Below are 53,188 nucleotides of genomic sequence, written 5' to 3' on the forward strand. Positions count from 1 at the left end.
AGCAGCGCGGGCCGCCGCCTCCTCGAGCTCGGCGGCCGCCCTGGCCAGCGCGTCCTCCGCCAGGTCGTTGGCCTGGACCGTGCGCGTGGCGAGCATGGCCACGACGGAGAAGGCCACCCACACGGCGCCCAGGCAGACGAGCAGGCGCAGCAGCGCCACGTCGGGGGAGAGCGTGCCGCTCACCTGGGCGGCCCACAGCGCGGGCGAGCTGACGACGATCGTGCCGAGCACCACCGGCCACGAGAAGGGGCTCACGCGCTCACCGCCAGGTGCGCGTCGACGGTGACGACGCCCTCGGAGCGGATCTGCTCGGCACCGATGAGCTCCTGGTAGGAGAGCACCGCGAGCCGGGGGACGATCGGGCCCACGAGCCGGCGCAGCGGCGCGCGCAGCTGCGGTGCGCAGACGAGCACGGGCCGGATGTTCTGGTTCTCCACGTTGGCGCTCAGCTGCGCGAGGTTGGTGATCATCTGGTGGCTGGACTCCGGGTCGAGCGCGACGGTCATCCCGTGCTCGCCGGCCCGCAGCGTCTCGAGGATCTGCTGCTCCAGCTGCGGGTCGAGCGTGAGCACGTGCAGCGCCTTGTCGACGAGGTACGGCGCGGCGATCGCGCCACTGAGCGCCTGACGCGCGGCCTCGACGAGCGGGTCGAGCTCCTTGGTGCGCGTGGCCCGCAGGGACAGCGCCTCGAAGATCCGGACCAGGTCGCGGATCGCGACGTTCTCGGAGAGAAGCTCCTGGAGCACCCGCTGGATCTCGCCCAGGGTGAGCTGGGTCGGGGTGAGCTCCTCGACGACGACGGGGTGGGTGCGCTTGACGACGTCGACGAGCATCCGGACGTCCTCGCGGCCGAGCAGCTGCGCGGCGTGCTGGGTGACGACCTCCGCCAGGTGCGTCGTGATGACGGACGCGCGGTCCACGACCGTCGCGCCGCTGAGCTCTGCTTGGCTGCGCAGCTCGGCCGGGATCCACTTGGCGTCGAGCCCGAAGACCGGCTCGCGAGTCGGCTGGCCGGAGAGGGAGCCGAGGAAGTCGCCGATGGCCAGCACGGTGCCCGGCGGCGCCTCGCCGCGGGCGACCTCGATGCCGAAGAGCATGATCGCGTAGGTCTGGCTGGGCAGCTGGAGGTTGTCGCGGGTCCGCACCGGCGGCGCGACGATGCCGAGGTCGGTCGCGATCTTGCGGCGCAGGGACTTGACCCGGTCGAGCAGGTCGCCGCCGGACCGGGGGTCGACGAGGTCGATGAGGTCGCCGGAGAGCTCGAGCCCGAGCGGGTCGACCTGGATCTCGGCGGCGAGCAGCTCCGGGGTGTCCGTCGCGGCGGCGATCTGCGCCTGCTCCGTCTGCTCCTGCTCGGTGGCGGCCTCCTGTGCGGCGCCGGCGCGGGCCGAGGCGACGAGCATCAGGCCACCGCCGAGGATGAACGGCAGCTTGGGCAGGCCCGGGATCAGGCACAGCGCCAGCGCGCCGAAGCCGGCGACCCGTAGCGGCATCGGGTTGGCCATGATCTGCCGGATGATGTCGGAGCCCATGTCCCGGTCGTTCGTCGAGCGGGTCACGATGAGGCCGGTCGCGACCGAGAGCAGCAGCGCCGGGATCTGGGAGACGAGGCCGTCGCCGACGGACAGCAGGCTGTACGTCGTCACGGCCTCGCCCATCGGCATGCCCATCTGGCCGACGCCGACGGCGAACCCTCCGATGAGGTTGACCAGGGTGATGATGATCGCGGCGATCGCGTCGCCCTTGACGAACTTCGAGGCACCGTCCATCGCGCCGTAGAAATCGGCCTCCGCGTGCACCTCGGCGCGGCGCGTGCGGGCCTGGTCCTCGTCGATGAGCCCGGAGTTCAGGTCGGCGTCGATCGCCATCTGCTTGCCGGGCATCGCGTCGAGGGTGAAGCGGGCGCCGACCTCGGCGACCCGGCCGGCACCGTTGGTGATGACGACGAACTGGATGACCAGGAGGATCGCGAAGACGATCAGTCCGACGATCAACGAGCCGCCGACCACGAAGTGTCCGAACGTGTCGATCACCTTGCCGGCGAAGCCGTCGAGCAGCACGAGGCGGGTGGCGCTGACGTTGAGCGCCAGGCGGAAGAGCGTGAGGACCAGCAGCAGCGCGGGGAACGCCGAGAAGTCGAGCGGGCGGTGCACGAACATCGACACCATCAGCACGAGCAGCGCGATCGTGATGTTGAGCGCGATGAGCAGGTCGAGCACGGCGGCCGGCAGCGGGACGACCAGCATGACGACGATCGCGACGACGCCGATGGGGACTCCGAGCTGGCTCATGCGCTTCACGGGCACGGGGTGGGCCTCCGGGGTAGGGGAACGGGGTCGATCGGGAGCGGTGCTGGGCGTGCCGTCCGTGGCACCGGGTGTGACTCCGTCCTGGGGTCCGGGAGATCTATCGGCCGGCCGGTGCCGCGCCTGAGGGTTCTCGGCGGCGGCGTGGCGTCTTCGGCACCTCGGGCAGCGGCGCGTTCGGGCGCGGCGTGCCGTGCTCGCCGCCGCGGTGGCCGTTGGTGCGCCGGCTGATGACGAACGCGAGCACCTGCGCGACGGCGGCGAAGAGCTCGGCCGGGATCTCCTGGCCGACCTGGCACGAGGAGTAGAGGGAGCGGGCGAGCGGCACGTCCCGGACCAGCGGCACCTGCGCGTCGCCGGCCTTCTCGCGGATCGACGCGGCGATCACGCCGGCGCCGCGCGCGACCACCCGGGGCGCACCGCGCTCGGGGTCGTAGCGCAGCGCGACCGCGACGTGCGTCGGGTTGACCAGCACGACGTCCGCCGTGGGCACGTCCGCCATCATCCGGTTGCGGGCGGCGGCGAGCTGGCGGGAGCGGATCGCGCCCTTGAGCTGCGGGTCGCCCTCGGAGTTCTTGTGCTCCTGCTTGACCTCCTCCTTGGTCATCTTGGTCTGCTTGCCGACCTGGCGCCGCTGCACGAGGTAGTCGGCGGCGGCCATCACCAGGCCGAAGACGGCGACGTTGCGCAGCAGGGAGAGCGCCGTCGCTGCGGTGTTGTCGAGGACCGCCTGCATGGGCACCAGGCCGCCGACGAGCGGGAGGACGGACTTGATCGCGACCCAGGCGAGCACGGCCACGACCGCGGACTTCGCCAGCATCTTCCCGCCCTCCCAGAGGGTCTTCATGCTGAACAGCCGCTTGATGCCCTGGAGCGGGTTGAGCTTCGAGAGCTTCGGCTTCACCGCCTTGGACGCGATGAAGAAGCCACCCTGGGCGATCGCGCCGGCCACGCCGACCAGCATGACCCCGCAGCCGAGCAGCAGGGTCGCGACCAGGAAGTGCCACAGCCCCTCGCCGAGGAGGTCGAGGGCCTTCGCGAGGTCCGCGCTGCCGCTGACGACGAAGCACTGGGCCATCAGGTCCCGCAGCGCGACGATCTCGTGCCCGACCAGCTTCGGCACGCTCATCGCGAACAGGGCCAGGGCCGACCACGCGCCCAGCTCCTGGGTCCGCGGGACCTTGCCCTCCTTGCGGTTCTCCCGGTTCTTCTTGGCTGTGGGCTTCTCGGTCTTCTCACCGCTCATGCCTGGTCACCCCCGTCACCCGGCTCCGGACAGCGAGCTCATCGCCTGGTTGGACAGGTCGACCAGGTGCTCGAGCACGCCCGGCAGCACCGGGAAGGAGAGCCCGACGATCAGCAGCGTGAGCGCGATCTTGATCGGGAACATCACGGACATCGCCTGCATCTGTGGCGCGATCTTCGTCATCAGCGCGAGCCCGAGGTCGGCGATGATCAGGACCGCGATCATCGGCAGGGCGATCTGCACGGCCGTGGTGAAGAACAGGCCGAACGCCGTCAGCACGACGGCGTCCGCACCGCTCCAGTCCGGGGTGGTGCCGAGCGGCAGGTACTGGAAGGTCTTCAGCAGCCCGCCGATGACCATCAGGTGCCCGCCCGTCGCGAAGAGCAGTGCGGTCGCCAGCGACTGGTGGAACTTGCCGAACACGGTGTTGGTGTTCATCGACATCGGGTCGAAGCCCTGGGCGAGCGAGAACCCGCCGAAGACGTCGACCAGGCTGCCGGCCGCGGCCACCGCGCCGAGCAGGAGGTAGGTGACGAAGCCCATCGCGACGCCGATCAGCACCTGCGTGAGGACGTTCATCAGCAGGCCGAAGGTGTCGAGCGGGATCTGGTCGCCGTTCGGCACCGCGGCGAAGGCGAGGCCCAGGCCGAGGACCACCTTGGCCAAGGTCGGGATGGTGCGCCCGGAGAACGGCGGCACGACGGCCAGCCACGCCATGATCCGCACCGAGGCGAGCAGGAACGCGACCAGCGGCTCGCCCGAGACGGTCAGGGTCATGGAGGTCGGGGTCGCCCGTCAGCCGAGCAGGCTGGGGATGCGGTCGAAGAGGTCGTGGGTGAACGCGACCAGCGTGTGCATCATCCAGTTGCCGCACAGCAGCAGCGCGACTCCGATGCCGAGCAGCTTCGGCACGAAGGAGAGCGTGACCTCCTGGATCTGGGTCAGCGACTGGAAGAGCGAGACGGCGAAGCCGATGACGAGCGCGGTCACCAGGATCGGAGCGCACAGCTTGAGCGAGACGACCATCGTGTGCAGCGCGATGTCGATGATGGCGGTGTCGGTCATGGCACCTACCCGTAGCTCGCGACGAGGGACTTGATGACGAGGGCCCAGCCGTCGACCATCACGAACAGCAGGAGCTTGAACGGCAGCGACACCATCACCGGCGGCATCATCATCATGCCGAGCGCCATCAGGGCGCCGCTGACCACCAGGTCGATCACCAGGAACGGGATGAAGATGATGAACCCGATGATGAACGCCTGTTTGAGCTCGGTGAGCACGAACGCCGGGATCAGCGTCGTCATCGGCACGTCCTCGCGGGTGGCCGGGACCTCGCGGTCCGCCACGTTCGTGAGCAGCTCGATCTCGTCGTCGTCGGTGTTCTCCAGCATGAACTCGCGGAGCGGCTGGCTGCCGGCGTCGAACGCGACGGAGGCGGTCATGTCGCCCTTGAGGTAGGGCTGGAGCGCCAGGTCGTTGATGTCGCCGACGACCGGGGCCATCACGAAGAGGCTCAGGAAGAGCGCCAGGCCGGCGAGCACCTGGTTCGGCGGGGTCTGCTGGAGACCGAGCGCGTTCCGGGTCAGGCCGAGGACCACGAAGATCTTCGTGAACGCCGTGCAGCTGAGCAGGATGGCCGGCAGCAGCGAGATCAGCGTCAGGCCGATGAGGACCGTCACCGAGGTGCTCGGGCTGTCGGCGAGCCCGTCGAGCCCGATGGTCACGTCGGAGCTGCCGGTGCCGGACGGGCCACCGGGCCCGTTCGGGCCGGACGGAGCGGCGTTGGCGGCGAGTGGCATCGTCACGGCCGGCACCACGACGGTGACGACCAGCGCGCCGAGGACGATGGCGACGCGGCGTACGGAGGCGATCACGAGGCCCTCCTGGTGGCGACGGCCAGCGCCTGGCGCCAGGTGGCGGGGCTCAGCACGGAGCCCGTGAGCGGGCCGCTCGGGCCGGCCGTCGGGCGGGGCAGGCTCCGCGCCGCCGGCTTGACGGCTGCGGGAGTCTCGGCGCCGCCGTGGTCCTCCACGCCCTCCGTGTCGGCGTCCTCACCGGTCAGGTGCAGGACCTCCGCGTCGGTGAGGTCGGGCTCGAGGTAGCCGACGACGTCCTCGGGGTCGAGCTCGGTCAGCACGCGGACCTGGTGCTCGGTGGTGCCGAGCACGAGGACCTTGCTGCCGACGGTCACGACCGAGACGGCGGCACCGCGGGAGAGGTGCTGGCGGTGCACCACCTGGACGAGAGCGTCCTTGCCGCCGCGGAACCGGCGGGCGCTGAACCTCGCGATGAGGAGCAGCAGGCCGAGGACGATGGCCAGTGAGAACACCAGCCGGATGGCGAGCTCGAGCATCAGGCGGGGCTCAGCTCGCTGCCGCGTCGACGGCGATCTCGGTGATGCGCAGGCCGAAGTCCTCGTCGATGACGACGACCTCACCGCGGGCGATCAGGCGGCCGTTGACCAGCAGGTCGGCCGGGCTGCCGGCGGCCCGGTCGAGCTCGAGCACCGCACCGGGGGTGAGCTCGAGGAGGTCGCGGACCGTCATCCGGGTGCGACCGATCTCGACGGTGACCTCCATGTCGACGCCGTGCAGCAGCTCGATGCCGTTCTGCGGGCGCTGGGGCGAGCCCTCCATCGTGCCGACCGAGGTCAGCACGGCGCCGCTCAGCACCGCCGCCTCGACCGAGACCGGCTCGACGCTCGCCGCCGCCGCGGAGACGAGCTCCGCGTTCTGGGCGCTGGTGAGGATCGTGTCGGGCACCAGCACCGCCGCGGCGATGGAGGTGGCGTGCAGGAAGGCGACCGTGAAGGGCGCCTCCACCTCGCGGACCACCTGGGCGGTGGCGACCTGGCGGGCGGCGCCGACCCGGCTGTGGACCGCCGCGGCAACAGCGTCGAGCGTGGGCTGGAGCGCGGCGGCGATGTCGAGACCGCCGAGCGGACTGGAGGCCAGCGCGTCGACGAGCTCCTGGCCGACCAGCACGGCGATGCGACCGCCGACCGCGCCCTCGACGTCCGCCACGACCGCGCTGGCGAACGGGCCGGCGACCTGCGGGTCGCCGGGAGCGACGGTGCCGACGGCCAGCGGCTCCGGCGCGGGCAGCACGGCTGCACCGGCTGCGGCTGCGGCGAGGGCGAGCTTGGCGTTGTTCTCGTTGGTCACGAAGTCTCCTTGGGAGTGCCCACGATCAGGGCGGCGAGGCGGAACCCACTGGTCCCTGCGGTGGCGTGTGCGAAGTTGATGCCGTCGACGACGACCTCGAGCGGCGCGCTCGACGGGTGGTTGAGCCGGATGGCGTCACCCGGCTGGAGGGCGGCCAGGTCGGTGGGGCTGAGCGTCGTGGGACGCAGCCGGACCGCCACGTCCACCGGCACCCGCTGGAACTGACCGCGCAGCTCGGCGGCCGACCGGGCCCGCTGGGCACGCTCGCGGTCCGAGACCGGGGCGGGCGCGGCGGCGCGCACGAGGTGGGGGAGCAGGCCGGAGAACGGCATGCACAACGAGAACGGGAACGTCCGCTCGTTGAGCTTGAGCTCGAGGTGCATCGCGACCATCACGTCCGACGCACCGGCCGCCTGGGCGAACTGCGGGCTGTACTCGGCGCCGGTGATGACCGGCTCGAAGTTCACGATCGCGGCGAGGGAGTAGCGCAGCTCGCGCAGCAGCCGCTCGATCAGGCCCCGGGCGACGCCGGTCTCGATCTCGGTGAGCGGGCGCTCCGGCTGGTCGGTGCGACCCGGCCCGCCGAGCATGTGGTCGACCGCGGTCATCACGGCGGTCAGCGGGATCTCGAGGACGCACTTCGACAGCAGCGGCTCCGCGGAGAAGATCGTCAGGTACGTCGTCGCGTCGAGCGCCTCGACGTACTCCGAGTAGCTGCTCTGCTCGATCCGCGTCAGGCTGACACCGCAGACGGTGCGCAGCGACGACGTCAGCACCGTGGTCGCCTGCCGGCTGAAGCCGTCCAGGGCGAGCTGCAGCATCCGCGAGTGCTCGCGAGAGAGCTGGATGGGTCGGCGGAAGTCGTAGAGGACGGGATCCGAGGTACGCCGTTCGCCCGGGCTCGCGGCAGCGAGACCCGGGGGTACGACGGGGGCGTCAGCAGGCGGCACGAAGGAGGGATCGGCGACCTTGCGGCCGAGTTGAGGAAATGGCCGCAGACGAAATGGCTCTCCACCGGAGCGGCCGCAGTGCGGCCGCCCGGATCACTGGGTGACGAACTCGGTGAAGTAGACCTCCATCACGTCACCGTGGTACGACTCCTCCAGCCGGTGCATGAGCTTCTCCTTGAGCTCCGCACGGCGCACGTTCTGCTGGAGGTACTCCAGCTCGCGCCCGCTGAACAGGTCGATCGCCGCGTCGAGGGCCTTGCTGCCGTCGAGCTCGTGGGCGGTGCTCGTCATCTGCAGGCCCAGTCCGAGGCGCAGGTAGTGGCCCTCGGCGAGGTTGATCTGGATCGCGTCGAGCTTCAGGATCTCGCCCGGCTCCGGGGGCGGCGCCGGCTTGAGGACGAACCACCAGGCGGCGCCGGCGATCACCGCGAGGACGGCCACGCCGATGCCGGCCTTCTTCAGGATGCCCTTGAGCCTGCCGACCGACTCGTCCGACTCGGTCGACTCGGTCGTCTCGGCCTTCTCCGCTGTCTTGGTCGCCATCTCAACCTTCCTCGTGCGTCGTCGTCATGCTCGCGGGCCTGATCTGCGCTGCCGCGACCTCGCCGAGCAGCTCCTGGGTCTTGCTGTCCGCATCGGGGAGGATCACGATGTCGACCCGCTTGTTCACGTCCTGGGAGCCCGGGATGCTCGGGTCGATGAGCGGCTTCTCGTGGCCGAACGCGGTCACCGAGAGGCGACGGGCGGGTACGCCGTTCACCTCGTTGAGGCGCCGCAGCACGGTCACGGCGCGGGCGGCGGACAGGTCCCAGTCGGTCGCGAAGTAGCGCGGGTGCACCTTGACCTGGTTGGTGTGCCCGTCGACGCGGAGCTGCTCGTGGATGTCGCGCAGGACCGGGGCGAGCGTGTCGACGACCCGCTGGCCGCGGGGGCTGAGGTTCGCCACGTCCGGCTTGAAGACCACGTGCTTGGAGACCAGGCTCACGACCAGCCCGCGGTCGTCGATCGCCGTGCGGACGTCGTCACCGAGTCCCTTGCGGGCGAGCGCGGCCTCGACCTGCCTGCGGATGCGCTCGAGCTTGGAGTACACCCGCTCGGCGGCCGCGAGGTCCTGCTCGGCCTCGGAGGCGCCCGTGAGCGCGCGCGTCACGTCCTGCTTCGCGTCGAAGGTGACCCGCGCGACCTCGGACGCCATGTCCGGACTGATCGCGCCGTTCTGCTTGTCCAGGATCGAGTCCGAGCCCTCGGTGATCGACGGGGTGGCGCCGAACCCGCTGGCGAGACCGGTCTTGAGGGCCTGGTACTTCTCGTTGTCGACCTGGCTCATCGCGAACATGACGATGAAGAGGACCATCAGCAGCGTCAGCATGTCGGCGTACGTGACCAGCCACCGCTCGTGGTTCTGGTGCTCCTCGTGCTCCTCGTGACGGCGGCGGCGCTTGGCGGCGCTCATCAGGCCGCCTCCCGGTCACGTTGGTCGGCGGGCAGCAGGGACTGCAGGCGCTGCGCGACGACGCGCGGGTTCGAGCCCGCCTGGAGCGACGCGATCCCCTCGATGACGATCTCCATCTGGTTGGCCTGGAGCTCGCCGAGGCGGGTGATCCGGTTGCCCAGCGGCAGGAAGAACACGTTGGCGGACATGACACCCCAGAGGGTCGCGACGAACGCGCCGGCGATGAGGTGGCCGAGCTTCTCCGGCTCCGCGAGGTTCTCGAGCACGTGCACGAGACCCATGACGGTGCCGACGATGCCGATCGTCGGAGCGTAGCCGCCCGCGGAGTTCCAGAACCGGGCCGCCTGCTTCGCCTCGGCGCGTACGGCGTACACCTCGGCCTCGAGGATGTCGCGGACCTCCTCGGGATCGGTGCCGTCGATCGCCAGCGTGAGGCCCTTGGTGAGGAAGGGGTCGTCGATCTCCGACAGGGCGTCCTCGAGGGCCAGGAGGCCCTCGCGCCGCGCCTTCTCCGACAGGGAGACGAGGGTGGGGACGAACTCGGCCGGGTTGCCGGCCTTCGCGGTGAACGCGCGGACCATGCCGCGGAAGGACTGCTTCGCGTCGGCCATGGTGCCGCCGGCGAGCGAGACCAGGAGCGTCGCGCCCATCACGAGGAGGATCGGCGGGAGGAGCAGGAGGCTCGCGGGGCTGCCGCCCTCCATGATGTTGGCGACGACGATGACCACCAGGGCGCCGATGACGCCGATCAGGGTTGCCGGATCCATCACGCCTCCGTCTCGTGGGACGTGCGACCCAGGCGGGCCGCGGGGAGCTCGGACACGGTGCCCAGGTGGCGGTGCCTGCTCTCGGCGCGCGCCCAGGTGTCGAAGTCGATGGCCGTGCTCAGCGCGAGCACCTCGCCGCGGTGCTGACGGACGGCGTGCAGGACGTCCTCGAGGCTCTCCGCGACGACGTACTTCTTGCCGTCGACGAGGGTGACGACCGTGTCGGGCGTCGCGTCCACGCGCTCGATGAGATCGCAGTTGAGCGCGAACACCGTCCCCGAGAGTCGCGTGAGCGTGATCATGTCTACCGTCCTTGGTCCTGCGTCACAGACACCGTCCGTGGTGTCTCGAAGCGTTGAATCGGCGGCCACCGCAGTGACCTGAGAGGTGTGGGGCGATTCGGCCCACGCGGGCGGCGGCGGCGCCGCCGCCCGCGGGTCCGTCAGCGCTTGATGTTGACGAGGTCCTCGAGGACCTGGTCGGAGGTGGTGATGACGCGCGAGCTGGCCTGGAAGCCACGCTGCGCGATGATCAGGTTGGTGAACTCGGACGCGAGGTCGACGTTGGACATCTCGACCGAGCCGGTGACGAGGTCGCCGCGGCTGCCGGCGCCCGGCACGTCGATGTCCGCCGCGCCGGAGTTGGCGGTGACGCGGAAGCTCGTGCCACCGATCTTCTCCAGGCCGGCCGGGTTGGTGAAGTTCGCGATCGCGATGCGGCCGACGACGGCCTTGGTGTTGTCCTCGTAGGTGACCGTGACCTTGCCGTCGCCGGCGATCTCGTAGGTCTTCAGCAGGTTGGTCGGGTCGAGCGGGTCGGCCGACGGGATGGTGATCTGGTTCTGCACGGTCGGCGGGGTGGTGGTCGGGTCGCCGGTGGCCGGGTCGACCACGACGCCCTGGACGAGGCCGCCGCCGGGGGCCACCAGGGTGCCGCTCTGGTCCAGCGAGAAGGCACCGGCGCGGGTGTAGACCGTCTGCGAGCCCTTCTGGACGACGAACATGCCGTCGCCCTGGATCATCATGTCGGTCACCTTGCCGGTGGTCTGGTTCGAGCCCTGGTTGAAGTTCGTGCTGATCGCGGCCACCTGCACGCCGAGCCCGACCTGGATCGGGTTCGCGCCGCCACGGCCGTTGGCCGGGTCCGGAGCCGAGCTCGCGGTGAGCATCTGGGACAGCGTGTCCGAGAAGGTCGTGGCGCTGGACTTGAAGCCGACGGTGTTGGCGTTGGCGATGTTGTTGCCGGTGACGTCGAGCGCGACCTGGTTCACGCGCAGACCGCTGATGCCGGCGAAGAGCGAACGAAGCATGGTGGTTCTCCTGGGTGGTGAGGAAGTCGGGTCAGCCGGCCGGAGCCGGGCTGGGGGTGGCGGACACGGAAGAGATCTGGCCGAGAGACACGCTCTCGCCGTCGATGACGAGCATCGGGCCGCTGGCGTCGTAGCTCACCGAGCTCACGACGCCAGTGGCGGAGGTGCCGTCGGACTTGAGGTAGGTGACGTTCTTGCTGACCATGCCGGCGGCACCGAACGCGACCTGCGCGTTGAGCAGGGCGGCGGTCTGGTCGGCGACGTCCTGCATCTTCTCGAGGGCTGTGAACTGGGCGTTCTGGGCGAGGAACTCGCTCGAGTCGGCCGGGTTCGACGGGTCCTGGTAGCGCAGCTGCGCCACGAGCAGGTTGAGGAACATCTCCTTGTCGGCGTCGGTGCCGGCCGCCGCGGTGGGCGACTGGTACAGGCCCGACGGCGTGATCGCCTCGGTAGCCGGGATGGACATGCGTACTCCTACATCGTCAGGTCGACGCCGCTGTGGCTCCGACCCGCTGTCGTGACTGGCCGCGACCCGGGAGTCGCGCTGGTGGTGCCGTCCGTGGCGTTGGTGCTTCCTGGGTGCTGCCGGGCTCCGTCCCGGTCCGCTGCCGGCTCGCCGCCAGGGCGTCCGGCACCCGACCAGGCGTTGCCGCTGAGGTCGGTGGAGACGTCGGTGCGCGGCGACCCGTCCGGGGTGGCCGACGGCACGGTGGTGGTGCCGGGGAGGTCCCGGAACACGATGCGCGAGTCCGCGCGGCCGACCGACTCGAGCAGCCGGTGCAGCTCGGGCGCGCCCTCGACGAGGGCACGGCGCGCGTCCTGACCGGCGGCCAGCGAGACCTCGAGCTCACCGCGACGCGAGGTGAGCACGATGCGCACCTCGCCGAGCGCCTCGGGGTTGAGCTTGACCGTGACCCGGCGGGGCCCGCCGTCGGCCGTGCCCGCGGAGACCCGTACGACCTCCGGGAACACCTGCTCGGTGACCCGGTGGGCCGCCGGCGCCGGGGAGCCGTCGACGGGCGCCGCGGGCGCGGCCGCTGCGACAGCGGTGGCGCCGGTGACGGACGCGGAGGTGGAGGTGGGGCTGGACGCGGGGGTGGGCGTCGCGCTCGGGGCCGCAGGGGCCGGCGCGGAGCCCGGCGTACCGGCGTCCTGGCCCGCGGCGTCCTGGCTGTCGGCACCGGCAGCGGGGCCGGCGGGCGGCAGGTCGACCGCGGCCGCGTCGGTGGTGGACGTGGCCGGAGCGGCGGAGGCCGGCTCGCCGGCGTCGATCCGGCCTGCGGCTGGGACGACCTGCGTCAGCACGGCTGGCTGCACGATCGTCGGGACGGCCATGGGCACGGCGACCACGTCGGTCGCATCGGGCTGCAGGTCGGCGAGGTCGGCACCAGCCGCCTGCTCGTCCTTCGCCCCGGTCCCGCCCTCGGCGCCGGTCGCGGCAGTCGCGCCGGGCAGGCCCGCCGCGGACTCGCCGTCGGCCTGGGTCGCACCGTCCGGCGTCCCGGCGCCCTGGCCGTCGAGCAGGCCGGCGACCAGAGCCATGAAGACGTCGGCGGTGCCCGACCCGGACGCACGGCCGCCGCCGTTGGCTCCGCCGAGCGAGGGCTCGGCCGAGACGGCGGCCCCGAGGCCGCTCAGGAGCGAGGTGGGGTTCATGCTGCCTCCATCGTCGACATGACGGATCGGACGTAGTTCTGGGTCTCTGCGTACGGCGGGATGCCGTCGTAGCGGAGCACCGCGCCCGGTCCGGCGTTGTACGCCGCGAGCGCGAGCTCCGTGGAGCCGAAGCGGTCCATCAGGCTCTTGAGCAGGCGAGCCGCGCCGTCGACGGCCTGGGTCGGGTCGTAGGAGTCGGTGACGCCGAGGCCCCTGGCGGTGGCCGGCATCAGCTGCATGAGGCCCTGGGCGCCGGCGGGACTCGTGGCGCGCGGGTCGTAGCCGGACTCCTGCTTCGCGACGGCCGACAGCAGCCCGGCGCTCACGCCGTACTTCGCGGCCGCGGTGTCGAAGAGCGCGGAGTACGGCGTGCCGGCGGCGACCCGGCCGGAGGCGGCGATGCCCGTCAGGCCGGTCGGGCCGGTGACCCCCGCGGCGGCGCCGTCCGGGAGGATCCGGCGGATCGCGGTCGGGGCCTCGTAGACCGAGGAGATCTCGACGTCCTTGCCGGGGCGAGGGGCGTGGATCATCTGGTTGTCGCCGATGTAGATCCCGACGTGATGCACGGGGGAGCCGAACGCCAGCACGTCGCCGGGCTGTGCCTCGGCCAGGCTGCCGACCGCCCGGCCGGCCTGGGCCTGCTGGTAGGAGACCCGCGGCAGGTCGTAGCCGAGCTCGGAGTAGACCTTCTGCACCAGGCCGGAGCAGTCCAGGCCGGTGGCGGGGTTGGTGCCGCCCCAGACGTAGGGCACGCCGAGATACTTCTTGGCCGTGTCGACGACCGACCGGCCCTGGGCGCTGCTCACGCGCGCGGTCGCCGGCGAGCTGGTCGCGTCCTGGAGCGCGCCCGCGAAGGCCGCGGACGGCGCGCTGACGGCCGGCTGCAGCTGGGACAGCTGGGCCCGGATCTCGGCGATCCGGCTGGTGACCTCGGCGATGCTCATCAGGCACCTCCTCCGACGGCGACGAGGGTCCGGCGCCACAGGTCGGAGGCGACCTCGTCGAGCTCGCGGACCTCACGGCGGTCGCGCTCGGCGCGGGCGCGCGCGGCGCGGCGCTCGACGAGCGACTCGACGGCCTTCAGCCGGGTACGGTCGGCGACCCACCGGTCGCGGGCGGCGTCGCTGACGTGGCGGGCGATCTCGACGGCTCGGCGCGCGTCCTCCAGGGCCTCGCGGATCATCTCGACCGTGTGCTGGTGGCTCCGGAAGGCGGCCAGGTCGAGGATGCGCGGCATCGGCAGCGACGCGAGCATCTCCTCCAGGTCGGCGGCGTGTGCCGCAGCGGCGCGCTCCTCGGCCAGCGCGGTGGCCAGGCCGGTCCGGCTGTCGCGCTCGCGGACGCTGCGCAGCCGGACGAGCCCGCTGAGGCTCCCCTTCCTGCTCATGCGGCCACCAGCTCGTGGAGGGCCGCCCAGGTCTCGGGCGCGGGGGTGACGTCGTCCATGTCCTGCTGCAGGAAGGCCTCGATGGCGGGCATCAGCGCGAGCGCGGCGTCGGCGTCCGGGTCGCTGCCGGCGACGTACGCACCGATCTCGACCAGCTCCTTGACGTTGCGGTACGCCGCGAGCAGCCGGCGCAGCCGCTGGGCGTCCTGCCTGCCGGTGGGGGAGACGATCGCCGAGACGCGGGAGATGGACTCCAGCACGTCGATGCTCGGGAAGTGGCCGGAGGTCGCGAGCTCGCGGGTGAGCACGATGTGGCCGTCGAGGATCGAGCGCGCGGCGTCACCGATGGGGTCCTGCATGTCATCGCCCTCGACGAGGACCGTGTACAGGCCGGTGATGCTGCCCTCGGGGGAGGTGCCGGCGCGCTCGAGCAGCTGGGGGAGCATGGCGAAGACGCTCGGCGGGAAGCCGCGGGTGGCCGGAGGCTCGCCGGCGGACAGGCCGATCTCCCGCTGCGCCAGGGCCACGCGGGTCAGGCTGTCCATCATCAGGACGACGTGCCGGCCGCTGTCGCGGAACCACTCCGCGATCCGGGTCGCGAGGAACGCCGCGCGGAGGCGGACGACCGGGGGCTCGTCCGAGGTCGCGACGATGACCACCGAACGGGCCAGGCCCTCGGGGCCGAGGTCGTTCTCGATGAACTCGCGCAGCTCGCGGCCGCGCTCTCCGATCAGCGCGATGACCGAGATCTCGGCGTCGGTGCCGCGGGCGATCATCGAGAGCAGGCTGGACTTGCCGACACCGGAGCCGGCCATGATGCCGAGGCGCTGGCCGCGGCCGCACGCGGTGAGCGCGTCCATGGCGCGCACCCCGAGGCCGAGCTGCTGGTCGATGCGGGGGCGGAGCAGGGCGTTGGGGGTGTCGTTCTGCACGACCACCTGCGGCAGGTGCGTCAGCGGCGGGCCACCGTCCAGCGGACGGCCGAGGCCGTCGAGCACCCGCCCGCGGAGCTCCTCCCCGACGGGGACGAGCAGGCCGGTGCCACTGGCCTCGACGTGGTCGCCGACCCGCAGGCCGGTCGTCTGTGCGAGCGGCAGGCAGGTCAGCTGGCCGGCGTCGCTGGCGACGACCTCGATCGGGACGGGGCCGGCGCTGCCGCGGACCTCGAGCAGGTCGCCGAGGGCGGCGGTGAGGCCGGCGACGGTGACCCGGAGTCCGAGCAGCGAGGTGACCCGGCCGAGCGCGCACGGGGTGACCGCGGCCCGGGCGGCGGCGATGGTCTCGGGGCTGAGCAGCCCGGCGGTCGCCGTCATGACAGCGCCTCCCGGAGCCGGTCGAGCGCCTGCGAGATGCGCAGGTCGATCGCGCTGGTGTCGGTCTCGACGACGACGTCGTGGCGGTCGAGGGTCGCGTCGGCGACGACCGCCACGCCGTGGGGGAGCAACTCGGCCGGGGTGGCCGTCGCTGCGATGGAGGGGTGCAGACGCACCCGCGTGGTGGGGTCGTCCGGGAGCACCGCCAGCGCGCGGGCGATCACGGCGGCGCCGGGATCGGTGGTCGCGGCGAGCTCGTGACCGAGCAGCGTGCTGATGACGTCGAGGGCGAGGTCGCCGGCCTGCCGCGCGATGCGGTCGGCGACCTCCGCCGCGGCCCCCGACAGCGCTGCGGCCGATCGCCGCAGGGTCTCCAGGGCCGCTTGGTGCTCCTGCTCGCGGGCCAGCTCCCGGCGCTCGGTCTCGGCAGCGATGACCGCAGCCTGGTCGGCCCCGCGGCTCAGCGCGGCCTGGTGGCCCTCGGCCCAGCCGACGGCGTAGCCCTGCGCCTGGGCCGCTGCGCGGGTGCGCTCGGCCAGCCGACCGAGGACTGCCTCGGTGGCTTCGTCGCCCAGGATCCGCTCGTCGCCGAGGCGCGTCCAGCGGCCCTGGCGCAGGTCGGGCCGCTCCGCGCTGCGCCACGTGGGCGCGGCATGCGAGTCGGTCAGCGCGTCAGACAACCATCTGCTCCTCGTTGTTGCGCGTGACCATGATCTGGCCCTGCTCCTCGAGCTGGCGGATCTTGCGGATCACCGACTGCTGGGCCTCCTCGACCTGCGTCAGGCGGACGGCCCCGAGGAGGTCGACCTCCTCGATCAGCGTCTCCGCCGCACGGGTCGACATGTTGGAGGTGATCTTGTTGCGCACGGACTCGCTGACGCCCTTGAGGGCGAGGGCGAGCTCGGCGTCGTTCGTCTGGCGCAGCACGAGCTGGACCGACCGGTCGTCGAGGTGCACGAGGTCCTCGAACATGAACATCCGGCTCCGGACCTCGTCGGCGAGCTCGGCGTCGAGATTCTCGAGGCCGTCCACGATGGCGCGCTCGGTGACGCGGTCGGACCGGTTGATGATGTTGACCAGCGGGTCGACGCCGCCGACGCGGGACATCTCGGACGGCTGGAGGACCGAGGAGAGCTTGCGCTCCAGCGCGGCCTCGACCGACCGGATGATCTCGGGGGAGGTCCGGTCCATCACCGCGATCCGGTGGGCGATCTCGGCCTGCAGGTGCGGCGCGAGGCCGGCGATCACGATCGACGCCTTGTCCGGCGTCATGTGCGCGAGCACGAGCGCGATGACCTGCGGGTGCTCCTCCGCGATGAAGGTGCGGACCTGGCTCGGGTCGGCACGGTGCAGGAACTGGAAGGGCATCTTCACGGCCGCGGCCTGGAGCCGCTCCATGATCTCGCTGGCCCGCTCCGCGCCGAGCGACTGCTCGAGCATGGTGCGGGCGAACGCGAGCCCGCCGTGCTGGATGTGCCCGCGGGCGGTCGCCATCTCGGCGAACTCGGCCAGCACCGCAGTGCTCTCGGCGGCGTCGACGAGCTCGAGCTGGGCGATCTCGGCAGAGATCGCCTCGACCTCGGCCTCGCTCAGGCGGCTGAGCACCTCGCCGGCCTTGTCGCGACCGAGCTGGATCAGGATGATGGCGGCCTTGCGGACGCCCATCGCTGCGATGTTCGCGGTCATCAGGGGCGCTCCACCAGCCACCCGCGAAGCAGGGTGGCGATCTCGTCCGGCTGGCGCTCGGCGAGCGCCTCGATCTCACGGCGCAGCTCGTTGTTCGCGGTGTCCTCGGCGACCTCGAGCGCGGCGACCGCAGGGGAGGGGTCCAGGGCGGCGGCCGCCGCAGCCCGCTCGGCGGCGTCGTTGCGCAGCTGCTCGACGAGGAACTCGGCCCTCGCGTCCCGCTCCCGCTTCCCGCGGCGGGCTCGCAGCCACGCCAGCAGGACCATCCCGAGGATGGCGACGGCGATGCCGCCGTTGCGGATCATCGACATGCGCTTGGCGTCGGCCTTCGCCTTCGCGGCAGCGGCGAGCTCGGCCGCGGCCTTGTCGTCGGCGGTGCGGTCGAACGGCAGCGTGCTCACCTCGACGGTGTCACCCCGGTCCGGGTTGATGCCGACGCCGGCGGTGATCAGGTCCTGGATGTCGGCTGCGTCGATGCCCTGCGCGGCGACCGTGTCGAGCACGACGCCGACGTGGATCGACTTCACGCTGCCGGGGGCGGCCTCGCGGTGCTCCTTGACGGTCTCCACGGCGTTGTCGCGGGTGGTCGCCTTCTTGCTGTAGTCGTTGTCGGCACCGGTGCCGCCGCCGGTGCCGAGGCTGTCCATCTGGCCGTCGGGGCCGACGACGCCGGTGCTGCCGGTGCCGCCGCCGGCGCCGTTGTAGGTCTCCTCGCTGGAGGTCTCCGACAGCGGCTGGGTCCGCGGGTTGCTGCGGTACTTCGTGGACTCCTGGACGGCCTTGTCGAAGTCGAGGTCCGCAGAGACCTGGACGGTCGAGTTGCCGGGGCCGAGCACGCGGTCCAGCATCGACTGGATCTGCTGGGTCTTCTGGTTCTGGAAGTCGGCGACCGCCTGGTCGCGGGTGCTGGCGCCGAGCGCGCCGCCCTCGCTGGTCGACAGGACCTTGCCGGCGGAGTCGGCGACGGTGACCTTGTCGGGCTCGAGGCCGTCGATGCTGGAGGCGACCAGGTTGACGATCGCCTGGACCTTGGTGGGCTCCATGGTGGTGCCGGCCGAGGTGTCGACGAGGACGGACGCGGTCACCGGGTCCTGCTCGTCGGAGAACACCTTCTTCTCCGGGATCGCCAGGTGGACGACGGCGGTGTTGACGCCGTCGATCGCCTCGATGGTCTTGGTGAGCTCACCCTCCATCGCGCGCTTGAAGTCGGTCTGCTCCTGGAAGTCGGACGTCGAGATGTCCTGGCCGTCGAGGAGGTCGTAGCCGTCGGTGCCGCCCTGGGCGGGCAGGCCCTGGCCGGACATGTCGATGCGGGTCGAGTAGACGGCGTCGCGCGGGACCATGATGGTGGCGCCACCGTCGGCGAGCTCGTACGGCGTGCCCGCGGCGTCCAGCTCGTCGATGATCGCCGAGGCGTCCTCGGAGGCGAGGTTGCTGTAGAGCGGCGCGTAGTTGGGGGTCGAGACCCAGCGGAACACCATGAACGCGGCGAGCAGCAGCGCCGCCGTGCCGACGACCGCGACGAGGCGCTGGCCCATGGTGAAGGACAGGAAGGTCGTGCGCAGCTTCGTGAGCGTGCGGGTGATGTTCTGCTTCATCCGATCGGCATCCGCATGATCTCGTTGAACGCCTCGAGCGCTCGGTTGCGGACGGCGACGGTCAGCTGCGTGGTCACCGAGGCCTCGGTGGCGGCGATGGTGTAGTCGTGCATGTCGTCGAGGTCACCGGTCGCGGCCTGGACGGCGAGACCGTCGGCCTTGTCCTGCACCTTCTCGAGCCGGTCGAGACCGTCGGTCAGCAGGTCGGCGAACCCGGACCCGCTGACGGACCTGGTGGAGCCGGTGCCGACGACGCTGGCGCCGTCGGTGGGCAGCGTGGGGATGATCGACGGCTGGAAGCCGATCGACTCGATGGCGGGGAGGCTCATCAGCGCCTCCCGATCTCGAGCGCGCTGCGGTAGGTCTCCTGGGCGTCCTTGGTCACCTGGACCGAGGCCTGGAAGCCGCGCTGGGCCATCACGAGCTGGGTCATCTGGCTGGCCATGTCGTCCTCGGGAGCGCGGACGTAGCCGTCGGCGTCGGCGAGCGGGTTGCTCGGGTCCTGGACCATCCGGCCGGCCGGGTCGCTGAGCGCCATGCCGGTGACCTCGACGCCGCCACCCTCCACGGAGCGGACGATCGGCATCTGCGCCTGGAACGCCGTCTGGTCGGTGCTGACGACGGTGTTGACGTTGGCGATGTTGTTCGCGAGCGCGTCGAGCCAGGTCTGGTGCATGCCCATGGAGGACCCGGCGATGCTCAGCGCGTCGAAGGCGCCCATCAGGAGGCCGCCGCCGTCTTGATCAGGTCGAAGCGGTCCGAGGTCGCGCGCGTCAGCATCTGGTACTGGAACTGCGACTGGACAGCGGCGAGCGTCTCCTTGCGGAGGTCGACGTTGTTGTCGTTCGCGCCGACGGGGGTGTCGGTGGCCACGAGGGTGGGCGCGACGGCGGCGTCGGCGCTGCCGGTGGAGATCGCGGAGCGCAGGCTCGACTCGAACTCCACGCTGCTGGCGCGGTAGTGCGGGGTGTCGACGTTGGCGATGTTGTCAGCGATCACGCGCTGTCGAAGCGCGATCCCGTCGAGCGCGGATCCGATGATCGCGCCGACCGGGTCGGACAAGTGGAACGACACGCCGGTCCTCCGAGTAGATGAGGGGTGGTGCCGGTCCTTCGGCGGGGGTGAGCGTCCGTGCTCAGATGTGCGATCGGCCGAGGGCCGAGCGTCTTGAGGAAATCCAGAGAAGAGACCGGGCTGTCCGGTGTGTCGTGGACGTCAGGCGCTGACGTCGACGTAGGCGGACGTGCCCTCGCGACGGGTCGCCCGGTCCACCCGGCGGGCGAACTCGTGCTGGCGCGCGATGGTGCCGAGGGCAGCGGTCAGCTGCTCGTGGGCACGCAGCTGGCGGTGGCGGAGGTCCAGCGCCCGCTCGACGAGGTCGGCCGGGATCGGTCCGAGCAGGTCGGGCTCGTCCCAGGACTGCGGAGCCGCGCCCTCGGGGTCGTCGAGCAGCCGCTCCGTGTGGAGGACGTCGAGCTCGAGACGGTCGAGGGCCGTCTCCCAGTGCAGGTGGTGGCGATCGGGGTCGCTCAGGTCGACGCTCATGCCGGCTGCGCGAGGAGGGAGAGGGCGGCTTCACGCCAGGTGTCGCGCAGCGTGCTGACGACGTGGAGACAGAACTCCGCCACCTTGAGGTCCTTGCGCATGTTGGCCGTCACGAGCTCGCCGTGGACGTAGGAGTACAGCGAGGCCAGGCCCGCGGCACCGCCCCACGCGTCGACCTTCAGGCTCGCGTTGAGCTCGAGGACGATCTCCTGGGCGTGCAGCAGCGGCGCGTGCGCCTGGCTCGGCTCGCCGCGGCGCAGCGCGTCGACCGCGCGCTCGACGTCCAGCACGAGGCGCTCGTAGAGCATCACCAGGAGCTGCGACGGCGTCGCCGTCGAGACAGAGGCCTGGAGGTAGGTGTCGCGAGGATTCATGGTCGTCATCGGTCGTCCGTCCGTCAGGAGTAGCTCGGGAGGCTGGCGATCTGGCTGGAGAGCCAGCTGCCCTGGCTCTGGAGGTTGCCCAGCGCGGTCTCGAGAGCCGTGTACTGCCGCCGCAGCGTGGCGCGTCGGAGCTCGAGCCGGTCGTCCCACTCCGCGATGCCCTTGTCGAGGCGCGACACCGCGCTCGTGTGGCTCTCGATCGCCGCGGAGATGGTCCCGGTCGCGAACTTGCTCGCCTTCTCGGCCACGGAGGCCACGCGGGCGGCCCAGCCGTCGGTCGCCGCGGTCGCGCCGCTGGTGAACTTCGCGGCGGTGCCGGCCGGGTCGTCCGCGTAGGCCTTCTCGAGCGTCTTCTGGTCGAAGACCAGCTTGCCGTAGCGGTCGGTCTGGACGCCGTACGCCGCCATCGTGCCGGTGCTGTCGCCGAAGACGGTCGACAGCAGGGACTGGCGCAGCTCTCGAGCCATCGAGTCGCCGGCGAGCACACCCCTCGTGACGTCCTTGCCCGTGGCGGTGGCCTTGTCGAGCCCGCTCAGCAGGGAGTTGACCTGGTCGACCAGGTCCTTGACGTTGGAGACGAGGGTGGCGGGGCTCTGCGCGATCGTCACCGTGCCCGCAGTGCCGACGGGCGTGGTGGCGCCAAGCGTGACGTTCACGCCGGGGAGGAGGTCGGCGAACGTGTTCGTCGACGAGGTCGCGGTGATGCCGAGGCCCATGCTGATCTGGGCGTCGGCTCCGGCGCGGACGGCCGCGCCGCCGAGCAGGTCGGTGCCGTCGCCGTTGGTGAGTGTGAAGGCGGAGCCGGCGCCGGTGATGGCCGACTCGGCGAGCAGCCGGTAGCTGCCGTCGGCGACCTTGACCGCGGCGGCCTTGACCCCGGTGGTGGCGGTCGAGCCGTTGATCGCGGCGACCAGCTCCTTGAGCGTCCCGCCGCCGGCGGAGATGTCGTGGGCGACGCCGTCGCTGCCGGTGATGGTCACCGTGGACCCAGCGACCACGGTGGTGAGGTCGGCGGAGGAGGCGAACGCGAGCTGGTGGGTCGCGGCGAGGCGGTCGACGGTGAAGGACAGCGACGCCGGCGAGGCGGTGCTCGCGGTGGTCACCGAGATCCCGGTGCCGGTGGCGGTGCCCTGCACGGCCTGCCAGGTGGCCGGCTTGGCGAGCGAGCGCGCCTTGACGGCGAGCGCCGCCGTGTCGGTGTTGAGGGAGCGGAGGGCGGTCAGGATGGACTTCTCGGTGGTCTGCTTCTTGACCAGCTTGGTCTGCGGGACCGCCTCCAGCTGCATGAGCTGGTCGATGATGCTCGCGGTGTCCAGTCCGCTCGCGATGCCGCTGATGCTGCTGCTGGCCACGAGATTCCTCCTGCTCGAGAGACGGGGCCGTTGATCGGGCCCCGGAAACGACCCTGGGGGAGTGCGAGCACTCCCCCAGGGACTTGGTTCCGGCGGTGGGTCAGCCTCCGGCCGACCCACCGACGAGATCAGCGCAGCAGGGAGAGAACGCCCTGCGGGGCCTGGTTGGCCTGCGCCAGCATCGCGGTGCCGGCCTGCGACAGGATCTGCGAGCGGGTGAAGCTCATCATCTCCTGGGCCATGTCGGTGTCGCGGATGCGGGACTCCGACGCGGACAGGTTCTCGATCGCGGTGTTGACCGAGTTGATGGTGTGCTCGAACCGGTTCTGGAACGCACCGAGCGACGCGCGCTGGGTCGAGACAGCGTTGATCTGCGCCTGCACGTCGTCCGAGGCGGTCGCCGCGGTGATGTCCAGGCCAGCGACGCCACCCTTGAAGCTCTTGAGGGAAGCCGCGCCGTCGACGGTGATCTTGTCGCTGGTGGCGTAGCCGACCTGGAAGTCCACGTCGGTGCCAGCGAAGAGGGCGACACCGTTGAACTTGGTGTTGTCCTCGATCCGGCCGACCTCGTCGCTCAGCGCCTGGAACTCAGCCGCGAGAGCGCCCTCGGCGTCGGTGTTGCCGGTGACCGTGCCGCTCTTGTACTGCACGGCGAGGTCGTTCATGCGCTGCAGCATGGAGTGGACCTCGGTGAGGGCGCCCTCAGCGGTCTGCACGACCGAGATGCCGTCCTGGGCGTTGCGGGCGCCGACCTTGAGGCCGCCGACCTGGGCGCGCAGGCCCTCGGAGATCGCGAGGCCGGCAGCGTCGTCGCCGGCCCGGTTGATCCGGAAGCCGCTCGACAACTTCTCGAGCGACTTCGACAGGTTGCCCTGCGTGACCGACAGGTTGCGGTACGAGTTGAGGGCGTCGATGTTCTGGTTGATGCGGAGTGCCATGGTGGGTTCCTTCCCTGGGGGTGTCACTTACTGGAGCCCGTCCGTGGGCTCCGACACCGTGTCCATCGGCGGTGGCCTGAGGCGCCTGAGGAGATCGACGACGTTTTCTCGAGGATTTTTCGCCCCACGTGAAGGACCTCCGGTCGGATCGGATGACCGTGGTCATCGATCCGCCGGAGGTCCTCACTCGCGTCGGTCAGGACGCGGGGCGTCCCGGGGCTCGCCTGTGGTCAGGCGCTCGCGTTCACCGCCGTGCGCGGCTCGCCGAAGCCGCGCAGGCCGGCAGCGTGCCGGGCGGCGACGGCCGCGAAGTACGCCTGGCGCCGACGGGCAGCGGCGCCACCCGGGCGCTCCGGGCCGGCGACGAGGTCCGGCTCGAGGGCGTGGTGGAGCGCGTCGCGGAGCAGGACGAGGGCCTCGGCCCGCAGCTGGGAGACCCGCGACTCGGTGACGCCGAGGGTCTCGGCGATCTCGGCCATGGGACGCTCGGCGATGAAGTACTGCTCGACGACGTGGCGCAGCCGCTCGGGGAGCTCGGTGATCGCCTCGGTGAGGTAGGTCAGCCGCTCCCGGTGCTCGACGATCGCCTCCGGCGTGGGGCTGCCGCTGGCGAGGCGCTCGCCGAGCGACTCGTCCTCGGACGCGTGGAGCGAGAGCACCTGGGCCCGGGCGACGTCGTCGTCGTTGGCCGTCACCTCGTCGCTGCTGAGCCCGGTCGCCTGGGCGACCTCGGCGGTCGAGGCCGGGCGGCCGAGGACGGTCGCGAGGTGGCCGCGGGTGGCGTCGAGCTCGCGGGCCCGGCGCCGGACCGAGCGCGAGGCCCAGTCGATGCTGCGGAGCTCGTCGAGGATGGCACCGCGGATCCGGGTCGTGGCGTACCGGTTGAACGGCACCCCGCGCTCGGGGTCGTAGGAGTGTGCGGCCTGCACCAGGGCGGTGAGTCCAGCGGAGCTGAGGTCGTCACGGTCGACGTGGGACGGCACCCTGGCCATCGTCTCTCGGACGATGTGGCCTACCAGGGGCACGTGCACCACGATCAACGCCTCGGAGCCCGGCGGGACGTCGTTGTAATGGGTCACGGTGGCAATTGTGCATTTCATAGACGGGCCCGTCCGCATTTCTTTCAAATTCCTTGAAGTCTTTGCCTCCCGGGGCCGGCGAGCCGGCCCCGACGGCCCCGATCCGGCCGGCCGGGACCGGCGAAATCTCGGAGGTTCTACTAAGGAGACCCCAGCCGGGCCCGATGGAGTCCTCGTGACCGGGTGTCGCCGAGCGGCACTGGTCTGGACCATCCGAAACCGATCCTGGGAGTGACGTGGAGAAGCTGACCTGGGTCCTCTGGCGCGAGCGCGAGCTCCTCGAGGCCCTCCTCTACCGACTCGATGTCGAGGCGCTCGTCATGTCGTCGGGACGCACCCGGTGGCTGACCAACGCCGCCCGGGACGTCGACGACGCCGTCGAGGCGCTGCGCGAGGTCGAGATCCTCCGCGCGATCGCCGCCGACGAGGCCGCCGAGGCCGTGGGGCTGGCCCCCAACGCCGGTCTCGGCGAGCTGATCGCCGTCGCCGAGGAGCCCTGGGTCGGGATCCTCACCGAGCACCGCGACACCTTCCTGACGCTCGTCGAGGAGATCTCGCGCGTCGCCCAGTCGAACCGCGCCCTCATCGTCGCCGGCCTCCGGGCCACGCAGGACACGCTGCTCGGGATCGACCGCAGCGCGTCGACCTACACCGCCGCCGGCTCCGTCGACCGCGGTCAGTCCCGCAGCACCGTCGTCGATTGGAGTCTCTGACATGGCTGGCTTCTCCTCGCTGAACACCGCGCTGTCGGCGCTGCGCTACCAGCAGTCGGCACTCGACATCGCGAGCACCAACATCGCCAACTCCTCCACCGACGGCTACGTCCGCCGTCGGGTCGTCGGTGAGACCGTCGGCGCCGCGGCCGCCCCGGCCGTGTGGGCCCGGTCCAACGAGATCGGCAGCGGCGTCCAGCAGGGCGGCGTCGAGCGGTTCGCCGACGCGCTCCTCGACACCCGCGTCCGCCGCGAGCACGCCCGCCAGTCCTACCTCGACCTCCGGGCGACCGTGCTCGGCCGCGTCGAGGCCGGCATCGCCGAGCCCGGCGACTCCGGCGTCGCCGCGGCGATCAGCGGCTTCCGCTCGTCGCTGCAGGACCTCGTCAACACCCCCGGCAGCGACGCGGCACGCAGCGCGGTGCTCTCCTCCGGCGCGATCCTGGCCGACGCGTTCAACCTCCAGAACCGCAACATCGTCGACGAGACCAGCGACCAGCGCGCCCGGCTCGTCGCCACCGTCCAGGAGATCAACGACGTCGCTGAGCAGCTCGCGTCGACCAACCACGTGATCTCGGCATCCACCGTCGGCGGCAGCGACCTGGCCACCCTCCAGGACACCCGCGACCAGCTGACGCTCCGCCTGTCGCAGCTGACCGGGGGAGAGGGCAGGATCGCCGCCGACGGCACCATGGACGTCACGCTGAACGGCGTCACCCTCGTGACCGGCTCCAGTGCCTCCAGGATCTCGTTGACCGGAGGCGTCAACCCGGACGGGTCCGCGGGCGTCGGCACGGTCCAGCTGACCGCGACCGCGCCGGACGGCACCTCCGCCGTCCTGCCCGGCGCGCTCTCGGGCGAGGCCGGGGCGACGATCCACCTGATCGACGTCGACCTGCCGGCGTACGGCACCAACCTCCACCAGCTGATGTCCGACCTCGCGGCCCAGGTCAACACCGCCCACCGCGGCGGCTTCGACAAGACCGGCGCCGCCGGTGGTGACTTCTTCACCTACGACCCGGCCGACCTCAGCTCTCCGCTGGCCGTGGCGATCACCGACACCGCCCTGGTCGCGGCCTCCAGCATCGGCGGCGCGCCGAACCTCGATGCGAGCAACGGCGACAAGATCGCCGACGCCATCAAGATCGAGGACGGCTACCAGCAGCTGGTCAACCGGTTCGGCACCTCGGTCGCGTCGGCGGAGCGCCTGTCGCTCAACCAGCAGGCGATGACCTCCCAGGTCGACGGCGCCCGCGAGCAGCTGGCGGGCGTCAGCATCGACGAGGAGACCGTCAACATGGTGATGGCGCAGCGGTCCTACGAAGCGGCCGCGCGCGTGATGACGACCGTCGACGAGATCCTCGACACCCTGATCAACCGCACCGGGGTGGTCGGCCGATGACGCTCGTGCGCGTGACCCAGAACATGCTGGGCAAGCAGTCCTACGCCGGGCTGCAGGTCTCGATGAACCGGCTCGCCACGTCGCAGGAGCAGCTGACCACCGGCCGGTTGATCAACCGCCCGTCGGACAACCCGACGGGTGCGACCACCGCGATGCGGATCCGCGCCGACCTGGCCGACAAGCAGCAGCACCTGCGCAACGCCAGCGACGCCCAGGGCTGGCTCGACCAGATCGACACCACGCTCGGGACGATGACCGACCAGGTCCGGCGGGCGCGCGAGCTCGCGATGTCGGCCAACTCCGGCATCATGAGCCCCGAGTCCCGCGAGGCGCTGGCGGTCGAGGTCGACCAGATCCGCCAGGGCCTGATCGCCGGTGCGAACACGACCTATCTCGACCGGCCGGTCTTCGGCGGGGTGACCGCCGGGACGACGGCGTACGACGGCGCGGGCGCGTTCGTCGGCCAGAGCTCGCCCACCGGCGTGGTGCGCACCGTCGCCGAGGGTGCCAAGGTGCGGGTGGACGTCGAGGGGCCGGCCGTGTTCGGTGACGACACCGCTGCCGACTCGATGTTCGACCACCTCGCGGCGCTCTCGACGGCGCTGCGGACCGCGAACCAGGCGGGGATCGACGCCGCCGCGACCGCGCTCGACGTCGACTTCAAGCGGATCGTCAACGTCCGTGCCGACGTCGGCGCCCGGGCGAACCGGGTCGAGAACGCCCGCACGGTCGCCGCCGACGGCGAGCTGACCCTGCGCAACGGGCTCTCGGAGGTCGAGAACGTCGACCTCGCCAAGGCCACCGTCGACCTCAAGCTCCAGGAGGTCGCCTACCAGGCGGCCCTCGGAGCGACCGCCCGCGTGGTCCGGCCGAGCCTGCTGGACTTCCTGCGATGACGGCGTCACCGGTTCTTGACATGATGACTGCTCCCGCACGCGTCGACGGAGGTGCCGTGGCCGAGCCGAACGCCATCGAGATCCCGGTGATCGAGATGGTTCGACCCATGCCGGGGTTCCCCGAGCACCGCCGGTTCGCGCTCGTGCAGCTCGACGCGACCAGCGACCTGTGCAGCCTGACCTCCCTGGACGAGCGCGGACTGCGTTTCCTCGTGGTCCCGCCGGCCGGCTTCTTCCCGGACTACGCACCCGAGGTCGACGACGACGTCGTCGCCGACCTCGGCATCGAGGACGCCTCCGACGTGCTGATCCTGGTCGTGCTCAACACCGGCAGCTCGCTCGCCGAGACCACTGCCAACCTGGCCGCCCCGATCCTGGTCAACCCCGGTTCGCGGCGGGCCGGCCAGGTGATCCTGGACGAGCCCGGTCTCCCGGTGGCGGCGCGCCTCCTGGGGTGATCCGCACCTCCGTCGCGGCGCAACTCGGTCGCTGATCGAGGCAGATCCGGCGTCTCCGGCTACGGTGGACACATGCTGGTTCTCAGTCGTCGGGCGGGCGAGAGCATCGTTCTGGGCGAAGACATCACCGTCACGGTCCTCGAGGTCCGCGGCGACGTGGTGCGGATCGGCATCGACGCGCCCCGGTCGCTCAAGGTGCACCGGGCCGAGCTGCTCGCCCAGCTCGAGGAGTCCAACCGCCAGGCGGCGTCCCCGAGCGACGACCTCGTCGCCCAGCTCTCCCAGGCTCTCAAGACCGACGGCGACTGAGCCTCCCCAGCGACCTCGGGCGGTCTCCGACGTTCGGCCGGTCACATTTTGGTTGCTGCCGACAACTATCGGAATATAGTTGCCAACTGCAACCTTCTAGTGGACATGAATCGAGCCTCCGTGAGCAGCGTCGACGCCGAACCCCCCGTGACCGCCACGAGTCCGGCCGCGCCGGGCTCCGACCAGGACGACTTCCCGATGACCCATCGGCAGGTCATGGAGGCCCTGAGCGGGCTGCTCCTCGCGATGTTCGTCGCGATGCTGTCGAGCACCGTGGTCTCCAACGCGCTGCCCCGGATCGTCTCCGACCTGCACGGCAGCCAGACCGGCTACACCTGGGTCGTCGTCGCGACGATGCTCGCGATGACCGCGACCACCCCGATCTGGGGCAAGCTCGCCGACCTGGTCAACAAGAAGCTGCTGGTGCAGCTGGCGCTGGTCATCTACATCGTCGGCTCGCTGGTCGCCTCGATCGCGCCGTCGATGGAGGTGCTGATCGGCGCCCGCGTCGTGCAGGGCCTCGGCGTCGGCGGCCTGACCGCGCTCGTCCAGGTGATCCTCGCGACGATGGTCTCTCCGCGCGAGCGCGGCCGCTACTCGGGCTACCTCGGCGCGGTCTTCGCGCTCGCCACGGTCAGCGGCCCGCTCATCGGCGGGCTGATCGTGGACTCCGCACTCGGCTGGCGGGGCTGCTTCTTCGTGGGCCTGCCGTTCGCGGTCGCTGCCTTCTTCGTCCTCCAGAAGACCCTGCACCTGCCGGTCGTCAAGCGCCCGGTGCGCATCGACTACCTCGGCGCGACCCTGATCGTCGCCGGCGTCTCGATCCTGCTGATCTGGGTCAGCCTCGCCGGCAACCAGTTCGCGTGGGGCTCGGCCACCAGCGCCGCGCTGGTGATCGGCGGGCTGCTGGTCCTGGCGGCCGCCGTGTACGTCGAGGCGCGGGTCGCCGCGGACCCGATCATCCCGCTCCGCCTCTTCCGCGACCGCACCGTCACGCTCGCGACGATCGCCTCCGTGCTGATCGGTGTCGCGATGTTCGGCTCCACGGTCTACCTCAGCCAGTACTTCCAGGTCGCTCGCGGGATGAGCCCGACCGAGGCCGGCCTGATGTCGATCGCCATGGTCGGCGGCCTCTTCGTCTCGAGCCTGACCTCGGGGCGGATCATCACCCGCACCGGCCTGTGGAAGCGCTGGCTGGTCGGCGGCATGGCCTTCGTGGTCGTCGGCCTGCTGCTGCTCGGCACCATCGACGAGAAGACCCCGCTGGTGCAGGTCGGTGCCTTCATGCTGGTCCTCGGTCTCGGCCTGGGCGCCACCATGCAGAACCTGGTGCTCGCGGTGCAGAACAACGTGACGATGTCCGACATGGGCGCGGCGAGCTCCGTGGTCGCGTTCTTCCGCACGATGGGCGGCTCGATCGGCATCTCGGCGCTGGGCGCCCTGCTCAGCCACCAGGTGGCGGTCAAGGTGACCGACGGCCTGCACGGCCTCGGCATCGCGACCACCAGCCACGAGAGCCACTCGGTCCCGGACCTGGCGACGCTGCCGGGGCCGGTCCAGGCGGTCTTCCAGCACGCCTTCGGCGAGTCCTTCGGCCACATCTTCCTCGTCGCGGCGCCGTTCGCGATGCTCGCGCTGGTCTGCGTCGCGCTGATCAAGGAGGTGCCGCTGCGCACCTCGAACCTCGAGCCGAACGCCGAGGCCTCGCCTGAGGTGGCCGCTGAGCTGCACCATGGTCTCGTGGAGGAGAGCAAGCGATGACGGCGGCCTCCGCGGCGCGCGTCGACCGGGCCGAGCTGCTGGTCGACCTCGAGCGCGAGGTGGGCGTGATGGTGCGGCGGCTCCGGCGCGTGCTCGGCGAGCGTGCGCGGGCGGTCCACCCGGACCTGCAGACCTCGACCTACCTGCTGCTCACGTGGGTGGACAAGCACGGCCCGGTGCGGGCCTCGGCGGTCGCGGAGTCCCTCGGCATCGACAAGGGTGCGATCAGCCGTCAGGTCCAGCACCTGCTGGAGCTCGGCCTGCTCGACCGCACCCCCGACCCCGACGACGGCCGCGCCACGCTGCTCTCCGCCAACGACGAGGCCAAGGCGCGGCTCGTCGAGGTCAGCCACGCGAGCCGGCTCTGGCTCGACGGCAAGCTCGGCGACCTCCCGGACGCCGAGGTCGCCGACTTCGTCCGGCTGCTCGGCCGCTACAACGCCGCGCTCGACGCCTAGCCCAGCCAGACCGCGGTGTCGGCCGGCAGCGTGCCGTCGACCGGACCGCTGGCGATGAGCACCCTGCCCTCGGGGAGGGGCACCGGCGTCGCGCCGCAGTTGAGCACCGCGGTCACCGGTCCACGCCGGAAGGCCACGACGTCGGCCCCGAGGTCGAGGACCTCGACGTCGTCACCCGCGGTCGCCGCGAACGTACGGCGTACGGCGAGCGCCGCCCGGTAGAACTCCAGCGTCGAGGAGTCGTCGCCGGTCTCGGCCTCGACCGTGATCGGCGCCCAGTCGGCGGGCTGCGGCAGCCACGGCTGCCCGGTGCCCGGTCCGAAGCCGTACGGCGCGGCCGTGCCGCTCCACGGGATCGGCACCCGGCAGCCGTCGCGGCCGCCCTCGCCGGTGCGGATGAAGAACGGGTCCTGGCGGTCCTCGTCGGCGACGTCGACCTCCGGCAGCCCGAGCTCCTCGCCCTGGTAGAGGTACGCCGAGCCCGGCAGCGCCAGCATCGTGAGCGTCGCTGCCTTGGCGCGGGCCAGGCCCACGGCGCCGCCGCCATAGCGCGTCACGTGCCGGACGACGTCGTGGTTGCTGAGCACCCAGGTGGGCGAGCCGCCGACCAGGCCGACCGCGTCCATGGTGCCGGTGATGACCGCGGCGAACTCCTCCGCCGACCACCCGGCGAGCAGCCAGGCGAAGTTGAAGGCCTGGCTGAACTCGCCGGGGCGGATGTAGGCGGCCATCGACTCCGGGGTCTGGGTCCACGCCTCGGCGACGAACATCCGGTCGCCGTCGTACTTGGCGAGCACCTCGTGCCAGCGGCGGTAGACGTCGTGGACCTCCGGCTGGTCCCACATCGGCTCGTCGCGCACGGTGCGCTCGACCATCGGGACGTCGGCGGCGTCGCGCGCGTCGCTGCTCGCGGTCTTGCCCGCCTCGACCACCTGGTCGCGCAGGCTCTCCTCCTTGAAGAGGCCGTGCGCGACGTCGACGCGGAACCCGTCGACCCCGCGGTCGAGCCAGAAGCGCAGCACCTCGACGAACATGTCGCCGACCTCGGGGTTGCGCCAGTTGAGGTCGGGCTGGCTGCTGTCGAACAGGTGCAGGTAGTACTGCCCGTCGGGCGCCTGCGTCCACGCGGGGCCGCCGAACACCGACATCCAGTTGTTGGGCAGCGACCCGTCGGGCTTGGCGTCGCGGAAGATGTAGCGGTCCCGCTCCGGGCTGCCCGGGCCGGCGGCCAGCGCCGCCTGGAACCACTCGTGCTCGCTCGAGGTGTGGTTGGGCACCAGGTCGACGATCACCTTGAGGCCCAGCTCGTGCGCCCGCGCGATGAGCGCGTCGGCGTCGTCGAGCGAGCCGAAGAGGGGGTCGATGTCGCAGTAGTCGGCGACGTCGTAGCCGTGGTCGGCCTGCGGCGAGGTGTAGAACGGCGAGATCCAGATCGCGTCGACGCCGAGGTCGGCGAGGTAGGGGAGCCGCGAGGTGATGCCGGGCAGGTCCCCGACGCCGTCGCCGTTCCCGTCGGCGAAGCTGCGAGGGTAGACCTGGTAGGTCACGGCGTGGCGCCACCACTCCTGGGGGGACATTTGATCGTTCAAACCCATGCTTTCCATCTTAAAGGGCTCAGCTGAAGGCCGCGGGATCGACCGCGATCCAGAGGTGCTCCGCGCTCCCGAGCAGGCGGCCGTCGGCATCGTAGAGAGCCGAGGCGGTGAACGTCTTGCGCCCCTCCGTACGCCGCCCGAGCCCGACGACCACGTGCTCGGCCCCCACCTCGGGGAGGAGGTCGACCCGCGCCGTCATCCGGGCGAGGACCATCAGCCGCTCCTCGAGGTCGCCGGCCCAGCCGCCGACACAGTCCAGCGCCGCCCAGGTGGTCGCGGCCAGCGTCTCGGCCACCGACGCGTCCGGCGTCCACGTCGCCGCCACCCGCGCGCCACCCTCCTGGTCGGCCACCCGGCCCGGGAAGATCCGCAGCCCGTCGTCGCGGCCGGTGCCGCACGAGAAGCAGGTGGGGAACGGGTGCGACTCGAGGCCGGCGTAGGACGCCTGCGCGCCGCGGGCCTCCTCCACGGGCACCCACGCGACCACGGCGAGGTCGCCGGGGAAGGGCTCGGCCCTCAGCACCGGCCGGCCGTCCTGGCTCGCGACCACGCCGTCGCCCTCCGCGCCCACGGTCATCGGGGCGTCGAGCGGCGGCGGCGCCAGCAGGGAGACCGCGACGGCCGGGCCGTCGACGTACGCCGCGAGCGCGCCGGCGCTCCAGCCGCCGTTGCCCGACGAGGGAGGGCCGCAGAAGCGGCGGGGGACGGTCAGGTCAGGCAGGGGCACGGCCCGACGCTCGCACGTCGGGCGCGCTCAGGTCCACCCGGCGCGGGCCCGCCGCGCGCCCCAGAGGCTGAGCCCGGCGACGAGGAGCAGCAGCGCGACGTTGTGGCCGTACTTCTCCTGGCTGCTCACCTCGCCGATCGGCGTGGTCAGGAAGGCCCAGCCGCCGGCAGCGACCACGGCGCCGCCCGCGAGCGCCAGCACGTGCCGCTGGCCCCAGTCGCCGCGCCGCGACCAGCGGCGCACCACGAGGACGACCCCGACGGCGAGCAGCGCGACGAGCACGGTGCCGGCCGGGGTCGGGGGGAGCGCGACCCAGCCGGTCATCGCCACGACTGCCAGGGCGAGGACCAGCAACGGGCGCGGCACCCGGCCGGGCACGATCGGCGCCGGCCGCGAGCCGACCCGGAACGCCGCCACCACCAGTCCGACGGCCGCCAGGGCCGAGGCGAGCAGCTGTCCCCAGGTCGCGGTCGCCTCGCCGGTGTCGTGGGCGTCCACCAGCACCAGCGCCGACGCCGCCGCGTAGAGCAGCGCGAGCACCCACAGCGCCACCGGCCCGAGCCACGGCTCGCGCCGGTGCCGCGGCGTCAGCGTCTCGACCAGGGCGATCGGCGCGCCGACGCTCAGGATCACGTGGCCGCCGACGAACGTCAGCGCGAGGTAGGCGCTCAGCCCGATCGGCGCGAGGTAGGTCGGCTCGGACATGTCGTCCCAGTATGGGATGTCGCGGTAGTCGGTGCTCCACATCGACTGGTCGACGATCCCCGCCTGCACGACGCCGAAGGCCGCCGCCATCAGCAGGATCCCCGGCCAGCCGAGGCCGTGCCGCCGGGCCGCCTCGCGGATCAGCAGCGCCGGCGCGCCGTACAACGGGGAGAAGACGAGCAGGTTGCCGACCAGCGTGCCGGGGTGGCCGGTGCTGTCGTCGTAGCCCCAGAGGTACTCCGCGCACACCGGCGCCAGCACGAGGAGGCCGAGGGCCGGCAGCCAGGCGGTGCGCACCCCGCCGACGCTAGGGAGCGTCGCGCCGGGCCGGAAGCGACCTGGGTAGCGGACCGGGGGCGACCAAAGTCAGCGGATCTCCTCCCACCGGGCGAGCGCCTCGCGCCGCTCCGCGGCGTGGTCGACGACCGGCGCCGGGTAGCCGGACCGCTCCCGGTCGTCGGGGCTCGGGTCGTGCGGGTCGGTCACCTCCGCGAGCTCCGGCACCCAGCGCCGCACGTACGTGCCGTCGGGATCGAACTTGCGACCCTGGGAGGTCGGGTTGAAGACCCGGAAGTACGGCGCGGCTTCGGCGCCACTCCCCGCCGCCCACTGCCAGTTCTGCTGGTTGGACGCGAGGTCGCCGTCGACCAGCCAGTGCAGGAAGTGCCGGGCGCCGTGCTGCCACTCGACGTGCAGGTCCTTGACCAGGAAGCTCGCCACCACCATCCGCACCCGGTTGTGCATCCAGCCGGTCGCCCGCAGCTGCCGCATCCCCGCGTCGACGACCGGGAAGCCGGTGCGGCCCGCCCGCCACGCGTCGTACGCCGCGCCCGGCTCGTCGTACCGCATCCCGGCGAAGGCGGGCCTGAGGTAGGCGCGCGCGGTCTCCGGCCGGGCGTGCAGGACGTCGGCGAAGAAGTCGCGCCACGCGAGCTCGCGGCGGTAGGCGGCTGCCCCGGCGCTACGCAGCGGGGCCAGGTCGGCCAGCATCGTGCGCGGGTGGATCTCGCCCCATTTCAGGTGCACCGACATGCGTGAGGTGGTGTCGAGGTCGGGCCGGTCCCGCTCGTCGTCGTAGTCGGCCACCCGGTCGAGGAACTCCTGCCACCGCGCGTGCGCCGCCTCCTCGCCGGCCTCGGGGAGCGTCATCCCGGCGGGTGGCTCGACGTCGGGGAGCGCCGCGGACCGGTCGGGCCGCAGCCACTCGACGTCGGCCGGGTCGCCCGCCGGCGCGCGCCAGCCGTGGTCGGCCCAGGCGCGGTGGTAGGGGGTGAAGACCTGGTACGCCGTGCCCCCGCCGGTGCGCAGCCGGCCGGGCGCGACGGCGTACGGCGAGCCGGTGCGCACCAGCGCGATGCCGGCCTCGCCGAGCGCCCGCTCGACCGCGGCGTCGCGCCGGGCGCCGTGCGGCCCGAAGTCCGCGGCGACGTGCACGCGCTCGGCGCCGACGGCGCGCGCGGCCTCCACGACCCTGCGCACCGGATCGCCCTCGAGCAGGGTCAGGCCGCCCACGGCGGCGTCGAGGGAGCGGAGCGAAGCGGTGAGGTAGCAGCGCCGGGCCGGCCCGGCCGGGCGCCACAGGGCCGGGTCGAGCACGAACAGCGGCAGCACCGGCCCGTCGGCGGCCGCCGCGAGCAGGGCGGGGTTGTCCGAGAGGCGCAGGTCACGGCGGAACCAGGCGACGGAGGGAGGCATCTCCGCCAGCCTGCCAGGTGCATGGTGCGATGAGACACAATGTGCGCGTGAGCGACCTCATCGACACCACCGAGATGTACCTCCGGACCATCTACGAGCTGGTGGAGGAGGGCATCGTCCCGCTGCGGGCGCGGATCGCCGAGCGGCTGCACCAGAGCGGTCCCACGGTGTCCCAGACGGTCGCCCGCATGGAGCGCGACGGCCTGCTCACGGTGGAGGGCGACCGTCACCTGGAGCTGACCGACGAGGGCCTGCGGCTGGCGACCCGGGTGATGCGCAAGCACCGCCTCGCGGAGCGGCTGCTCACCGACGTCATCGGCCTCGAGTGGGAGCTCGTGCACGAGGAGGCATGCCGCTGGGAGCACGTCATGTCGGAGACCGTCGAGCGGCGGCTGCTCAAGCTGCTCGACCACCCGACCGAGTCGCCCTACGGCAACCCCATCCCGGGTCTCGACGAGCTCGGCGAGCACGACGCGCCGGAGAGCTTCATGGAGGGCCTGGAGCCGCTGTCGCAGGCCGCCGGGCCGGGGGAGGGGCGGGTCCTGGTGCGCCGCATCTCGGAGGAGATGCAGAAGGACGAGCTGCTGATGAGCGCGATGCGCCGCGTCGGCGCGCTCCCGGACAAGACGGTGACCGTGCTGCTCACCGAGGCCGGCGTGCTGGTCGGGTCGGGCGGGGAGACGGCCGAGATCGCCCCCGAGGCCGCCGACCACATCTTCGTGCGGCGCCTCTGACGCGCTGCGACGTACGCCGACGCACGACTTGTGACTTTCTTGTCACTTTTTTTGGACGATCCTTGTCCGCCTTCGCGTTTGATCCCTCACCCTTCTGGGTAGAGTCGCGCACGGCGTCGTGGGTTCACTGCGCCTTTGGGGGGCTGCCATTCTGAGAACGGCAGCGGGGGAAGGTCATCATGGAGATCATCGAGCTCGATGCGTCGGTCGAGGTGCGCGGCGATCGCGTGCTCGTCGTCGGGCACTCGCTCACGCAGCTGAGCCGCGGCCTCGAGCCGCGGGAGCAGGTCGTGCTCCGCACCGCCGACGCCGACCACTACGCGGCGCAGGTGCGGACGATCGAGTTCGAGCTCGAGGACACGATCTACACCTTCGACGTCGGCCCGCGGCTGCCCGAGAACCTCGCGCTGGAGCGGGTCAACGGCCTCGACGCCGAGGTGCACGACCTCTCGCTGCACGAGCTGGTCGACCTGCTCGGCGAGCTGCGCAACCACGCCTCCTGAGCGTCCTCAACCCGCCAGCGCGGTCAGGAACTCGCTGCAGCCGGCGTGCACGCGGTACGACGCGAGCTCGTCGCCGCGGGTGCTGCCCCGGTTGACGATCACCACCGGCGTCCCCGCCCGCGCCGCCCGGCGCACGAACCGCAGGCCCGACATCACCGTCAGGCTGGAGCCGGCCACCAGCAGCGCGCCGTCCCGCTCGGTGAGCGCCTCCACCGCGGCATAGCAGCGGGCGACCCGCTCCGCCGGGACGTTCTCGCCGAAGAAGACGACGTCCGGCTTCAGCACCCCGCCGCACCCCGCGCAGTCGGGGACGACGAACTCCGCGGTGTCCTCGAGCTCGACGTCGCCGTCGGGGCGCACCGGCGCCGCGGCGTGCCGCTCGGCGTACCCGGGGTTCAGCTCGGCGAGCCGCTCCTGCAGCGCCGCCCGGTCGGACGTCTCGCGGCAGCCGAGGCAGACGACCTCGGCGATCCGGCCGTGCAGCGCCACCAGGCGCGGGGTGCCGGCCCGCTCGTGGAGGCCGTCGACGTTCTGGGTGATGACCAGGTCGGCGCCCAGCCGGGCGACCGCGCGGTGGCCGTCGTTGGGCTCCGCGCCGCCCATCCGGCCCCAGCCCAGGTGGCTGCGGGCCCAGTAGCGCTGCTGCGCCGCCGGGCCGGACACGAACTCCTGGTAGGTCATCGGCGTCCGGGCCGGAGCGCTGGGGCCGCGGTAGTCGGGGATGCCGGAGTCGGTGGACAGCCCGGCCCCGGTGAGCACCACGAGCGGCCGGTCCCGCAGCAGCGTCAGGGCCTCGACGTACCCCCCGCTGGGCGGCGCCAGCGTCACCGGGCGTACCTGAGCTCCGCCCGGGCCCGCGCCTTGGCCGCCTCGACCTCGCGGTTCTTCGGCGGCGCGGTGGTCACGAGGTCCTCGAGCAGGTGCTGGGTGATGTGCGCGATCTCGGCGACCGCCTGGTCGAAGGCGGCCTGGTTGGCCTGCGACGGCTTCGTGGTGCCGCTGACCTTGCGCACGTACTGGAGCGCGGCGGAGGTCACCTCGTCGCGCGTGGCCGGGGGCTCGAAGTTGTTGAGCGGTCGGATGTTGCGGCACATGCTCCGAGCGTACGTCGACCCGCGGCCGCGTGGGACGGCCTGGCAGGGTGGGGCCATGGCTGCCGCACGCGAGCTCGACCTGGTCCTCTTCGGCGCGACCGGCTTCACCGGCGCGCTGACCGCCGACTACCTCGCCCGGCACGCCCCGGCCGGCCTGCGCTGGGCGCTGGCCGGTCGCAGCCAGGCCAAGCTCGAGGCGCTGCGCGAGCGGCTCGGCGTCGACGTGCCGCTGCTGACCGCCGACGCCACCGACCCGGCCTCGCTGGCCGACGTGGCGCGCCGCACCCGGCTCGTCATCACCACGGTCGGCCCCTACATCGACTACGGCGAGCCGCTGGTCGCCGCGTGCGCCGAGGCCGGCACGGACTACGTCGACCTGACCGGCGAGCCCGAGTTCGTGGACCGGATGTACCTCGCCCACCACGCCGCGGCGGAGCGCAGCGGCGCGCGGATCGTGCACGCCTGCGGCTTCGACTCCGTGCCGTACGACCTCGGTGTGCTGCACGCGGTGCAGGAGCTGCAGGCGGGCGGCCCGGTGACCGTGCGCGGCGTGGTGCGGGCCGGCGCGCAGTTCTCGGGCGGGACGTTCCACTCGGCGATGACCGCCTTCTCGCGTGCCCGACAGCACAAGTCCGTCAGTGCCGAGCGCCGGCGGGTCGAGCCTCGCCCCGAGGGTCGCCGGGCCCGGGCGGTCCCCGGGAAGCCGCACCGCGACCCGCTGCTCGGCTACTGGCTGATGCCGCTGCCGACGATCGACCCGATCGTGGTCGCCCGCAGCGGGGCCGCGCTCGCGTCGTACGGACCGGACTTCCGCTACTCCCACTACGCCGGCACCAAGACGCTGCGGTACGCCGCGGGCGGCGCCGCCGCGGCGGGGGCCATGGTGCTGGCCGCCCAGGTCCCGCCCCTGCGGCGCCTCGCGCTCGGCCGGATCCGACCTGGTGACGGCCCGAGCGAGGCGCGCCGCGCGCGGTCGTGGTTCACCGTCGACGTGGTCGCCGAGGGCGACGGGCGCACCGTGCACACCCGCGTCTCCGGCGGCGACCCCGGCTACGACGAGACCGCCAAGATGCTCGCCGAGTCGGCCCTGTGCCTGCTGCTCGACGACAACCCGCCGACGGCCGGCCAGGTCACGACCGCGCAGGCCATGGGGACGGCGCTGCTCGCGCGGCTCCAGGCGGCCGGGATCGGGTTCGAGGTCCTCTCCGGGCCGCTCGCCCGAATCGGGTGACGCGACCCTCACCCCGCCGTGCTTGTCTGGGATCCATGAGCGAGGCCAGTGCAAGCCCCGTCACGACCGCGAGGACGGGAAACAAGAGCGTTCGCGTGATCGGGATCATCATCGCCGTGCTCGGCGTGATCTTCCTCGTCGCGGGAGTCGTCACCTACACGATCGTCTCCCAGACGCTCGCCGACCAGAAGATCACGGTCTCCGACGACGCCGACCGGTTCGCCGGCAAGGACGTCAAGGGCCCGTTCACGGCGTACGCCCAGGCGGACATCATCAACCAGCACGCCACCGAGATCGCCGGCGGCAAGACCTACGCCGAGCTGCCGCAGGACGACCCCAACCGGGCGACCGTCATGAACGCGTCGTTCCTCCAGGCCAGCCTCTTCACGTCAGTCGTCGCCTTCGGCGTCGCCGCGTTCGTCGCGGTGATGGGCGTCATCCTCATGCTGCTCGGCTGGGCCCTGATCAAGGTCGCCAAGCCGGTGTAAGTTTCCCGCGTTCCTCCCGCAGAGGCTGAAACGTGCGGGAGGATCGCGCCATGTCTGAGGTCGTCGGCGTCGTGGGTGGGGGCATCGTCGGGCTCGCCGTGGCGCGCGAGGTGCTGCGCCGCCGTCCGGGGACCCAGGTGGTCGTGCTCGAGCGCGAGGACCGGCTGGCCGCGCACCAGACCGGCCACAACTCCGGCGTCGTCCACGCCGGCCTCTACTACAAGCCGGGCAGCCTGAAGGCCGAGCTCTGCGCCCGCGGTCGAGCGCTGGTGCGCGACTACTGCGCGGAGCACGGGCTGGCCTACGACGAGTGCGGCAAGCTCGTCGTCGCGGTCGACCGCGACGAGCTGGGCCGGTTCGACGCCCTCGAGCGGACCGCTCGCGCCAACGGCGTGCCGGGCCTGCGCCGCCTCGACGGCCGCCAGATCGCCGAGGTCGAGCCGCACGCGACCGGACTGGCCGCCCTGCACTCGCCGCACACGGCGATCACCGACTTCCCCGCGATCGCCCGCTCGTTCGGCGCCGAGGTGGAGGCCGCAGGCGGCCGGGTGCTGCTGTCGGCCGAGGTGACCGGCGTACGCCGTCGGGCCGGGCGGATCGACGTCGTCGCCGGCGACGAGGCGCACACCGTGGACCGGCTGGTGGTCTGCGGTGGGCTGGAGTCCGACCGGCTCGGCCAGCTCGTCGGCGGCCCGGCGGCGCCGCGGATCGTGCCGTTCCGCGGGGAGTACCTCCGGGTCGCCCCCGCGAAGCAGGAGCACGTGCGCGGGATGGTCTACCCGGTGCCCGACCCGCGCTACCCCTTCCTCGGCGTGCACTTCACCCGCCTCGTCGACGGCGGGCTCGAGGTGGGGCCCAACGCGTTCCTCGCCCTGAGCCGGCGCCGCTACGGACGCGGCTCGGTCGGTGCCCGCGACGTCGCGAGCACGCTGGGCTGGCCCGGGTTCTGGCGGTTCGCCGGCCGGCACTGGCGCACCGGGATCGACGAGCTGCGCGGCGTCCTCTCGACCCGCTCCTACCTCCGGGTGGCGCAGCGCTACGTGCCCGACATCGGCCCCGCCGACGTACGCCGCGCGCGCCTCGGCCTGCGCGCCCAGGCGGTCGAGCGGGACGGCACGCTCGTCGACGACTTCGTCATCCACCACGAGGACGGCATCACCAGCGTCCGCAACGCGCCCTCGCCGGCGGCGACCTCGAGCATGGCGATCGCGGAGCACGTGGTGGACCGGGTCTGGTAGCGGTGCCCCAGGCCAGAGTCGAACTGGCGACCTTTCGCTTAGGAGGCGGCTGCTCTATCCACTGAGCTACTGGGGCGGCGGGTCGGATGCTATCCCGGCTGCGCCCCGGGACGACATACGGGCGGTGTGTCCGCCTGCTCGGGGCGCATGACGTCCGGCGGCCGGAGGGCGCGGTTTTGGTCCGACCGGTGCGTCACAGGGACAATTCAGAATCGGCCCGTACTCTCGCCCGTGGCCGTTTGCCCCCAGTCACCTGAACGAGGTCTGTGATCCATGTCTGACGCCGCACTCGACGGTACCCCGTCCGAGTCCGGCGACCCGACCCCGGGGGGACCGAAGCGGCGGGCGAAGCCCAAGCGCCGGCACACGGTCGGCAAGGTCCTGCTCGCCACGCTCGTCGTGCTCGCGATCGCGACCGGCCTCAGCGTCGTCTACCTCTACCGCCACCTCAACGGCAACCTCGAGGTGCTCGACCCGACCGACCAGCTCTCCAACCGTCCCAGCAAGCTCGTGGAGGGGCCGAAGGGCCCGCTCAACATCCTGGTGATGGGCTCGGACTCGCGCGACGGCGCGGGCAACAACATCGACGGCCTCACCGGCGGCGGGGAGCGGTCGGACACCACGATGCTGCTGCACCTCTCGGCCGACCGGGAGCGCGCCTACGGCGTGAGCATCCCGCGCGACCTGCTCGTCGACCGCCCCGAGTGCACCTCCGAGGACGGCGACCCGATCCCGGGCGGCTCCCAGGTGATGTGGAACGAGGCGTTCGCCCTCGGCGGCCCGGCGTGCACGATCCAGCAGTTCGAGCAGCTCACCGACATCCGCCTCGACCACTTCGTGGTGGTCGACTTCGAGGGCTTCCGCGGCATGGTGGACGCGATCGGCGGCGTCGAGATGTGCATCCCCGAGGACATCGACGACCCGTCGCACGGCATCCACATCCCGGCCGGCACCCGCAAGCTCAAGGGCGCCACCGCGCTCAACTACGTGCGTGAGCGGTACGTCGTGGGCGACGGCTCCGACGTCGGCCGGATGAAGCGGCAGCAGGCGTTCATCGCCTCGATGGCCCACCAGGTCGTCACGGCCGGCACGCTCGCCCGGCCCGACCGGCTGATCCGCTTCCTCGACTCGGCGACGAAGTCGCTGACCGTCGACCCCGGCCTCAAGAACCTCGTGAAGATCGCCGGCCTCGGCGGCCAGGTCAAGGGCATCGGCCTCGACAACATCCAGTTCATCACCATCCCGATCATGACCGCGCCCAGCGACCCCAACCGGCTCGCCTGGAAGCAGCCGGAGGCCGACCAGGTCTGGGACCGGCTGCGCCAGGACCAGCCGCTGACCAAGCGGCTGAGCTCGGGTGTGATCAGCGCCGGCAACATCCCCGGCAAGACCGAGGAGCCGGCGCCGTCCGCGACCCCCAGCGCGACCCCGTCCGAGACCCCGTCCGAGACCCCGTCCGAGGCGCCGACGCCGACCCAGACGCCGTCCCAGACGCCGTCGACCAGCACGCCGAGCACGACGCCCGAGGACGAGCAAGCGCTGGCGAACGCCGGCCTCTGCGTGTGACGCTGCAGTGATGAGCGAGCGTCCGGGCGAGACCGACTGGCAGCGGCGCAAGCGGCTGGCCGAGGTGTTCGGCGACGCCCTCCCGGAGACCACCCGGGACGAGCGCGACGACGCCGCTCCCTCCGCCGAGTCACAGTCGGACCGGTGGCTGCGGGAGCAGGTGCCCCCGCACCACGGCTCCTGAGGCCCCGCTCCGCGTCCCTGTCGCGGGCTCGCTGACGTGTCGGGATCACCGGTGCACCGGTGATCCCGTCACTTCTCGGCCGTTGCAACGCCTGAGAAGTGACAGGAACGCCTGGGTCGTGCGTGGAGAGGGACGACCTACGGCGTCGGCCGGCCCTGCTGCGCGGCGAGCAGGTCGCGGATCTCGGTGAGCAGCGCGATGTCCTCCGGCGTGCCCTTCTCGTCCTGGGTCGGGAAGAACCGCTCCTTCGCCTCCGTGTAGGGGAGCACGATGAAGAAGTAGACGACCGCGGCCATGATCACGAACGAGATCACGGCCGTGAGCCAGGCGCCGATCGAGATGCCGTGCCAGAGGTAGTCGGAGAAGTCCGGGACGCCGCCGACCTTGCCGATCAGGTCCATGATCAAGCCCACGGTCGCCGTGACGACCGCCGCGAAGGCGGTGGCCATGATGAAGGCGACCGCGAGCTCGACCAGGTTGCCGCGGAGGATGAATGCCTTGAATCCGGTCATGCCGTGACGCTAGTCGGCGAACGCGATCGTGAGGAAGGAGCGCACCGCGGCGTCCGCGATCCGGGTCACCTCGCTCGGCGCGGCGCCGACGACGACCAACCGGCCCGTGAGGGCGGTCGCGCCGGTCTCCGGCGGGGTGTCCGGCAGCGCGAGCACCGGCAGGTCGCTCGCGACGACGGCGGCGGTGGGGTGCTGCGGGTCCGCGGCCACCAGGTCGATGTGGTCCCCGACCTCGAGCAGGCCGGCCATGCCGGCGTCGGGGAGCCGCACAGGCACGGCCACCAGGCCCGGGTAGCCGTCGGTGAGCGCCGGCCCGACGACCCGGACGTCGGTGACCGCTTCCCCCGACCGCAGCGGCGCAGCGAGCGTGCGGCCGACGGGGTCCCTGGCCAACCCGGACGGGACCGAACCGGGGGCGAAGCCGGTGCGGCGTACGTCGTCCGCGGCCAGCACCCGGCCCGCAGGCAGGTCGTGCGCGGCGACGAGCACCGGGACCCGACCGGGCGGCTCGGCGCGGGCGGCGTGCAGGCCGGCCGCGACGGCGATCGCGGCGAGCACCGCCGCGAGGGGGCGCCGGCGCGCGAGGACGGCGCGGCGCAGCGGACGGAGCAGTGCGGCGATGCGGTGCATGCCCGCGACGCTAGGAGAGTTCAACGGGCGGTGTGCCCGCCCTCCACAGGGTCAGTCCGAGGACGACGAAGACGACGAAGACGAGGAGGACGACGACGCCGCCGCGACGGCGGGCTTCGACTCGGTCTTGGTCTCGGTCTTCGTGCTGGGGCTCGACGAGCCGCCGTCGGTGGCGGAGGAGCCGGAGCGGGAGTCGGTGCGGTAGAAGCCCGAGCCCTTGAACACGACGCCCACGGCGTTGAAGAGCTTGCGCAGCCGGCCCTCGCACTGGGGGCAGTCGGTCAGCGCGTCGTCGCTGAAGCTCTGGACCTGCTCGAAGGCGTGGTCGCACTCGGTGCAGGCGTACTGGTAAGTCGGCACTGGTAGTTCCCTCGCTGGCACTCGACCCTGACGAGTGCCAATCATAGCCGACGACCGAGCGGGACGAGAGCCGACGGCGTTGCCGCGTGCGTCACCGTGCGGTCGTGCGGCTCGACCGGCACGGGGATCCCGACCTCGCCGTCGTAGAGCAGCACGCAGGTGAACGTCCCCACGGGTACCCGGGCCAGCGCCCGGTCGTAGGACCCGCCGCCGCGGCCGAGCCGCACCCCGGCCGGGTCGACCGCGAGGCCGGGCACCAGCACGACGTCGGCGGTGCTAATCGCGTCCACGCCGAGGCGGGGGCCACGCGGCTCGAGGAGTCCCCACCGGCCGCCGACGAGCGAGTCGGGGCCGTCGTAGACCGCCCAGTCCAGGTCGTGGTCGGGCTGCAGGACCGGGAGCACCACCCGCGTGCCGCGGTCACGCAGGGCGTCGAGCAGCGGGCCGGTGCCGGGCTCGCCCGCGAGCGAGACGTACGCCGCGACGGTCGCCGCCCGGCGTACCTCGGGAGCGGCCAGGAGGTGCTCCGCGATCGCCCGCGCGGCCTCGACGACCTCGACCAGCGGTCGGCGCCGGCGGGCCGCGAGAAGCTGGTCGCGGGCGGCTAGCTTGGCGGGTGGTTGTGTCTCTGCCACAGGGGAACCCTACGATCGTGAGTATGGGTAGTCCTGGCCTCAAGAAGGCGCGCGACAAGATGGCCGCAGCCGGAGTCGACGAGGTCGCGATCGAGACCTTCGCCCACTACTACCGCCTCCTCGAGCACGGCGAGACGGGGATGATCCCCGAGTCGGCGATCGAGCCCGTCGACATGCCGTCGCTGGCGTCAGTGGACGTGGACCCCGAGGAGGGCGCCGCCGCCCTCCGCGCGACCGTGGTCATCAAGCTCAACGGCGGACTCGGCACGTCGATGGGCATGGACCGCGCGAAGTCGCTGCTGTGCGTGCGGCGCGGGCTCTCCTTCCTCGACATCATCGCCCGCCAGGTGCTGCACCTGCGCAAGGAGCACGACGCCACCCTGCCGTTGCTCTTCATGAACAGCTTCCGCACCTCGGCCGACACGATGGCCGCCCTCGCCCGCTACGCCGACCTGCCGGTCGAGGGGCTGCCGCTGGAGTTCCTGCAGAACAAGGAGCCCAAGCTGCTGGCCAAGGACCTCAGCCCGGCGACGTGGCCGAAGGACCCCGCCCTCGAGTGGTGCCCGCCCGGTCACGGCGACCTCTACACGGCGCTGCGCGGCACCGGTCTGCTCGACCGGCTCATCGAGCGCGGCTACCGCTACGTCTTCGTCTCCAACTCCGACAACCTCGGCGCGGTGCCCGACCCGCGGGTCGCCGGCTGGTTCGCCGGCAGCGGCGCGCCGTTCGCGATCGAGGCGGTCCGGCGTACGCCGTCCGACCGCAAGGGCGGCCACTTCGCGCGGCGGACGACGAGCGGGCGGATCGTGCTCCGCGAGACCGCGCAGACGCTGCCCGAGGACCTCGACGCGCTGGCCGACCTCGATAGGCACAAGTTCTGCTCGACCAACAACCTGTGGTTCGACCTGGCCGCGATGAAGGCGGCGCTCGACGAGCGCGACGGGGTCCTCGGGCTGCCGCTGATCCGCAACGTCAAGACCCTCGACCCCGGCGACTCCAGCACGCCCGAGGTCATCCAGATCGAGACCGCGATGGGCGCGGCCGTCGAGGTGTTCGAGGGCACCCAGCTGATCGAGGTCGGCCGCGACCGGTTCGTGCCGGTCAAGACGACCAACGACCTGCTGGTGCTGCGCTCCGACGTCTACGACATCGGCCGGGACTTCGTGCTCGACCAGATCGCCACCGAGATCCCCTACGTCGACCTCGACGCCCACTACTACAAGCTGGTCGCCGACTTCGACAAGCGCTTCCCCGAGGGGGCGCCGTCGATGCGCAAGGCGCAGTCGTTGAAGGTCGGGGGCGACTGGACCTTCGGCCACGGCGTGCAGGTCGTCGGCGACGTCAGCCTCTCCGCGGCCGCGGCGCAGCGGATCCCGGCCGACACCGTGCTCGCCGATGGCTGACGCCCCGCCCGACAGGTTGCTGAGCGTCGACGAGCACCGCGACCGGATCCTCGCCTCGATCCGATCGCTCACCGACTTCCCGCAGCCGCTCATGGAGGCCCTCGGCCTGCCGCTGGTCGAGGACGTCGTCGCCGAGGTCGCGCTGCCGTCGTTCGACAACTCGGCGATGGACGGGTACGCCGTCCGCCACGCCGACGTCGCCGCCGCCGGCGAGGGGTCGCCGGTCCACCTGCCGGTCGTCGGCGAGATCGGCGCCGGCCAGGGCGGACCCACCCAGCTGGCGCCGGGCACGGCGGCGAAGATCATGACCGGCGCGCCGGTGCCGGCGGGCGCCGACAGCGTCGTCCCCTACGAGTGGACCGACCGGGGCGCCGAGACCGTCCGGATCGACCGGGCCCCGGCCCCGGGCCAGCACATCCGGCCCGAGGGCGACGACGTCGCGGTCGGCGACGTCCTGGTCTCCGCGGGCACCGTGCTCGGACCGCGGCACCTCGGCCTGATCGCGGCCGCCGGGCGGGCCACCGTCCGGGCGCGACCGCGGCCGCGGGTCGTCGTGCTGTCCACCGGCTCGGAGCTGCGCGACCCCGGCTCCGCGCTCGATGCCGACTCGATCTACGACGGCAACTCCTTCCTGCTGGCCGCCGCCGCCCGGCGGGCCGGCGCGATCGTCTACCGCGTCGGCATCGTGCCCGACCACCCCGGTGAGTTCCTCGACGCGCTCGAGGACCAGCTCAGCCGGGCCGACCTGGTCGTGACGAGCGGCGGGGTGTCGCAGGGCGACTTCGACGTGGTCAAGGCGGCGCTCGCCCCGCTGGGCGTGTGGTTCGGCGGGATCAGGATGCAGCCGGGCAAGCCGCAGGGGTTCGGGCACGTGGGCGAGCGGCAGATCCCGATCTTCACGCTGCCGGGCAACCCGGTCTCGTCGTACGTCTCCTTCGAGCAGTTCGTGCTGCCGGCGATCCGCAAGATGATGGGGCGTACGCCGTACGTCCGCCCGACCGTGGCGGCCCGGCTGACCCGCGCGATCAGCTCACCCGAGGGGCGCCGCCAGATGGTGCGCGCCGAGGTCGGCGTCGACGCGAGCGGGGTCTACGCCGCGCCGGTCGGTGGACACGGTTCCCACCTGATCGGCGATCTGGCATCGTCCAACGCGCTGGTCGTGGTGCCCGACGACGTCACCGAGGTCGCGGCCGGCGAGCAGGTGCAGGTGCTGAGGCTCGACGAGGAGTTCTGATGACGGATCCGTCCCGGCTCACGCACGTGGACGAGTCCGGCGCGGCGCGGATGGTCGACGTGTCCGGCAAGGACGTCACCGCGCGCACCGCGACCGCGTCCGGGCGGGTGCTGGTCTCGGCGGAGGTCGTCGCGCTGCTGCGGGGCGAGGGCGTGCCCAAGGGCGATGCGCTCGCCGTCGCCCGGATCGCGGGGATCATGGGCGCCAAGCAGACGCCGGCGCTGATCCCGCTGTGCCACCCGCTCGCGGTCTCCGGCGTGACCGTCGACCTGGCCGTCGCCGACGACGCCGTGGAGATCAGCGCCACGGTGAGGACCACCGACCGCACCGGGGTCGAGATGGAGGCGCTCACCGCGGTCGCGGTGGCGGCGCTCACGGTCGTCGACATGGTCAAGGCCGTCGACAAGGGCGCGGTGATCACCGCCGTGCGGGTCGAGACCAAGACCGGCGGCAAGTCCGGGGACTGGTCGAGGTGATCGGGGCCGTCGTGGTCGCCTCCAACCGGGCCGCCGCCGGGGTCTACGAGGACACGACCGGCCCGCTGATCGTCGACCTCCTGCGCGGCCTCGGCTTCGACGTCGAGGCGCCCGTCGTCGTCCCGGACGGCGAGCCCGTCGGCGCCGCGATCTCCGCAGCCGTCGCGGCCGGCGCCCGCGTGGTGCTCACGACCGGCGGCACCGGGCTCACCCCGACGGACCGGACCCCCGAGGTCACCCGCCCGCTGCTGGACCGGGAGGTGCCCGGCATCGCCGAGGCGATCCGCGCGCACGGCGTCGCGAACGGCGTCCCGGCAGCCGTGCTGTCGCGAGGTCTGGCCGGCGTCGCGGGGGAGTGCCTGGTCGTGAACCTGCCCGGGTCGCGGGGTGGGGTGAGGGACGGGCTCGCGGTGCTGGAGCCGATCCTCGTGCACGCCGCCGAGCAGCTCGTCGGGAGTGACCATTGAGCCAGGCGTGGCCGGCGCGGCTGCGGTCCGGTGACGTCACCGTCCGGCCGCTGGAGGCCGCGGACGGGCGCGCCTGGCGCGAGGTCCGGCGCCGCAACGCCGCGTGGCTCGCGCCCTGGGACGCCACGGTCCCGCCCGGCGCCACCGCCCGCCCCGACAGCTTCCGCAGCCTGGTCCGCCGGCTGCACAAGCAGGCGCGCGCGGGCACGACGTACCCCTTCGCGATCGAGGTGGGCGGGCGGTTCGCCGGCCAGGTGACGGTCAACAACATCGTGCGCGGGTCGGCGCAGTTCGCCTCGATCGGCTACTGGCTCGACCAGCGGTACGCCGGCCGCGGGGTGACGCCGCTGGCGGTCGCGCTGGTGACCGACCACTGCTTCCGGGTCGCCGGCCTGCACCGCGTCGAGCTCGCGATCCGGCCCGAGAACACGAACTCGCTGCGCGTCGCGGAGAAGCTCGGCATGCACGAGGTCGGGTACGCCCCGAAGTTCCTGCACATCGACGGCGCGTGGCGCGACCACCGGATCTACGCGATCACCGTGGAGGAGTGCCCGGAGGGGATGGTCGCGCGGCTGTCGGCACACGAGTCACACGAGTGATTTTGCGACACACCTGTAGACATCCGAGGTGTGGTGAGGTAGCGCTCATAACCTCTGTCTCGTGGACCTGAGCGCACTGATCTTCGTCGCCCTTGCCGTGGCGTGGGCCGCCTACCTGCTGCCGCTCGCGCTCAAGCACCACCACGAGGTGGCCCGCAGTCGCACCGTCGACCGCTTCTCGCACACGATGCGGGTGCTCGCGCGGCGCGACGCGGTCGACAAGAAGGGCACCACGCTCGTCACCCCCCAGCCGGCCCCGGCCGCGGAGACGACCGAGCCGCCCGCGCCGACCCCGGCCCATCTCCAGGCCCGGCGGGCCGCGGCGAAGCGCGCCACGAAGCGGCGCCGCAACGTGCTCGCGCTCCTCCTGGTCGCCAACGTCACCCTGGTCGCGCTGGCGGCGTTCGCGGTCGTCGCCTGGCCGTACGCCGCGATCCCGGCCGGCCTGCTCGTCGCCTGGCTGGTCGCCTGCCGGCTCATGGTCAAGGGCGAGCGCAAGGCGCTGCGCCCGGCCGCCCGGATGCCCGCCGAGCCGGCCGAGCCCGAGCAGGGCGAGCAGGTCGAGGTCCCGGCCGGGCCGTCGGAGGAGGACGACGCGATCGACCCGATGGTCGACACGTCCGCCGGCATCTCGGCGATCGTGGACCCGGCGATGTGGGACCCGGTGCCGGTCACGCTCCCGACCTACGTCGGCAAGCCGACCGCCACCCGCTCGGTGCGCACCATCGACCTCGACGCCACCGGTGTCTGGACCTCGGGCCGCACCGACGCCGACGCGCAGATCGCGCGCGAGGCCGACAAGGCCGACAAGGCCGCCCGCCGGGCCCGTCGCGACGGCGACGAGCGCCGCGCCACCGGCTCCTGATCCGGTCCCCGGGGTCGATTCGGCCCGTGCCGATCGGTGGTGCTAACGTTTCCCACCGCGTCCTCCGGGGCGCTGAGAACTCAACACCTGGGGCTGTGGCGCAGTTGGTAGCGCGTCTCGTTCGCAATGAGAAGGTCAGGGGTTCGAATCCCCTCAGCTCCACCAGAGAAGCGCCCGGATCGGTCGATCCGGGCGTTTGTCGTTGCCGGCGCTAGTCGACCACTGTGGGAGACTTTCGGGCGTGACCGCCCGGATCGACGCCGCCGTGCTGTGGGTGCGCGCGGTGGTCCTGGGCGTGGTGACGCTCTTCCTCGGCGTGGCCGGACACGTCACGGCCGACGGCCTCCTGCCCGGTCCGCCGTTCCTCGTCGCGCTGCTCGTCGGGTCGGTCCTGCTCAGCGCGCCGGTGCTGGCGCGCCAGGTCTCGCCCCTGCGCATGGTCGCGCTGCTGGTCGGCGGCCAGACGGCCATCCACCTGGTGCTGTCGGTGGCCGCGGGCCACGCCGGTGACCGGGTGGCGGCCGTCGCGACGCCGCGCGGCACCCCGCTCGGCACGCTGCCGACCGTCGACGGGCGCCGGGTCGGCTCGCTGCAGGACGCCTACGACGGGATGTCCAGCCAGGGCGGGCTCGCCCCGACCCTGCCGATCGGCCACCTCGTCGGCGACCTGGCCGCGCACGCGCCGATGATGGCCGCCCACCTCGCCGCCGCTGCGCTCGTCGGCCTCTGGCTCGGGTACGGCGAGCGCTGCCTGTTCACCCTGATCGCGCTCAGCGGCCGCCGCGTCCTGGCCGCCGCGTGGGCGCTCGCGCCGGTCGTCGTCCCGCCCCGGGTCGCCCCGGTCGACGCCGCCCGGGCTCTCGCCGGCCCGCGGTCGGTCTGGCTGGTCCGCCCCGACTCCCGGCGCGGGCCACCCCTCCTCCTCGTCTGACAGCCCCACCCCACGCCGGCGCCGTGCGCGTCCGGCGTACCCGCGCGTTCCCGCGCGCCCTGTCTCGAGGAGTCCCATGACCGACCTGCTCACCCCTGCCCACCCGCCGGCCGACCCGCGCGAGCGCCGTCCGGAGCGCTCCGGCTCCGGCTGGTTCCGCGCGGTGTGGCGCTGGCACTTCTTCGCCAGCTTCATCGTCGTCCCCGTGCTGCTGCTGCTCGCGGTGACCGGCCTGATCTACCTCTTCCGCTTCCAGATCGAGCCCCTCATGCACCCCGACCTGATGAGGGTCGACCCGCCGGGCGGCGCCGTGGCCCAGCCCTACGTCCAGCAGCTGGCGGTCGTCGAGTCGGCATACCCCGGCTCGACGGCGGTGTCGCTGACCGAGCCGAAGGACGCCGGGAGCCCGACGGTCGTCTCGATCACCACCGCCGACGGAGCCAGCCGCGACGTCTACGTCAGCCCCTACGGTCCCGAGGTGCTGGGCTCGCTCGACCCCGACACGACTCTCTCGGGGACCGCGATCCGGCTGCACGCCGACCTGATGACCGGGAGCAGGTGGGGCGGCTACGTCATCGAGCTCGGCGCCTGTTGGGCCATCGTGATGGCGCTGACCGGCTACTACCTCTTCGCCCGTGGCTTCAAGGCCCGGCGGCGGGCCCGCAGAGCCGGCCGCACCGGCGCGAGGCTGCGCTGGCGGCACGGCCTGGTCGGCGCGGTCGCCGGCGTGGGGCTGCTGGCGCTGCTGGTCAGCGGGCTGCCGTGGACCGACTTCTGGGGCGCCAAGGTGCAGACGCTGGCGACCGAGCGCGGCACCTCGATGTGGAGCCTCGACCACGGCGCGGTCAGCAGCCCGACCTCGACGCTGGACGAGTCGCTGCCGCACAGCCACGCCAAGGACATCCCCTGGGCGCAGCAGGAGTCCGAGGTCCCCGAGTCGACCCCGCCCGGCGACGGTGAGCGCAGCGTCGCCAACGTCGACACCGCGATCACCGTCGCCGACGGAACCGGGCTGCGGCACCCCATGACCGTCGCCCTCCCCGCCGCCGGCGACGAGGGCGGCGTCTACTCCGTGATCGGCTACGCCTTCGACGCACCCTCGGACGAGCAGACCGTGCACGTCGACCGGTATGGCGGGCAGGTGGTGTCGACGTACGGGTTCGACGACTACCCGGCGCTGGCCAAGGTCGTCTCGCAGGGCATCGGGCTGCACGAGGGCCGCAGCCTCGGGATCTGGTCGTTCTGGGGCTCGGCGCTGATGTGCCTGGCGACCGTCTTCATGTGCCTCAGCGGCCCGCTGATGTGGTGGCGGCGCCGCCCGAGGGGCGGCGCCACGATCGGGGCGCCCCGCGGCCGGATGCCGGTCACGGGCACGCCGCTGCTCGCGGTCGGCCTCGTCGCGCTCGGCGTCTTCCTGCCGTTCTTCGGGCTCTCGCTGCTCGTGGTGCTCGTGCTCGACCAGCTGGTGCTGCGCCGGGTGCCCGGGCTCGGCCGGTGGTTCGCGACGACGTAGCGGGTCAGTCTCCGGCGAGCCGCCGGGCGCTGCGCTGCTCCTGGCGCGCCGTCCGGCGGCGCCGCAGCCGGCGGACCAGCCGCGGTGCGTGCGCCTCGGCGGCGGGCAGGTCGATCAGCCGGTTGAGCAGCTGGTGGTAGCCGGTGGGAGTGAGGTCGAATCGCTCGCGGACCGCGTCGTCCTTGGCGCCCGCGTGTGCGACCCAGTCCTGCTCGAACGCGAGGATCTCGCGGTCGAGATCAGTCAGCTCGGTGGCGTCGGCGTGCATGCAGAAATCCTCACACGAGGCCGGCCGAGACGAGGAATCGGTCGACCTCGATCCGGAGCGCGACCCGCTGCGGGTTGGGCCTCGGCGTGCGGTAGCGCACGGCGTAGCGGGCCACGGCGCGCGCCACGGACGCCTCGTCGGCGCGCACCTGTGCGGTGCCCTCGATCGTCGACCACCGGGCGCCGTCGACCTGGCAGGCGGCGACCCGGCCGTCGGCGGCGACCTGGGCCGCCTTGCGTGAGGAGCCGTTGGTGATCACCCAGGCGCACCGCTCCTCGACGTCGAGCGCGACGCCGACGGGGACGACGTGCGGGGTGCCGTCCGCGCGCAGGGTGGTCAGCGTGCACAGGTGCCGCTCGGTCCAGAACTCCAGCAGGGTGGGCGGGAGCTCGTCCCACCCTGGGCGCCACGACGTCATGTCACTCCTCAGATCCACCGGGTGAACCAGATGCGGTTGACCCACTCCTGGTGCGTCAGGAGCTGGTTGGTCCAGATCGGCCAGAACCACGCGAAGTTCAGCACGGTCAGCACCAGGAAGGCGCCCGACACGACGACGCCCGCCGTCCGGCGGGCGCGGCCCTCGGCGCCGATCAGCGTGCCCATCGTCATCGTCAGCGCCAGGACCACGAACGGCAGCGTGATGACCACGTAGAAGGAGAAGATCGGGCGGTCGTCGTACTGGAGCCACGGCAGCCAGGTCGCCGCCGTCCCGACCACCGCGACGCCCCACCGCCAGTCCCGCGCGCCGATCCACATCACCAGCGCGAACAGCAGCGCCAGGCAGCCGCCCCACCAGATCGTCGGCGTGCCGAGCAGCAGCACCTGGCGCAGGCAGGTGCTGCCGGCCGGCGCGTCGCAGCCGCGGGTGCCGGGCTGGATGCCGGTGTCGGCGGCGACCCCCACCGGCCGGTTGAGCAGCAGCCACCCGGACGGCTTGGAGGCGTAGTCGTGCGTGCTGTCGTTGAGGAAGTGGGTGTGGAACATGTAGAGGTCGCGGTGGTAGTGCCACAGCGACCGCAGCGACTGGGTCACCTCGCCGAGTCCCTCGGCGTCCGGCTCGGACGCCGTCGGCCAGTCCTCGCCGCCGGCGTAGTGGGTGTACTGCGTCGCGGAGAGGTGCTCCTCGTACTCGTGCGCGTTGACGAGCCAGCCGGTCCAGCTCGCGACGTAGACGACCAGGGCGACCAGCACCAGCTGCACGAACGACGGGATGCCGTCGACCACCGCCGCACGGAGCACCGGCCATCGCACGCCGAACGAGCGGCGGGCGCCGGCCGACCACAGCCAGGAGAGGGCGCCGAACGCGGCGAGCGCGTAGAGCGCCTCCCACTTGGTGCCGATGGCCAGGCCCCAGCAGACGCCACCGAGCAGCATCCACGGCCGGAAGAGCACACCTCGCACCG

65 protein-coding genes and 2 tRNA genes (2 of these 67 cut by a window edge) are annotated in these 53,188 nt (G+C 72.3%); 23 read left to right on the forward strand and 44 right to left on the reverse strand.

All coding sequences use genetic code 11. From position 1 onward, the window contains the following. From HZF07_RS18705 to HZF07_RS18850, 30 genes are all read right to left on the reverse strand, one after another. Positions 1-255, reverse strand: the 5' portion of a protein-coding gene (locus HZF07_RS18705; protein WP_157343735.1) for a hypothetical protein. 63 nt of this gene lie to the left of the window's left edge; the window shows 255 of its 318 coding nt (coding positions 1-255); it begins with the start codon at positions 253-255; its stop codon lies off the left edge, out of view. After that, positions 252-2,291 carry a flagellar biosynthesis protein FlhA gene (gene flhA / locus HZF07_RS18710; RefSeq protein WP_157343736.1) on the reverse strand — a complete coding sequence of 680 codons (2,040 nt, stop codon included), beginning with the start codon at positions 2,289-2,291 and terminating at the stop codon, positions 252-254. The genes HZF07_RS18705 and flhA overlap by 4 nt, the downstream gene beginning before the upstream one ends. A 115-nt stretch (positions 2,292-2,406) precedes the next feature. Next, a complete protein-coding gene (locus tag HZF07_RS18715; RefSeq protein WP_157343738.1) occupies positions 2,407-3,552 on the reverse strand; it encodes an EscU/YscU/HrcU family type III secretion system export apparatus switch protein in 1,146 nt (381 codons plus the stop codon). A gap of 15 nt (positions 3,553-3,567) precedes the next feature. After that, on the reverse strand, positions 3,568-4,329 hold the full coding sequence (locus HZF07_RS18720; RefSeq protein WP_157343740.1) for a flagellar biosynthetic protein FliR: 762 nt from the start codon (positions 4,327-4,329) through the stop codon (positions 3,568-3,570). An 18-nt stretch (positions 4,330-4,347) separates the two neighbouring features. Next, on the reverse strand, positions 4,348-4,617 hold the full coding sequence (gene fliQ / locus HZF07_RS18725) for a flagellar biosynthesis protein FliQ (protein WP_157343742.1): 270 nt from the start codon (positions 4,615-4,617) through the stop codon (positions 4,348-4,350). Between the two features lie 5 nt (positions 4,618-4,622). Then, positions 4,623-5,429: a flagellar type III secretion system pore protein FliP gene (fliP, locus tag HZF07_RS18730; RefSeq protein ID WP_309504844.1), complete on the reverse strand. Its 807-nt coding sequence runs from the start codon at positions 5,427-5,429 to the stop codon at positions 4,623-4,625. After that, positions 5,426-5,908 carry a flagellar biosynthetic protein FliO gene (locus tag HZF07_RS18735; RefSeq protein ID WP_157343744.1) on the reverse strand — a complete coding sequence of 161 codons (483 nt, stop codon included), beginning with the start codon at positions 5,906-5,908 and terminating at the stop codon, positions 5,426-5,428. Before HZF07_RS18735 ends, fliP begins: the two co-directional genes overlap by 4 nt. Positions 5,909-5,918: 10 nt before the next feature. Beyond that, positions 5,919-6,719: a flagellar motor switch protein FliN gene (fliN, locus tag HZF07_RS18740; protein ID WP_181645376.1), complete on the reverse strand. Its 801-nt coding sequence runs from the start codon at positions 6,717-6,719 to the stop codon at positions 5,919-5,921. Continuing rightward, a complete protein-coding gene (locus tag HZF07_RS18745) occupies positions 6,716-7,669 on the reverse strand; it encodes a flagellar motor switch protein FliM (RefSeq protein WP_309504845.1) in 954 nt (317 codons plus the stop codon). Before HZF07_RS18745 ends, fliN begins: the two co-directional genes overlap by 4 nt. A 93-nt stretch (positions 7,670-7,762) precedes the next feature. Further along, a complete protein-coding gene (locus tag HZF07_RS18750; protein WP_157343746.1) occupies positions 7,763-8,212 on the reverse strand; it encodes a flagellar basal body-associated FliL family protein in 450 nt (149 codons plus the stop codon). A 1-nt stretch (position 8,213) separates the two neighbouring features. Further along, entirely contained in the window at positions 8,214-9,122 is a 909-nt protein-coding gene (locus HZF07_RS18755; protein ID WP_157343748.1) for an OmpA/MotB family protein, read from the reverse strand. Next, complete coding sequence (locus HZF07_RS18760; protein ID WP_157343750.1) at positions 9,122-9,889, reverse strand: flagellar motor protein; 768 nt, start codon at positions 9,887-9,889, stop codon at positions 9,122-9,124. Before HZF07_RS18760 ends, HZF07_RS18755 begins: the two co-directional genes overlap by 1 nt. Beyond that, positions 9,889-10,191, reverse strand: a complete 303-nt coding sequence (locus HZF07_RS18765) for a flagellar FlbD family protein (RefSeq protein ID WP_157343752.1) — start codon at positions 10,189-10,191, stop codon at positions 9,889-9,891. The genes HZF07_RS18760 and HZF07_RS18765 overlap by 1 nt, the downstream gene beginning before the upstream one ends. Before the next feature lie 140 nt (positions 10,192-10,331). After that, positions 10,332-11,198, reverse strand: a complete 867-nt coding sequence (locus HZF07_RS18770; RefSeq protein WP_157343753.1) for a flagellar hook-basal body complex protein — start codon at positions 11,196-11,198, stop codon at positions 10,332-10,334. Positions 11,199-11,229: 31 nt separating this feature from the next. Beyond that, on the reverse strand, positions 11,230-11,664 hold the full coding sequence (locus HZF07_RS18775) for a flagellar hook capping FlgD N-terminal domain-containing protein (RefSeq protein WP_157343754.1): 435 nt from the start codon (positions 11,662-11,664) through the stop codon (positions 11,230-11,232). An 8-nt stretch (positions 11,665-11,672) separates the two neighbouring features. Next, a complete protein-coding gene (locus tag HZF07_RS18780) occupies positions 11,673-12,854 on the reverse strand; it encodes a flagellar hook-length control protein FliK (RefSeq protein WP_157343755.1) in 1,182 nt (393 codons plus the stop codon). After that, on the reverse strand, positions 12,851-13,798 hold the full coding sequence (locus tag HZF07_RS18785; protein ID WP_157343756.1) for a transglycosylase SLT domain-containing protein: 948 nt from the start codon (positions 13,796-13,798) through the stop codon (positions 12,851-12,853). The genes HZF07_RS18780 and HZF07_RS18785 overlap by 4 nt, the downstream gene beginning before the upstream one ends. Further along, positions 13,798-14,241, reverse strand: coding sequence for a flagellar FliJ family protein (locus HZF07_RS18790; RefSeq protein ID WP_157343757.1), 444 nt, complete (start codon positions 14,239-14,241; stop codon positions 13,798-13,800). The genes HZF07_RS18785 and HZF07_RS18790 overlap by 1 nt, the downstream gene beginning before the upstream one ends. After that, a complete protein-coding gene (locus HZF07_RS18795) occupies positions 14,238-15,554 on the reverse strand; it encodes a FliI/YscN family ATPase (RefSeq protein ID WP_157343758.1) in 1,317 nt (438 codons plus the stop codon). The genes HZF07_RS18790 and HZF07_RS18795 overlap by 4 nt, the downstream gene beginning before the upstream one ends. Beyond that, positions 15,551-16,234 (reverse strand): FliH/SctL family protein, encoded by a 684-nt coding sequence (locus tag HZF07_RS18800; RefSeq protein ID WP_157343760.1) that lies wholly within the window; start codon positions 16,232-16,234, stop codon positions 15,551-15,553. Before HZF07_RS18800 ends, HZF07_RS18795 begins: the two co-directional genes overlap by 4 nt. After that, on the reverse strand, positions 16,227-17,240 hold the full coding sequence (gene fliG / locus HZF07_RS18805; protein WP_157343762.1) for a flagellar motor switch protein FliG: 1,014 nt from the start codon (positions 17,238-17,240) through the stop codon (positions 16,227-16,229). The genes HZF07_RS18800 and fliG overlap by 8 nt, the downstream gene beginning before the upstream one ends. Next, positions 17,240-18,838: a flagellar basal-body MS-ring/collar protein FliF gene (gene fliF, locus HZF07_RS18810; RefSeq protein WP_157343764.1), complete on the reverse strand. Its 1,599-nt coding sequence runs from the start codon at positions 18,836-18,838 to the stop codon at positions 17,240-17,242. The genes fliG and fliF overlap by 1 nt, the downstream gene beginning before the upstream one ends. After that, positions 18,835-19,167, reverse strand: a complete 333-nt coding sequence (gene fliE, locus HZF07_RS18815) for a flagellar hook-basal body complex protein FliE (protein ID WP_157343766.1) — start codon at positions 19,165-19,167, stop codon at positions 18,835-18,837. Before fliE ends, fliF begins: the two co-directional genes overlap by 4 nt. Continuing rightward, positions 19,167-19,559, reverse strand: a complete 393-nt coding sequence (locus HZF07_RS18820; RefSeq protein WP_157343768.1) for a flagellar basal body rod protein FlgC — start codon at positions 19,557-19,559, stop codon at positions 19,167-19,169. The genes fliE and HZF07_RS18820 overlap by 1 nt, the downstream gene beginning before the upstream one ends. Next, positions 19,559-19,912, reverse strand: coding sequence for a flagellar basal body rod protein FlgB (locus HZF07_RS18825; RefSeq protein ID WP_181645377.1), 354 nt, complete (start codon positions 19,910-19,912; stop codon positions 19,559-19,561). Before HZF07_RS18825 ends, HZF07_RS18820 begins: the two co-directional genes overlap by 1 nt. Positions 19,913-20,053: 141 nt before the next feature. Continuing rightward, complete coding sequence (locus tag HZF07_RS18830) at positions 20,054-20,383, reverse strand: hypothetical protein (protein WP_157343770.1); 330 nt, start codon at positions 20,381-20,383, stop codon at positions 20,054-20,056. Beyond that, positions 20,380-20,766 (reverse strand): flagellar export chaperone FliS, encoded by a 387-nt coding sequence (gene fliS / locus HZF07_RS18835; protein ID WP_157343772.1) that lies wholly within the window; start codon positions 20,764-20,766, stop codon positions 20,380-20,382. The genes HZF07_RS18830 and fliS overlap by 4 nt, the downstream gene beginning before the upstream one ends. 14 nt (positions 20,767-20,780) lie before the next feature. Further along, positions 20,781-22,118, reverse strand: coding sequence for a flagellar filament capping protein FliD (gene fliD, locus HZF07_RS18840; protein WP_157343774.1), 1,338 nt, complete (start codon positions 22,116-22,118; stop codon positions 20,781-20,783). Positions 22,119-22,246: 128 nt separating this feature from the next. After that, positions 22,247-23,056 carry a flagellin N-terminal helical domain-containing protein gene (locus HZF07_RS18845; protein WP_157343776.1) on the reverse strand — a complete coding sequence of 270 codons (810 nt, stop codon included), beginning with the start codon at positions 23,054-23,056 and terminating at the stop codon, positions 22,247-22,249. Positions 23,057-23,286: 230 nt separating this feature from the next. After that, positions 23,287-24,135, reverse strand: a complete 849-nt coding sequence (locus HZF07_RS18850) for a sigma-70 family RNA polymerase sigma factor (protein WP_309504846.1) — start codon at positions 24,133-24,135, stop codon at positions 23,287-23,289. Positions 24,136-24,371: 236 nt separating this feature from the next. Here HZF07_RS18850 and HZF07_RS18855 point away from each other — a divergent pair, with 236 nt between their 5' ends. The 7 genes from HZF07_RS18855 (at position 24,372) to HZF07_RS18885 (ending at position 30,132) form a co-directional block, all read left to right on the forward strand. Beyond that, positions 24,372-24,848: a flagellar protein FlgN gene (locus HZF07_RS18855; RefSeq protein ID WP_181645378.1), complete on the forward strand. Its 477-nt coding sequence runs from the start codon at positions 24,372-24,374 to the stop codon at positions 24,846-24,848. Position 24,849: 1 nt separating this feature from the next. Next, on the forward strand, positions 24,850-26,250 hold the full coding sequence (gene flgK, locus HZF07_RS18860; RefSeq protein ID WP_157343779.1) for a flagellar hook-associated protein FlgK: 1,401 nt from the start codon (positions 24,850-24,852) through the stop codon (positions 26,248-26,250). Continuing rightward, positions 26,247-27,146: a flagellin N-terminal helical domain-containing protein gene (locus tag HZF07_RS18865; protein WP_157343782.1), complete on the forward strand. Its 900-nt coding sequence runs from the start codon at positions 26,247-26,249 to the stop codon at positions 27,144-27,146. Before flgK ends, HZF07_RS18865 begins: the two co-directional genes overlap by 4 nt. A gap of 56 nt (positions 27,147-27,202) precedes the next feature. Further along, positions 27,203-27,604, forward strand: coding sequence for a flagellar assembly protein FliW (fliW, locus tag HZF07_RS18870; RefSeq protein WP_309504847.1), 402 nt, complete (start codon positions 27,203-27,205; stop codon positions 27,602-27,604). Between the two features lie 72 nt (positions 27,605-27,676). After that, the gene (csrA, locus tag HZF07_RS18875) at positions 27,677-27,913 is read left to right on the forward strand and encodes a carbon storage regulator CsrA (RefSeq protein WP_157343784.1); all 237 of its coding nucleotides are present in this window, start codon (positions 27,677-27,679) and stop codon (positions 27,911-27,913) included. A 120-nt stretch (positions 27,914-28,033) separates the two neighbouring features. Beyond that, the gene (locus HZF07_RS18880) at positions 28,034-29,674 is read left to right on the forward strand and encodes an MDR family MFS transporter (RefSeq protein ID WP_309504848.1); all 1,641 of its coding nucleotides are present in this window, start codon (positions 28,034-28,036) and stop codon (positions 29,672-29,674) included. Further along, positions 29,671-30,132, forward strand: coding sequence for a MarR family winged helix-turn-helix transcriptional regulator (locus HZF07_RS18885; protein WP_157343785.1), 462 nt, complete (start codon positions 29,671-29,673; stop codon positions 30,130-30,132). Before HZF07_RS18880 ends, HZF07_RS18885 begins: the two co-directional genes overlap by 4 nt. Here the strand turns inward: HZF07_RS18885 and HZF07_RS18890 are convergent. The 4 genes from HZF07_RS18890 to HZF07_RS18905 all read right to left on the reverse strand — a co-directional run bounded on the left by HZF07_RS18890 (position 30,129) and on the right by HZF07_RS18905 (position 34,854). Further along, entirely contained in the window at positions 30,129-31,709 is a 1,581-nt protein-coding gene (locus HZF07_RS18890) for a glycoside hydrolase family 13 protein (protein WP_232523074.1), read from the reverse strand. The two genes, HZF07_RS18885 and HZF07_RS18890, sit on opposite strands and share 4 nt — an antisense overlap. A gap of 37 nt (positions 31,710-31,746) precedes the next feature. Further along, entirely contained in the window at positions 31,747-32,454 is a 708-nt protein-coding gene (locus HZF07_RS18895; RefSeq protein WP_198346428.1) for a hypothetical protein, read from the reverse strand. A gap of 27 nt (positions 32,455-32,481) precedes the next feature. After that, positions 32,482-33,456, reverse strand: coding sequence for a hypothetical protein (locus tag HZF07_RS18900; protein ID WP_157343789.1), 975 nt, complete (start codon positions 33,454-33,456; stop codon positions 32,482-32,484). A gap of 69 nt (positions 33,457-33,525) precedes the next feature. Next, a complete protein-coding gene (locus HZF07_RS18905) occupies positions 33,526-34,854 on the reverse strand; it encodes a cryptochrome/photolyase family protein (RefSeq protein ID WP_157343790.1) in 1,329 nt (442 codons plus the stop codon). A gap of 47 nt (positions 34,855-34,901) precedes the next feature. Here HZF07_RS18905 and HZF07_RS18910 point away from each other — a divergent pair, with 47 nt between their 5' ends. Both HZF07_RS18910 and HZF07_RS18915 read left to right on the forward strand, forming a co-directional pair. Next, positions 34,902-35,588: a metal-dependent transcriptional regulator gene (locus HZF07_RS18910; protein ID WP_181645379.1), complete on the forward strand. Its 687-nt coding sequence runs from the start codon at positions 34,902-34,904 to the stop codon at positions 35,586-35,588. Between the two features lie 179 nt (positions 35,589-35,767). Continuing rightward, positions 35,768-36,091, forward strand: a complete 324-nt coding sequence (locus HZF07_RS18915; protein WP_157343794.1) for a hypothetical protein — start codon at positions 35,768-35,770, stop codon at positions 36,089-36,091. A 6-nt stretch (positions 36,092-36,097) separates the two neighbouring features. Here HZF07_RS18915 and HZF07_RS18920 read toward each other — a convergent pair whose 3' ends face one another. Both HZF07_RS18920 and HZF07_RS18925 read right to left on the reverse strand, forming a co-directional pair. Next, positions 36,098-36,919: a Sir2 family NAD-dependent protein deacetylase gene (locus HZF07_RS18920; RefSeq protein WP_181645380.1), complete on the reverse strand. Its 822-nt coding sequence runs from the start codon at positions 36,917-36,919 to the stop codon at positions 36,098-36,100. Beyond that, on the reverse strand, positions 36,916-37,185 hold the full coding sequence (locus HZF07_RS18925) for a DUF2277 domain-containing protein (RefSeq protein ID WP_157343796.1): 270 nt from the start codon (positions 37,183-37,185) through the stop codon (positions 36,916-36,918). Before HZF07_RS18925 ends, HZF07_RS18920 begins: the two co-directional genes overlap by 4 nt. Positions 37,186-37,240: 55 nt before the next feature. On the opposite strand from HZF07_RS18925, the gene HZF07_RS18930 reads away from it, so the two are divergent. From HZF07_RS18930 to lhgO, 3 genes are all read left to right on the forward strand, one after another. Then, complete coding sequence (locus HZF07_RS18930; RefSeq protein ID WP_157343798.1) at positions 37,241-38,416, forward strand: saccharopine dehydrogenase family protein; 1,176 nt, start codon at positions 37,241-37,243, stop codon at positions 38,414-38,416. 95 nt (positions 38,417-38,511) lie between these two features. Continuing rightward, positions 38,512-38,904 (forward strand): aromatic ring-opening dioxygenase LigA, encoded by a 393-nt coding sequence (locus HZF07_RS18935; RefSeq protein ID WP_198346429.1) that lies wholly within the window; start codon positions 38,512-38,514, stop codon positions 38,902-38,904. A gap of 50 nt (positions 38,905-38,954) precedes the next feature. Next, entirely contained in the window at positions 38,955-40,142 is a 1,188-nt protein-coding gene (lhgO, locus tag HZF07_RS18940; RefSeq protein ID WP_157343801.1) for an L-2-hydroxyglutarate oxidase, read from the forward strand. A 3-nt stretch (positions 40,143-40,145) separates the two neighbouring features. On the opposite strand, the gene HZF07_RS18945 is transcribed toward lhgO, so the two are convergent. After that, positions 40,146-40,218 (reverse strand) — tRNA-Arg (locus tag HZF07_RS18945). A gap of 197 nt (positions 40,219-40,415) precedes the next feature. On the opposite strand from HZF07_RS18945, the gene HZF07_RS18950 reads away from it, so the two are divergent. Together HZF07_RS18950 and HZF07_RS18955 are read left to right on the forward strand one after the other, a co-directional pair. After that, the gene (locus HZF07_RS18950; RefSeq protein WP_157343803.1) at positions 40,416-41,708 is read left to right on the forward strand and encodes an LCP family protein; all 1,293 of its coding nucleotides are present in this window, start codon (positions 40,416-40,418) and stop codon (positions 41,706-41,708) included. A 10-nt stretch (positions 41,709-41,718) separates the two neighbouring features. Continuing rightward, positions 41,719-41,892 carry a hypothetical protein gene (locus HZF07_RS18955; protein WP_181645381.1) on the forward strand — a complete coding sequence of 58 codons (174 nt, stop codon included), beginning with the start codon at positions 41,719-41,721 and terminating at the stop codon, positions 41,890-41,892. 137 nt (positions 41,893-42,029) lie between these two features. Here the strand turns inward: HZF07_RS18955 and HZF07_RS18960 are convergent, their stop codons facing one another. The 4 genes from HZF07_RS18960 to HZF07_RS18975 are packed head-to-tail and all read right to left on the reverse strand — an operon-like array spanning position 42,030 to position 44,029. After that, on the reverse strand, positions 42,030-42,404 hold the full coding sequence (locus HZF07_RS18960; protein WP_157343805.1) for an MscL family protein: 375 nt from the start codon (positions 42,402-42,404) through the stop codon (positions 42,030-42,032). Positions 42,405-42,413: 9 nt separating this feature from the next. Continuing rightward, positions 42,414-43,034 carry an SAF domain-containing protein gene (locus HZF07_RS18965; protein WP_157343807.1) on the reverse strand — a complete coding sequence of 207 codons (621 nt, stop codon included), beginning with the start codon at positions 43,032-43,034 and terminating at the stop codon, positions 42,414-42,416. 51 nt (positions 43,035-43,085) lie between these two features. Beyond that, positions 43,086-43,394, reverse strand: coding sequence for an FmdB family zinc ribbon protein (locus HZF07_RS18970; RefSeq protein WP_181645382.1), 309 nt, complete (start codon positions 43,392-43,394; stop codon positions 43,086-43,088). A 41-nt stretch (positions 43,395-43,435) separates the two neighbouring features. Next, entirely contained in the window at positions 43,436-44,029 is a 594-nt protein-coding gene (locus tag HZF07_RS18975) for a 5-formyltetrahydrofolate cyclo-ligase (protein WP_181645383.1), read from the reverse strand. 23 nt (positions 44,030-44,052) lie between these two features. Here HZF07_RS18975 and HZF07_RS18980 point away from each other — a divergent pair, with 23 nt between their 5' ends. The 9 genes from HZF07_RS18980 to HZF07_RS19020 all read left to right on the forward strand — a co-directional run bounded on the left by HZF07_RS18980 (position 44,053) and on the right by HZF07_RS19020 (position 51,517). Continuing rightward, entirely contained in the window at positions 44,053-45,432 is a 1,380-nt protein-coding gene (locus tag HZF07_RS18980) for a UTP--glucose-1-phosphate uridylyltransferase (protein ID WP_157343811.1), read from the forward strand. After that, positions 45,425-46,666, forward strand: coding sequence for a molybdotransferase-like divisome protein Glp (gene glp, locus HZF07_RS18985; RefSeq protein ID WP_157343813.1), 1,242 nt, complete (start codon positions 45,425-45,427; stop codon positions 46,664-46,666). The genes HZF07_RS18980 and glp overlap by 8 nt, the downstream gene beginning before the upstream one ends. Continuing rightward, complete coding sequence (gene moaC / locus HZF07_RS18990) at positions 46,666-47,142, forward strand: cyclic pyranopterin monophosphate synthase MoaC (RefSeq protein ID WP_157343815.1); 477 nt, start codon at positions 46,666-46,668, stop codon at positions 47,140-47,142. The genes glp and moaC overlap by 1 nt, the downstream gene beginning before the upstream one ends. Further along, positions 47,139-47,609, forward strand: a complete 471-nt coding sequence (locus HZF07_RS18995) for a MogA/MoaB family molybdenum cofactor biosynthesis protein (protein ID WP_181645384.1) — start codon at positions 47,139-47,141, stop codon at positions 47,607-47,609. The genes moaC and HZF07_RS18995 overlap by 4 nt, the downstream gene beginning before the upstream one ends. Next, on the forward strand, positions 47,606-48,208 hold the full coding sequence (locus tag HZF07_RS19000) for a GNAT family N-acetyltransferase (protein ID WP_157343817.1): 603 nt from the start codon (positions 47,606-47,608) through the stop codon (positions 48,206-48,208). Before HZF07_RS18995 ends, HZF07_RS19000 begins: the two co-directional genes overlap by 4 nt. Positions 48,209-48,269: 61 nt before the next feature. Then, entirely contained in the window at positions 48,270-49,073 is an 804-nt protein-coding gene (sepX, locus tag HZF07_RS19005; protein ID WP_157343818.1) for a divisome protein SepX/GlpR, read from the forward strand. Between the two features lie 89 nt (positions 49,074-49,162). Beyond that, positions 49,163-49,238, forward strand: a tRNA-Ala gene (locus HZF07_RS19010). A gap of 76 nt (positions 49,239-49,314) precedes the next feature. Next, positions 49,315-50,004: a hypothetical protein gene (locus tag HZF07_RS19015; protein ID WP_157343820.1), complete on the forward strand. Its 690-nt coding sequence runs from the start codon at positions 49,315-49,317 to the stop codon at positions 50,002-50,004. 76 nt (positions 50,005-50,080) lie between these two features. Then, positions 50,081-51,517, forward strand: a complete 1,437-nt coding sequence (locus HZF07_RS19020) for a PepSY-associated TM helix domain-containing protein (protein WP_157343822.1) — start codon at positions 50,081-50,083, stop codon at positions 51,515-51,517. Between the two features lie 4 nt (positions 51,518-51,521). Here HZF07_RS19020 and HZF07_RS19025 read toward each other — a convergent pair whose 3' ends face one another. The 3 genes in view from HZF07_RS19025 to HZF07_RS19035 are tightly spaced (at most 10 nt apart) and all read right to left on the reverse strand, a layout consistent with a single transcriptional unit that may run on beyond the window. After that, positions 51,522-51,785, reverse strand: coding sequence for a DUF3263 domain-containing protein (locus HZF07_RS19025; protein WP_157343824.1), 264 nt, complete (start codon positions 51,783-51,785; stop codon positions 51,522-51,524). Between the two features lie 10 nt (positions 51,786-51,795). Next, a complete protein-coding gene (locus HZF07_RS19030; protein ID WP_157343826.1) occupies positions 51,796-52,203 on the reverse strand; it encodes a pyridoxamine 5'-phosphate oxidase family protein in 408 nt (135 codons plus the stop codon). Between the two features lie 8 nt (positions 52,204-52,211). Further along, on the reverse strand, positions 52,212-53,188 hold the 3' portion of the coding sequence (locus tag HZF07_RS19035) for a dolichyl-phosphate-mannose--protein mannosyltransferase (protein ID WP_181645385.1). The gene runs 646 nt beyond the window's last position; the window shows 977 of its 1,623 coding nt (coding positions 647-1,623); its start codon lies off the right edge, out of view; it ends in the stop codon at positions 52,212-52,214.

It is taken from the genome of Nocardioides agri (assembly GCF_013778305.1).
Lineage (GTDB): Bacteria > Actinomycetota > Actinomycetes > Propionibacteriales > Nocardioidaceae > Nocardioides > Nocardioides agri.

Bases quoted from the DNA above. Each gene is read 5' to 3' on its own strand.
- flhA (WP_157343736.1), bottom strand. From the start codon at position 2,291: ATGAGCCAGCTCGGAGTCCCCATCGGCGTCGTCGCGATCGTCGTCATG.
- HZF07_RS18715 (WP_157343738.1), bottom strand. From the start codon at position 3,552: ATGAGCGGTGAGAAGACCGAGAAGCCCACAGCCAAGAAGAACCGGGAG.
- HZF07_RS18720 (WP_157343740.1), bottom strand. From the start codon at position 4,329: ATGACCCTGACCGTCTCGGGCGAGCCGCTGGTCGCGTTCCTGCTCGCC.
- fliQ (WP_157343742.1), bottom strand. From the start codon at position 4,617: ATGACCGACACCGCCATCATCGACATCGCGCTGCACACGATGGTCGTC.
- HZF07_RS18735 (WP_157343744.1), bottom strand. From the start codon at position 5,908: ATGCTCGAGCTCGCCATCCGGCTGGTGTTCTCACTGGCCATCGTCCTC.
- HZF07_RS18750 (WP_157343746.1), bottom strand. From the start codon at position 8,212: ATGGCGACCAAGACAGCGGAGAAGGCCGAGACGACCGAGTCGACCGAG.
- HZF07_RS18755 (WP_157343748.1), bottom strand. From the start codon at position 9,122: ATGAGCGCCGCCAAGCGCCGCCGCCGTCACGAGGAGCACGAGGAGCAC.
- HZF07_RS18760 (WP_157343750.1), bottom strand. From the start codon at position 9,889: ATGGATCCGGCAACCCTGATCGGCGTCATCGGCGCCCTGGTGGTCATC.
- HZF07_RS18765 (WP_157343752.1), bottom strand. From the start codon at position 10,191: ATGATCACGCTCACGCGACTCTCGGGGACGGTGTTCGCGCTCAACTGC.
- HZF07_RS18770 (WP_157343753.1), bottom strand. From the start codon at position 11,198: ATGCTTCGTTCGCTCTTCGCCGGCATCAGCGGTCTGCGCGTGAACCAG.
- HZF07_RS18775 (WP_157343754.1), bottom strand. From the start codon at position 11,664: ATGTCCATCCCGGCTACCGAGGCGATCACGCCGTCGGGCCTGTACCAG.
- HZF07_RS18780 (WP_157343755.1), bottom strand. From the start codon at position 12,854: ATGAACCCCACCTCGCTCCTGAGCGGCCTCGGGGCCGCCGTCTCGGCC.
- HZF07_RS18785 (WP_157343756.1), bottom strand. From the start codon at position 13,798: ATGAGCATCGCCGAGGTCACCAGCCGGATCGCCGAGATCCGGGCCCAG.
- HZF07_RS18790 (WP_157343757.1), bottom strand. From the start codon at position 14,241: ATGAGCAGGAAGGGGAGCCTCAGCGGGCTCGTCCGGCTGCGCAGCGTC.
- HZF07_RS18795 (WP_157343758.1), bottom strand. From the start codon at position 15,554: ATGACGGCGACCGCCGGGCTGCTCAGCCCCGAGACCATCGCCGCCGCC.
- fliG (WP_157343762.1), bottom strand. From the start codon at position 17,240: ATGACCGCGAACATCGCAGCGATGGGCGTCCGCAAGGCCGCCATCATC.
- fliF (WP_157343764.1), bottom strand. From the start codon at position 18,838: ATGAAGCAGAACATCACCCGCACGCTCACGAAGCTGCGCACGACCTTC.
- fliE (WP_157343766.1), bottom strand. From the start codon at position 19,167: ATGAGCCTCCCCGCCATCGAGTCGATCGGCTTCCAGCCGTCGATCATC.
- HZF07_RS18820 (WP_157343768.1), bottom strand. From the start codon at position 19,559: ATGGGCGCCTTCGACGCGCTGAGCATCGCCGGGTCCTCCATGGGCATG.
- HZF07_RS18830 (WP_157343770.1), bottom strand. From the start codon at position 20,383: ATGAGCGTCGACCTGAGCGACCCCGATCGCCACCACCTGCACTGGGAG.
- fliS (WP_157343772.1), bottom strand. From the start codon at position 20,766: ATGACGACCATGAATCCTCGCGACACCTACCTCCAGGCCTCTGTCTCG.
- HZF07_RS18845 (WP_157343776.1), bottom strand. From the start codon at position 23,056: ATGGCACTCCGCATCAACCAGAACATCGACGCCCTCAACTCGTACCGC.
- flgK (WP_157343779.1), top strand. From the start codon at position 24,850: ATGGCTGGCTTCTCCTCGCTGAACACCGCGCTGTCGGCGCTGCGCTAC.
- HZF07_RS18865 (WP_157343782.1), top strand. From the start codon at position 26,247: ATGACGCTCGTGCGCGTGACCCAGAACATGCTGGGCAAGCAGTCCTAC.
- csrA (WP_157343784.1), top strand. From the start codon at position 27,677: ATGCTGGTTCTCAGTCGTCGGGCGGGCGAGAGCATCGTTCTGGGCGAA.
- HZF07_RS18885 (WP_157343785.1), top strand. From the start codon at position 29,671: ATGACGGCGGCCTCCGCGGCGCGCGTCGACCGGGCCGAGCTGCTGGTC.
- HZF07_RS18890 (WP_232523074.1), bottom strand. From the start codon at position 31,709: ATGTCCCCCCAGGAGTGGTGGCGCCACGCCGTGACCTACCAGGTCTAC.
- HZF07_RS18905 (WP_157343790.1), bottom strand. From the start codon at position 34,854: ATGCCTCCCTCCGTCGCCTGGTTCCGCCGTGACCTGCGCCTCTCGGAC.
- HZF07_RS18915 (WP_157343794.1), top strand. From the start codon at position 35,768: ATGGAGATCATCGAGCTCGATGCGTCGGTCGAGGTGCGCGGCGATCGC.
- HZF07_RS18925 (WP_157343796.1), bottom strand. From the start codon at position 37,185: ATGTGCCGCAACATCCGACCGCTCAACAACTTCGAGCCCCCGGCCACG.
- HZF07_RS18930 (WP_157343798.1), top strand. From the start codon at position 37,241: ATGGCTGCCGCACGCGAGCTCGACCTGGTCCTCTTCGGCGCGACCGGC.
- lhgO (WP_157343801.1), top strand. From the start codon at position 38,955: ATGTCTGAGGTCGTCGGCGTCGTGGGTGGGGGCATCGTCGGGCTCGCC.
- HZF07_RS18950 (WP_157343803.1), top strand. From the start codon at position 40,416: ATGTCTGACGCCGCACTCGACGGTACCCCGTCCGAGTCCGGCGACCCG.
- HZF07_RS18955 (WP_181645381.1), top strand. From the start codon at position 41,719: ATGAGCGAGCGTCCGGGCGAGACCGACTGGCAGCGGCGCAAGCGGCTG.
- HZF07_RS18960 (WP_157343805.1), bottom strand. From the start codon at position 42,404: ATGACCGGATTCAAGGCATTCATCCTCCGCGGCAACCTGGTCGAGCTC.
- HZF07_RS18965 (WP_157343807.1), bottom strand. From the start codon at position 43,034: ATGCACCGCATCGCCGCACTGCTCCGTCCGCTGCGCCGCGCCGTCCTC.
- HZF07_RS18980 (WP_157343811.1), top strand. From the start codon at position 44,053: ATGGGTAGTCCTGGCCTCAAGAAGGCGCGCGACAAGATGGCCGCAGCC.
- glp (WP_157343813.1), top strand. From the start codon at position 45,425: ATGGCTGACGCCCCGCCCGACAGGTTGCTGAGCGTCGACGAGCACCGC.
- moaC (WP_157343815.1), top strand. From the start codon at position 46,666: ATGACGGATCCGTCCCGGCTCACGCACGTGGACGAGTCCGGCGCGGCG.
- HZF07_RS19020 (WP_157343822.1), top strand. From the start codon at position 50,081: ATGACCGACCTGCTCACCCCTGCCCACCCGCCGGCCGACCCGCGCGAG.
- HZF07_RS19025 (WP_157343824.1), bottom strand. From the start codon at position 51,785: ATGCACGCCGACGCCACCGAGCTGACTGATCTCGACCGCGAGATCCTC.
- HZF07_RS19030 (WP_157343826.1), bottom strand. From the start codon at position 52,203: ATGACGTCGTGGCGCCCAGGGTGGGACGAGCTCCCGCCCACCCTGCTG.